The following is a 57671-nucleotide window of genomic DNA, read 5'->3' on the forward strand; positions in this document are numbered from 1 at the left end:
TTCATCACCTACATGCGTACGGACTCCACCACGCTCTCCGACACCGCGGTGTCGGCGGCGCGGGCGCAGGTCACGCAGCTCTACGGGGCCGACTACCTGCCGGAGAAGCCGCGCGTCTACGCCGGCAAGGTCAAGAACGCGCAGGAGGCGCACGAGGCGATCCGCCCCTCGGGTGATCGTTTCCGCACTCCGGCCGAGACCGGCCTGTCCGGCGACCAGTTCCGTCTCTACGAGCTGATCTGGAAGCGGACCGTCGCCTCCCAGATGAAGGACGCGGTCGGCAACTCGGTGACCGTGAAGATCGGCGGCCGGGCCTCGGACGGGCGCGACGCCGAATTCAGCGCCTCCGGCAAGACGATCACCTTCCACGGCTTCATGAAGGCGTACGTCGAGGGCGCTGACGACCCGAACGCCGAGCTCGACGACCGCGAGAAGCGCCTTCCGCAGGTCGCGGAGGGCGACGCGCTCGCCGCCGAGGAGATCACGGCGGACGGCCACTCGACCAAGCCGCCGGCCCGCTACACCGAGGCCTCGCTGGTCAAGGAGCTCGAAGAGCGCGAGATCGGCCGCCCGTCGACGTACGCGTCGATCATCGGCACGATCCTGGACCGCGGCTACGTCTTCAAGAAGGGCACGGCGCTCGTGCCGTCCTTCCTGTCCTTCGCCGTGGTCAACCTGCTGGAGACGCACTTCGGCCGGCTCGTCGACTACGACTTCACCGCGAAGATGGAGGACGATCTCGACCGCATCGCGCGGGGCGAGGCCCAGTCCGTGCCGTGGCTGAAGCGGTTCTACTTCGGTGCCGAGGACGCCTCGGAGGTCGTACCGGCCGACGGTGACGCGCTCGGCGGCCTGAAGGAGCTGGTCACGGACCTGGGCGCGATCGACGCCCGGGAGATCTCCTCCTTCCCCGTGGGCGAGGGCATCGTGCTGCGGGTCGGCCGCTACGGGCCGTACGTCGAGCGGGGCGAGAAGGACGCAGAGGGCCACCAGCGCGCCGACGTACCGGACGACATGGCTCCGGACGAGCTGACGGTCGAGTACGCGGAGGAGCTGTTCGCCAAGCCGAGCGGCGAGTTCGAGCTGGGCAAGGACCCGGTCTCCGGGAACGAGATCGTCGCGAAGGACGGCCGCTACGGGCCGTACGTGACGGAGATCCTGCCCGAGGGCACGCCGAAGACGGGCAAGAACGCGGTCAAGGCGCGGACGGCCTCGCTCTTCAAGTCGATGTCCCTGGACACGGTCACGCTGGACGACGCGCTGAAGCTGATGTCGCTGCCGCGCGTGGTCGGCGTGGACGCGGAGGGCGTGGAGATCACGGCCCAGAACGGCCGCTACGGCCCGTACCTGAAGAAGGGCACGGACTCGCGGTCGCTGGAGACCGAGGACCAGCTGTTCTCGATCACGCTGGACGAGGCGCTGGCCATCTACGCGCAGCCGAAGCAGCGGGGCCGCGCGGCGGCCAAGCCGCCGCTGAAGGAGCTGGGCACCGACCCGGTCAGCGAGAAGCCGGTGGTGGTCAAGGACGGCCGCTTCGGGCCGTACGTGACGGACGGCGAGACGAACGCGACGCTGCGGCGGGACGACGACGTCGAGACGATCACGCCGGAGCGGGGCTACGAGCTGCTCGCCGAGAAGCGGGCGAAGGGCCCGGCCAAGAAGGTGGCGAAGAAGGCCCCCGCCAAGAAGGCCCCGGCGAAGAAGGCCCCGGCCAAGAAGGCGACGGCGACGAAGACCGCTGCCGCGAAGAAGACGACGGCTGCCAAGAAGACCACTGCCGCGGCAGCCGCCAAGAAGACGACGGCGAAGAAGACGGTGACGAAGAAGATCGCTGCCGCCCCGGCGGACGAGTAGCCGCCGCGGCCGCGGTCTCCCGCTCCGCCTGCCCCGGGCCCCTGTGCGACCGCACGGGGGCCCGCGGCGTTTCCGGCGGGACGGGCGGGATCGGCGGGACGGGTCGGTCGGGCGGGGCGGGCGGAGCCCCGGAAGGTGGGTGCGGGGTCACACCGCACCTTGTCCACAGGCCTCCGCAATGGCGAAGCGCAGCGGATAGGCTGGGCGGATGACGCGAGCCGAGCAGCCAGCGGTCGTGACCGCCCCGGCGAACCCCACCTACGACGAAGCCCTAGCCGCGGATTCCCGCGAGCGTGCGGTGCGCGCACTGCTGCGCACCCCCAGGCTGCGCCGGCTGTGGAGCGCCCAGCTGGTGAGCGGCATCGGTGACGCCCTCGCCCTGCTGGTGCTGGTGCTGCTGGCCCTTCAGGCGGCCGTCTCCGAAGGAGCCTTCGGCGACGGCTACCGCGGCGCGGCCCTGGCCGTCGCCGTCGTCTTCGGAGTCAGGATCCTCGCCACCCTGTTCTTCGGCGCGGTCCTGCTGGGCCCGCTGGCCGGGCTCGTCGCCCCCGGCGGCAAGCTGGACCGCCGCTGGACGATGATCGGCGCCGACGGGGTCCGCCTCGGGCTCTTCGTCGTCGCCCCGCTGTGGCTCGACTGGATCCCGGCCCACGCGCTCACCGCGCTGCTGGCCACCGTCTTCGTCGCCGGCGCCGCCGAGCGGCTGTGGACGCTGGCCAAGGACAGCGCCGCTCCCGCCCTGCTGCCGACGCCGCCGCCGGAGGGCGCGACCGTACGGCCGCTCCCGGACCACCTGGACGCGCTGCGGCGGCTGAACCTGCGTACGTCCTTCGCGGCGCTCCCGATCGCGGCGGCCGCGCTGCTGGGCGCGACCCTGGTCGGCAAGGCCCTCGGCCTCGGCGTGGACTGGTTCGCCGAGAACCAGGCCGCCCTCGGCTCGTACGTGGCCTCCGGTCTCTTCGCGGCTTCGGTCTCGCTGCTGCTGCCGCTGGTGCTGCCCGGGGCGAAGACCCCGCGCCCCCGCTCGCCGCTGGAGGGCCTGCTTGCCCCCAAGGCGGGTGACCGGCCCGACAAGGGCCGTACCGGCGCCGTCCCGCTGCTGGTCCTGGCCTGCGCCGCAGTCGCCGGAGCCGTGTCCAGCGCCGTCGCCGTGTCGGTACTGCACGCCTTCGACCTGGGCGGCGGCCCGGCCGCTTTCGCGCTGCTCGTCCTCGCGCTGGTCGGCGGCACCGCCGCCGGCATCCGCGCCACCCAGGCCGGCAAGGTACTGCCCGGCCTGTCGCGGCGCCGTCTGCTGGCCCTCGCCATAGCGGTCGCCGGGCTGGCGCTGCTGCTCGCAGGGCTGGTCCCGGACACGGCGACCGTGCTCTTCCTGTCGCTGTTCGCCGGCACCGCTGCGGGCGTCGCGGCCAACACGGGCCACACCTTGCTGGACCAGGAGACCGAGGAGTTCCGCCGGGCGCGGGTCACCGAGCACCTCCAGGCGGTCGTACGGGTGGCCGTGGCCCTCGGGGCGGTCCTCGCCCCGGTGCTGGCCGCGGTGATCGGCCCGCACCGGCTGACCGGCGCCGAGGTCGTCCTCGCGCACGGCGGCGCCGCTTTCACCCTGATGCTGGTCGGCGCGCTGCTGCTGCCGGTCGCCGCGGTGGTCCTCGCCAAGCTCGACGACCGCAGCGGCGTGCCTCTGCGGCGCGACCTGCGCGAGGCGCTGCGCGGCGGCGAGCCGGTGCAGGCCGCCTCCGGCACCGGATTCTTCATCGCCCTGGAGGGCGGCGACGGAGCCGGCAAGTCCACCCAGGTGGAGGCGCTGGCCGACTGGATACGGGGCAAGGGCCACGAGGTGGTCGTGACGCGTGAGCCGGGGGCCACCCCGGTCGGCAAGCGGCTCCGCTCGATCCTGCTCGACATCTCCTCCGCAGGGCTGTCGAACCGCGCCGAGGCGCTGCTGTACGCCGCCGACCGTGCGGAGCACGTGGACACGGTGGTGCGCCCGGCCCTGGAGCGCGGCGCGGTCGTCATCTCGGACCGCTACATCGACTCCTCGGTGGCCTACCAGGGCGCCGGCCGCGACCTCTCCCCGACGGAGATCGCCCGGATCTCGCGCTGGGCCACCGACGGGCTCGTGCCGAACCTGACCGTGCTGCTCGACGTATCGCCGGAGGCGGCGCGGGAGCGGTTCACGGAGGCCCCGGACCGGCTGGAGTCGGAGCCGGCGGAGTTCCACCAGCGGGTGCGGTCCGGGTTCCTGACGCTGGCCGCGGCCGACCCGGGGCGCTACCTGGTGGTCGACGCGGGCCAGGACCCGGACTCGGTGACCACCGTCGTACGGCACCGCCTGGACCGGATGCTCCCGCTCTCCGAGGCCGAGGTGGCCGCCCAGGCCGAGGCCCGGCGCCTCGCCGAGGAAGAGGCCCGGCGCAAGGCCGAGGAAGAGGCGGCACGCAAGGCGCAGGAAGCCCGCCTGAAGGCCGAGGAAGAGGCCCGGCTGGCCCGCGAGGCCGAGGCGGCACGGATCAAGGCCGAGGCGGAAGCCGCCCGCAAGGCGGAGGAAGCCCGGCTGAAGGCCGAGGAAGAGGCAAGGGCCCGGGCCGAGGCCGAGCGGCTGCGCGCCGAGGCCGAGGAGAAGGCGCGCGCGGCGGAGGCGGAGCGGCTGCGCAAGCAGGCCGAGGAGGAGGCCCGGCTGCGGGCCGAGGCCGAGGAGCGGCGGCTGGAGAAGCAGCGGCGGGCCGAGGAGGCCCTGCTGAAGGCCGAGGAGGCGCGCCGACTGGCGGCGGCCGAGGCGGCTGAGGCCGCGGCGAGGGCTGCGGCTGCCGCGGCGGCGGCGGAAGCCGCGTCGGCGGCTCCTTCGGCGCCGGTTTCGGACGGTCCGCATCCGGACGATGCCGTGACGCTCGAGACCCCGGCGCTCAGCCGCGTCGTCCGGCCGGACGACGTGACCCAGACCGTCCCGGTGCCCAAGGCCGATCTGTCGAAGCCGCCGGTCCGCCCGACCGATGAGACGGCTGTTCTGCCGCCGGTCCGCCCGGCCGACGAGACGGCCGTACTGCCGCCGGTCCGCCCGGACGCCGGTGCGCCCGGCCCGGCCGGCTCGTCCGGCCAGGCCCGGTCCGCCTCGCGGCCCACGGCCCGGCGCCCCGAGGAGAACCCGGCCGACCGGGTTCCGCCGGGCATCTTCCGGGACGGCGGCAGCGACCGGACGCGGGAGCTCCCGGCCCTCGGTGACGACGGTCGCCCGCGCCGCCCTCGCCCGGACTGGGCCGAGGAGACCCCGCTGGACGACCTGCCGACGCTGGCGGACGAACTGCTGGGCCGCCGCCGGGACGACGAGTACGGGGACGGCGACGACGAGCGGGGTCCGCGCCGCCGCGGCTGAGCGCGGCGTGACCGGTGGCCGGGCCGGGGGGACCGGGCCGGGCCGGATTGTCAGTGGCGCGCGCCACAATGGGTGCACGGAGAGTGAAAGGCGGTGGGCGGGATGCCCGTATGGGACGACCTGGTGGGACAGGAGCGGGTCCAGGCGCAGCTGGCCGCCGCCGCTCGTGATGCCGATGCCCTGGTCACCGCCGTCTCGGACGGGACGCCGCCGCCCGCCGCGAACAAGATGACCCACGCCTGGCTGTTCACCGGGCCGCCCGGCTCCGGGCGGTCCACCGCCGCCCGTGCCTTCGCGGCCGCCCTGCAGTGCACCAGCCCCGACCGGACCCTCGGAGGCCAGCCCGGCTGCGGGTTCTGCGACGGCTGCCACACCACTGTGGTCGGCACGCACGCCGATGTGGAGATCGTCCGTACGGATCTGCTGTCCATCGGTGTGAAGGAGACCCGCGACCTGGTCCGCCGGGCGCAGCTCTCCCCGGCCGTCGGCCGCTGGCAGGTCATCGTCCTGGAGGACGCCGACCGCCTCACCGAGGGCGCGGGCAACGTGCTCCTCAAGGCCGTGGAGGAGCCCGCTCCGCGGACGGTGTGGCTGCTGTGCGCGCCCTCGCTGGAGGACGTGCTGCCCACGATCCGGTCCCGTTGCCGACACCTGACGCTGCGCACCCCGCCCGTCGACGCCGTCGCCGAGGTGCTGGTCCGGCGCGACGGCATCGAGCCCGCCGCCGCGGCGGCCGCCGCCCGCGTGACCCAGGGGCACATCGGCCGGGCCCGCAGGCTCGCCACTGACGAGGCCGCCCGTTCCCGTCGGGCCGCCGTGCTCAGGCTCCCGCTCCGAGTCGACGATGTCGGCGGCTGCCTCAAGGCGGCGCAGGAGCTGGTCGACGCCGCCGCCGAGGACGCGAAGCAGGTCGCGGAGGAGGTCGACACGAAGGAGACCGAGGAGCTGAGGGCCGCGCTCGGCGCCGGAGCGGGCGCGGGCAGCCGGATGCCGCGCGGCACGGCGGGCGTGATGAAGGAGCTGGAGGACCGGCAGAAGCGGCGTCGCACCCGCACCCAGCGCGACAGCCTCGACCTCGCGCTGACCGACCTCACTGGCTTCTACCGGGATGTGCTGGCCCTGCAGCTCGGCTCGTCCGTGGCCATCGCCAACGAGGAGATACGCCACGACCTCGACCGGATCGCCCGCGCCTCGGGTCCCGAGCGGACGCTGCGCCGGATCGAGGCGATCATCGCCTGCCGGGACGCCCTGGACCGCAATGTGGCTCCCCTCCTCGCGGTCGAGGCGATGACGATGTCGCTGCGCGCGGGCTGACCGCTGATCCGACAACCTGCCGTGACCGCTGGTCCGACCCTGCTCCGGCCCTGCTCTGACCAGCGGAGCGGGCACCGGAGCGCCGCGCCCGGTCCACGTCCGGTTGACCGGCTCACCCGTACGGGCGGACCGGCCGCCGACGGCGGGACGCACCCGGCCGGTGCCTGGCCCGCGCGGGCCACGGAAGGCGCGCCACCGTCCGGGGCCGGACGGCGGCGGACCACCTCCTGGCCCGGGCCGGCAGCACGTAGGCTCCAAGGATGGACACCAGTCGCCTGCTGCGTACCACCGGGATCGTGATCGCGGCCGCCGGGCTGCTGCTTTCCGGATGCACCTCGGGCGGGTCGGGGGAACCCCGGGCCGTCGCGTCCTCCGAGGCGGTCTCCGGTTCGCCGTCCGCCCGGCCGTCCCCCGATGCGGCGGCGCTGCGCCCGTACTACGAGCAGAAGCTGACCTGGCGCGACTGCGGTGTGCCCGGGTTCCAGTGCGCCACCATGAAGGCGCCGCTCGACTACGCGAACGCCGGCTCCGGCCAGGACGTCGACATCGCGGTGGCCCGCCGGCAGGCCACGGGCCCGGGCAAGCGGCTCGGCTCCCTGGTGGTCAACCCGGGCGGCCCGGGCGGCTCCGGCATCGGGTACCTGCAGGCGTACGCGGGAATCGGCTATCCCGCGGCCGTCCGCGCCCGGTACGACATGGTCTCCTTCGACCCGCGCGGGGTGGCCCGCAGCAGTCCGGTGGAGTGCATGACCGGCCCGCAGATGGACAAGTTCACGCAGGTGGACCAGACGCCGGACGACGCGGCCGAGCGGGCCCGGCTGGTGGCCGCGTTCAAGGAGTTCGCCGTCGGCTGCCAGGAGCGTTCGCAGAAGGTCCTTCCGCACGTCTCCACCGTCGACGCCGCCCGGGACATGGACCTGCTCCGCGGGGTGCTCGGCGACGAGAAGCTCGCGTACGTCGGGGCCTCGTACGGCACCTTCCTCGGGGCGACGTACGCGGACCTCTTCCCGGACCGGGTCGGACGGCTGGTCCTGGACGGAGCGATGGACCCCAGCCGCCCGGCGGTGGACCTGAACCGCGACCAGACGGAGGGCTTCGATACGGCGTTCACCGCCTTCGCCAAGGACTGCGCGAAGCAGCCCGGCTGCCCGCTCGGCACGGGCGATCCCGACGCGATCGCGGCCCGCCTGAAGGACTTCTTCCGCAAGCTCGACGCCCAGCCCGTGCCGACCGGGGAGGACGCCCGTCCGCTGGGCGAGTCCCTCGCGACCACCGGGGTGATCGCGGCGCTGTACGACGAGAGCGCCTGGCCGCAGCTGCGCGAGGCGCTCACGGCGGCGATGAACGGCGACGGCGCGGGCCTGCTGAGCCTGGCCGACAGCTATTACGAGCGCGATCCGGACGGCAAGTACGCCAACCTGATGGCCGCGAACTCCGCCGTCAACTGCCTGGACCAGCCCCCGGCCTTCACCGGCCCGGAGGCGGTCGAGGCCGCCCTGCCGTCCTTCGAGAAGGCCTCCCCGGTCTTCGGCGCCGGCCTGGCATGGGCCTCGCTGAACTGCGCGTACTGGCCGGTGAAGGCCACGGGTGAGGCGAGGGCGCTGACCGGGAAGGGCGCCGCGCCGATCCTGGTGGTCGGCACCACGCGCGACCCGGCGACCCCGTACAAGTGGGCCCAGGCCCTGGCGGGCCAGCTCGACTCGGGCACCCTCCTCACGTACGACGGCGACGGCCACACGGCGTACGGGCGCGGCAGCGCCTGCATCGACACCTCGATCAACCAGTACCTGCTGGAGGGCAAGGTTCCGGCGGACGGCAAGAAGTGCTGACCGGCTGACCGCTCGGCGCCCGATTCCTGACCCCGGAGAACCTGGTTCAGGGCACCCGTCCACACCCTGTAGACTTGGCGCCGCTGCTGATGAGCACACCTCTTCGGGGGAATACTTGTCTGACCAGCGGTGCCGCCTTAGCTCAGTTGGCCAGAGCAACGCACTCGTAATGCGTAGGTCTCGGGTTCGAATCCCGAAGGCGGCTCGGATTAGCCCCAGGACTCACTCGCCGTGACCTGGGGCTTTTTCATGCCCGTATCCGAGCGGGCATGCGGATCTGCTGACCGGGCCGTACCTTCCCGACCCGGGCGGACAGGGTTTGGCGGCACGGCCCGGCACCAGCCGGGATGATGTTGTAGAGCCTCGTCGTGCTGGTTCGGCTCGGGTCTCACCGGATCAGAACACGGGAAGGGCGCCGAGTGACGTGCCGTCCAGGAGGAAGACGCGGTTCGCGTCGGCCGTGAGCCAGTAGCGGGTGGGGTTCTTGATGACGGGGAACACCCACGGCGGCCGGTTCTCGGGCGAGAGGTCGATGACGTTGATGCCCCCTTGGGTCCTGTTGACGGCGACCGACCAGAGGCCGTTCCCCTGCACGACGAGCGGGCTGGGCGGGTCGCATTCGAAGAGACCTGCGTAGACCCAGTCGGTTCCTCCGCCGCTCCGGACGTCGTAGCGGACGGGGACTCCCAGCACAGCTGCGTACACGTGGTCGCCGTGGATGGTCGGAGGGCCCCAGGAGATCGTGCCGCCGTTCGGCGGTTTGGGGTTCTCGGCCGACCAGAGGTCCTTTCCGTCGACGATGTCGAGGGCGGAGAGGTTCTTTCCCGTCACGCACAGGGAGCGTCCCGACAGGGCGACCTTGGCCCGGCCGTCGTCGGACTGCTTGCGGCGGTCCCATGCCTTGCGGCCGTCGGTCGTGTCGAGGGCGACCAGCGACCCGTCCGCAGCCGTGATGACCAGCCGGCCCTGGGCCGCCAGGCCGCGCGAGGCGGCCTTCGTGCCCAGGTCCGCGTCGACGTCGACGGTCCAGCGGATCTTGGCATCGGACCGGCCGATGGCGCGCACCCGCCCGTCCTTGGTGATCAGGTAGACGGCTTCGTCGTCCGCGTCGAGGAGGGATGCGGCTTCCGCCGGGGACGTCCACTTGGGCTCGCCGGTCGAGGCGACGAAGGTCGTGAGGGTGCCGTTCCGGTCGGTGGCCGCCACCAGTTGGCCGGAGAGGGACAGGTAGCGGTTGGCAGCCACCGCCTCCGGCGCCGACCATCGGAGGGTGCCGTCGACGACGCTGCGCGCGGCGATGCCGCCCTTCGGTGCTCCGACGATGACGACGTCGCGTACGGGGAGGGGCGCGGGCGATTCCTCCGACAGCGCCGAGGGGACGCTCCACAGCGGCTTGGCGGTCTCGCCGAGGACGTAGTCACCCTTCTTCGGGTCCAGGACGCGGGCCTGCGGGGTCTGTACGGCCGGAGGGATGTCGAAGGGGCCGCTTCCCTTCCGGATCCACCACACGGCGCCGCCGCCGACCGCGAGCACGGATCCGCCGACCGCAAGGCCCGTCAGCAGGCGCCGACGTGAGACGGAGCGCGGTGCGACCCCGCCCGGCGCCGTGGTCAGCAGATGGAGGCTGTGCTCGCGGGTCGTGATGTCCTGCGCGATCGATCCCTGCCGCCACGCGCGTTCGGCGCCTCGGGGCGGGGCGAAGGAACGGATGATCTCGTCCGGCAGGGGCCGGGACGCCGGGTCCTTGGCAAGGCACGCGCCGACCAACGGCTGGAGCGGGGGCGGTACTCGGTCCAGGCGCGCCTCTCCGTGGACCACCTCGTACTGCACGGCGGCGACGTGTGAACCCTCGTACGCGTGCTGCCCGCCGGCCGCGTACACCAGGACCGCACCCAGGGAGAAGACGTCGGCCGGTGGACCGACGCGCTGCCCGAGGACCTGCTCGGGCGCACCGTAGCCGGGGGTGACCGGGACCTGGCCGGTGGCGGTGAGGGTGAGGCCGTGTTCGGGGCGGGCGATGCCGAAGTCGATGACGCGGGGGCCCGTCGCGGTGAGCACGATGTTGGCGGGCTTCAGGTCCCGGTGGACGAGGCCGGCGGCGTGGATGTCGCGGAGCGCCTGGGCGAGCGCCGCAGCGAGGGCCCGTACCGTCGGTTCGTCGAACGGCCCGTGGGAGCGGACGGCATCCGCGAGTGTCGGCCCGGTCAGGAACTCGGTGGCGATCCACGGACGCCCGCCCTCCGTCCGGGCGTCCAGGACGCGGGCCACGGACCCGCCGGTGACCGACCTGGCCATCTGGGCCTCGCGGACGAATCGTTGCGTGAGGTTCGGGTCGTGCGTCAGGTGGGGGTGCAGCACTTTGACGGCGGCGGCGTGCCCCTCGCTGTCCTGACCGACGTACACCTTGCCCATGCCTCCTTCGCCGAGCACGGCGAGGATGCGGTACGGGCCCAGTCGGATCGGGTCTCCGGATTCCAGGGGCTTCATTGCGTGTGAGGCTTTCTGTGAGCTCAAGCGAGGGGATAAGCGGCGGTGTATTCGTCGCCGATGGCGATGAGCCGTCTGGCGGACGCGTCGGCGAAGTACCGCGCCTTGGCGGCTTTGAAGGGACGGGTCGCTGCGCCGGTGCGGATGTCCGCGGCCACCAGTCCGGACGAAGCCCTGCTGTACACGTACACGTACGCGATCCCGACCGCAGGCGGGGTGTCGAGGTCCTCGGCCGTGACCTCGCGGCGCTTCTCCGCCCACCGCAGTGTGCCGCTCGTGGCGTCGAGCGCGACCATGCCTCGGCCTTCCTCCACCGCGTACACCACGCCGTCCTTGACGGCCGGAGGGCTGAACCGCGCCCCTGGTGTTGCCCCGTCGAAGCGCCAGGCCGCCTTGCCGTCGGCCAGGCCGAGCGCGACGAGTTCACCCGCCGACGGGTACACGTGCCGGCTGTCCAGGGCCAGATGAGCCCGGTTGAGCGCCGACTGCTTGCCGTCGAGCGGCCGGTCCCACAGCGCTTTGCCGGTCATCGCGTCGTGTACGACAAGGCGCGGTTCTCCGTCCGCGGACTGCTGGACGAGGACCAGGTACCTGCCCACGGCTTGGGCGGACAGGAAGTGCAGGCGCTCGGACGTGTCCGGTCGGGCGGGGAGAGGGACCTCCCAGAGTTTTTTCCCCGAGCGGGTGTCGACGCCCAGCAGGAAATACGTCTGGTCCTTGCCGAAGCCGGCTTTCGTATGGGGGCCTCGGCCTCCCACCAGGTAGACGGCTTCGCCCGTCGCGCAGAGCAGTTGGGTTCCGTAGAGGATCGCTCTCAGGTCCTTGAGTTCACCGAACGGGGCCTTGAGCCTTCCGGTGGCCGGATCGACGGTGGAGACCTTCAGCGGATCGGTCTCTTCGAGGGTGTAGTCGGTGGCGTAGATCTGCTTGCCGTCCGTGGCGGTCCGGCGCATGAAGTAGACACCGGGGTCCGGCCACTTCGCCGCTCCTGTCGCGGGATCCAGGCCTTGTACGCCGTACTCACCTACGACGAGCAGTCCGTCCAGGACGAGCGGCGCGGGGGGAATGAGCGGGGCGGCGTAGCTCGTCGGCACCTGCCAGAGCAGGTCCCACGCGGGTTCCTTCGAGGCGACGGCGGGTGGCTTCGGGCCGGTGTCCTGACGGCCCAGCCATGCCCAGGCGCCGGCTCCGACCGCTGCCGCTCCGAGTACGGAACTCCCCCCGAGGGCCAGGAGCCCCCGGCGGGACAGGAGGGACGGGGTGGAGGAGGTGGACGGAGTGCCGCTCGGGAAGGCTTCGGCGAGGTCGTGTCCCGGTGGGGCCGGGAGGCGTTGGGGCCGGGCATGCCAGACGCCGCCGACGCGGCGGGCGATCTCCATGAGCAGGGGCTCGGGGAGATGGGCGGCGAAGCCGCCCTGCCCGGGGCGCAGCTGGGCGGCGAGGTCGGTGGTGGAGGGGCGGTCGTAGGGGTTCTTGCTGAGGCAGCGGGTCAGGACCGGGAGCAGGGCCGGAGGGACTCCGGTGAGGTCGGGGTCGGCGTAGCGGACGCGGTAGATGAGGTCGGCGTGCTGTCCGGTGCCGAAGGGCCCGTGGCCGGTGGCTGCGTAGGTGAGGACGCCGGCGAGTGCGAAGACGTCCCCCGCAGAGGTGTGTTCCTGGCCGGTCGCCTGCTCGGGGGACATGAAGGCGGGCGTGCCCGCGGCGGTACCGGTGCGGGTGAGGTGGTCGTCGCCGATGGCACGGGCGATGCCGAAGTCGATGACTTTGGGACCGTCTGCCGTGATCATGATGTTGGAGGGCTTGAGGTCGCGGTGGACGACGTCCGAGGCGTGGAGCTGGCCCAGAGCCGCACACAGCAGGGCTCCCAGCGCGCGTACCGCGGGCTCGGGGAGCGGTCCCGCGATGGAGACGGCGTCGTCGAGGGGCGGGCCGAGAACGTACTCGGTGGCCAGCCAGGGGGTTTCGGCGAGCGGGTCGGCGTCGAAGACCCGGGCGCCGTGGACGGGGCCGATGACGCGGGCCGCGTCCACTTCGAGGCGGAAGCGGGTGCGGACGGCGGGGTCGGTGGCGATGCGGGCGTGCATCGTCTTCAGCGCTGCGGTACGGCCCGTGGCCGACCGGGCGAGGTAGACGGTGCCCATGCCGCCGCTGCCCAGACGGGCGATGAGCCGGTAGGCGCCGAGCAGGTGCGGGTCGTCGTGGGTGAGCGGGGAGAGCATCAGCCGTCAGTCCAGGGGAGCAGGAACAGGGAGTTCAGCCGCGAGGACCTGCGCCGACTGGCGCGCGAGCGCGGCGACCATGCTTGCCGGCAGGGGGATCGGGGCGGCCGTGTCCAGGACGGTGGCCTGGTGTGCCGCCGTACTCGCGGCCGACTCCAGGCGGGTGAGGACCTGGTGCGCCTGCGGACGCCTCTCGGGATCGCGCGAGAGGCATGCCGCGATCAATTCGCGGATGAAGGAGGGAAGTTCGTCGCGTTCGGGGACGGTGTGGCCGGTTGCCGCGTAGGCGAGTACCGCCCCCAGGGCGTACACGTCGCCCAGCGGGCGCGGCCGTCCACCGGCCGCCTGTTCCGGGGCGAGACTGCCGGAGTCGAGGCCCGGCAGGCCGCTGCGCGCCTCCCCGTCCGGGGCTGCGGCCCGTACCGCCCCGAAGCAGCTGAGGCGGGGGCCTTCGGTGGTGAGCAGTACGGCGGCGGGGGACAGGCCCGCGTGCGTCACCCCGTGCGCGTGGGCGGTGGCCAGGGTCTGGGCGAGGGTGGCGCCCAGGGCCCGTACGAACGGCTCGGGCAGCGGACCGCCGTGAGCTCGCAGGGCGGCGGGGAGCGGGAGAGCGGGGACGTACGGCGCCGTGCACCAGGGGAGGTCCGCCGTGCCGCCGACCTCCCCGACCGGCAGGAATCCCCGTATCGAGAGCCGACGGGCCCCCTCCGCCTCGATCGCCCAGCGGGTCGGGTCGGCGTCGGTGCGCGGGAGGCAGGCAAGGAACGTGTGGTCGCCGTCGGCGCTGCGGGCGATGAAGCGGCGTGCGGGAACGGCTTGTTCGGAATCCGCGTCGAGCCGGGCCAGGGTGATGTGGGGCCCGGTCCGTGGAGGGTCGTCATGACGCAGCGGTTCCATGCGCGTCTCCCCCCCCCGGTATGTGATGAGCCAGGACAAGCCTACTCAAGCGCCCGTGCGGGGCCGGAGGGAGGCGTCGCAGGCGTGCGCGGAGCCAGTGGGTCTGGAGCGTGTCGACCCGGTGCCGGACGTACTCGTCGTAGCCGTTGTAGCCGTTGTAGGCGATGCGGTGGAGCGGGACCTGGGACAGCTCGGTCATCCGCTTCCGGCCGCGGCCGAGTTCCTCAGTCCACGCCTCGCCACTTGGCTGCGGCGACCGTGAGCATCAGCGCGTCATGGCGGTCGAATTCCGACTCCTCGATCTCTGCAAGCGCCTCCTGGGCCATGCTCACGATCGGCGCCATGGTTTCGGCCGCGTTGTCGGTACGGAACGCGTGGCGGGAGAGGACGGTGGTCATGCGTGTGCCTTACGTGGGTTACCTTGCCGGGCGCGTGCGTCCCCTGCGGCCTGCGGCTCTACGCGTCGAACTCGCCGCGCCAGGCGAAGCCGAGGAGGGCCTCGGGGAGGTAGTCGGACTGGACCTCGACGGGGATGCCGTTGGCCTTCGCCAGGCAGGCGATCGCCAGCGGGGCGAGAGCAACGACGCCCAGGATGTTCTGGGTGCGGTCCTCGTCCGCGGTCCAGTACTCCTTGTGCCAGCGGACGGCGTCGGCCAGGGCGTCGTTGAAGCCGGCGGGGTCGTTGCGCAGGTAGCGGTAGAGCATCATGATCGGCGGGTAGCGGAGCTTGCTCATCTCCTCCGCGTCGACGACGCGGGCCTGCTCGGGAGCGCTCAGGTCCACGGCACGCACCAGGTGGGTGCGCAGGTCGTCGCGGCGGAGCCAGAAGCTCTGGAGGGTTTCCACCCAGGCATAGGTGTACTCGTCCAGGGCGCCGCCGAAGTCGCGCAGCAGGGACACGGGGATCCGGGCCAGCATGTCGAGGCGGGCTGCTTCACGGCAGATGACCGCGAGGTAGAAGGCGTTGAGCCAGGTGTCCGCGTTGAGGTAGGTCTGGGGCTCGGTGGTGGCGAGGTGGCGCTCCTCCTGGCGGATCTTGCAGGTGACCGTTTCCCGGTCGGGATCGGCGGCGGCGAACACGGCAGAGTGCACCTGCAGGGCCAGCAGCCAGGATTCCCAGGTCTCCAGCATGCCGGCCGTGGGATCCCCGACACAGCGAACGAGAGCGACGTTCAGCGACCTCATGACCGCGCCCGACCTGGAGTTGTGTGAGGTCTCGATCTTCTCCAGCGAATAGGACAGCGACCCCTCCATGACGGGAACCACCGCCGCCATATCGTCCTTCGGATAGTCCTGGCGGGACAGGATCATGGTCATGGGCGTATCCCGATGAGTACGGCGGTCATATGCGCCTTACGTGGGGAATTCGCCGCACCAGTTGCGGCCAAGGAGAGTGGCGGGCAGGTACTCGGACTCGACCTCGATGGGGATGCCCGCATCGTGGGCGATGCAAGCCATGGCGAGCGGTGCGAGCGCGACGAAACCCGATGCCTGGAGTGCCCTGCTCTCTTCGCTCCAGTAGTCCTTGTGCCAGTCGAGGGCGGTAGCGAGTGCACGGTTGAATCCGTCGTTGTCCTTGCGGATGAACCGATGGAACATCTCCATCGGCGGGTACACCAGCCGGCCGACCATCTGGGGGTCTGCGACGACTTCGGGCTCCGTGCGGTCTACCGCGGCCACCAGCTTTGGTACGAGCTCAGGGCCACCGAGCCAGTAGGTCTGGAGGGTGTCGATCCAGGCGTAGTGGTACTCCTCGAAGCGCGACCCGTTCTCCCGGAGCAAAGACAGAGGTACCCGGCACAGGGCTGTGATCCTGTCCCGTTCCCGGCACACCACGGCCAGGTAGAAGGCGCTGAGCCACGCGTCCGGCTGTACGTACCACTCTGGACCGGTGGCTTTGAGCGCGCGGTCCTTGTGCGCGATACGACACTGCACCTGTTCTTCGGACGTGGTCGCGGCGGCGAACACGGCGGAGCTCGTTTGCATCGCGTTCACCCAGGCATCCCAGGTGGGAAAGATCGATGCCCTCGGGTCGACAAGGCAACGTGACTGGGCCAAGGTGAGCGTGGTGCGCTGGGCATCACCCAGGTCGGTGGAGTCTTCCTCCAGCCCGTCGATCAGTTCCTGCGCGTTCTCTTGGAGTATGGCGAGGCCTTCTTCTGCCCTGCCCGTGGGAACGGGGTGACGGGGGATGATCGAGACCAACGCAATTCTCCTTAGAAGAGCTTGAAGTGTTTGAGCTCGGCCCCAGCATACTGGCCGGTGTTTTCGGCAGCCTGGACGAGGACGTAGCGCAGAGTCTTGTTCTTGATGGCTTTCCGGATTTCCGCGGCGTACTTGCCGTCGGCCGGCGAGGTGGCAACACGGCCTTCCATTTCGGCAACAATGGTGCGGACGTACTCGATGGATCCCTGTTTCACCATGAACCGGTCGAAGTCGCCGGCGCCTTGACGCCAGTCCAGCGTACCGTTGGGGCTCTTCGCCTCGACGATCACTAGGTTGCCGTCCTTGTCGCGCCACAGCTGGTCGAATGCCCTCGACCCGTTGGGCGTCTCCGGCAACGGCGGATCGTCGACCTCCTTGGCGCCCTTGAACTCGTCCTGGAGAAGCATGTGGTGCCTTGCGGCCTCTTCTCCAAGGGCCTCGCCGAGCTTGGTGTTGTTGGGTACGTCCTTGCCGACCGTGAGGTTGTAGTGCTCCAGCGCCTTATCCAGCTCCAGCGCGTTCCCAACGCTCGGATCCTTGGCAAAGGCCTTTTCCCACTTGGTCAGGTCCATGCCCGCCCGACGCTTGGCCGCAACCTCGTCAAGGTGGTTCAGACCCTGAGGGTCAACGGTATCCCGGCCCCTCACCAGGTCTTCGAGGTGGAAGCCACCCGGGTCCGCGTGCGGCAATTGGCTAGTGGCAATCCAACTACCGTCCTTCTCAATGAGCTTCGGCAGGAGTTGGCCGTCGACCAACATGTCGGCATCGTTTCGCTTGCCGAGCCCCCACTTGTCGTAGTGCTCCGCGCGCCAGACCGGGTCCTCGTTGGCCAGCCGAACGTGCTCGCGGGTGATGGCCATGCTTTCCTCGGGCGTCCGCTGCTTGGGCGGGACCTCGCGGGCAGCCTCGTACTCCGCACGGTGCGCTGCGCGGGTCGCCTCATCGAGGGGGGCCGAGGACGGGGCATCCGGGTGGCCGCCGCCCGTGCCGGGCCCGTCCGGGTGGGTACCGCCGGTTGACGGGCCGTCCGGGTGGCCTGGGCCGGTGGGACCGTCGCCGTGGCCGCCGGTGCCCGGGGTGTCCGGGTGGGTGCCGCCCCCGCTCGGAGCGTCGGTGCCGTGGGTGGACGGGGTGTCCGGGTGGCCGCCGCGGGGGGTGTTGTTCAGGTCGCCCCGCGGCATGTTGTCCGGGGCGTGGCCGCCGGGGGTGTGGTCCGGGGTGTGGCCGCCGGGGGTGTGGTCCGGGGTGTGGCCGGTCGGGGCGTGGTCGCCCGCGTGGACCGGGTCGGAGATGTCGGAGCCGAGGCGGATGCCGTCGTCGCCTCGGCCGCCGACGGACACCAGCTCGCGCTCCGGGACCTTGACCGAGGCCGGGGAGTCCACCTTCGGGGCGTCGACGCGCGGGGTGTCCGCGCCCGCGTCCGGCTTGCCCGTCGGGGCGTCCTCGGCGTGGTGCGTGATGTCGCCCGCGGCGTCGTAGATGTTGCCCTTGGGGTCCATGAACTGCGCCGGACCGTCCACCGGCAGCTTCACCGAGCCCGGCGGCAGCGTGGCCGTGCCCTCGGGGAGCTTGATGTTGCCGTCCGGGAGTTTGATCGCCCCGTCCGGGATCGCGGTGCCCTCGGGGAGGTGGATCGCACCGTCGGGGAGATGGACGGCACCCTCGGGGAGGGCGATCGCGCCGTCCACGTTGATGTTCGGGACCTCGATCTTGCCCAGGCCCTTCAGCCCGGCCATCACGTCGCCGATCTTCGAGATGCCCGCGCCCGCGCCCTTGAAGACGTACGTCATCGGGTCGATGGCCCGCCCGGCCTTGCCCGCGAACGACAGCGCCTTGGCCACCGCGCCCGCCTTGCCCGCACCCGACGCCGCACCGCCCGCACCGCCGGTGAATACGGTCGTCACCACGTTGAAGGTGACCGCACCCGCCGCACGCGACGGGTTCGAGCCCCACTGGTCCCACGCCAGCAGCGCCTTGCCCGTCTCCTTCATCGCCGTACGCGAATCACGCAGCCACGACGGAAGCTTGTCGTCGGGGGCCGCCAGATACGCCGGACCCACGATCGGCAGGGTGGAGATCGCAAGGCCCGTCGCCAGCTTCGCCAGGCCCGTCCAGGCCTGACCCGCCGCGTCCCAGCCCTGGAAGCCGACGAGCGTGCCCAGGCCGACGATCGTGCCCCACACACCGTCGACGATCACGCCCTTGCCGAAGTCGTAGGCGTGCTCCCACACCTGCCACCACGGCACCGACTCCTCCACCGCGTCACCCCACGGCAGCGACTTCGACTGCTTCAGGGCCTCGGCGTCGTAGCCGTACATGCCCTCGCCGTGCGAGCCGTCGTCCTTCTTCAGGGCGGGCCCGCCCACCAGAGCGACGATCTTCGCGTGAGCAGCGCGTTCCACCTCCTGGAACTGCGCCCACACTTCGGCGATGTCATTGCGGCGATCGAGGTTCTCCTCGATCAGATCGCCGTCCTCGCGCCACTTCTTGTCGTCGGCCACCTTCGAACGAAACGCTTCCGCTTCCTTCTTCAGGTGCTCCAGCTTCTTCACCAGCGGTTCGACATCGCGACTGTACGTACCCAGCGCCCCCGCGATGGTGCACATGTCGGAACTCAGCTTCAGCCCGAGGTCGGCGACCGGCTTGGTCGTCGCGAACAGCTGGTCCGCCTCCGGCGCCTGGTAGAACGCCTGCAGCCCGCCGAAACTGGTGTGGACGTCACTGGCCTTCGTGGAGACCGTCGCCCCGCCCGACGAGATCTCCTTCACCTTCGCGTCCAGCACCGCCAGATCGCCGGTGAAGACGGGTATCTCGGCCGGATCGACGGGTGCGTTGCCGCTCACTTCTTCCCCCCCGGCTGTTCGCGCAGGACGTCCAGGTTCATGGCCCTTGCCGCGTCCTGAGCGGCCTTGGCCTGGTCCAGGTCGCCTTCGAGGTACTCGTTCGTCGCCTTGACCGCGCCGAGGATGCAGGCCTCGATGCGGTGCGCCATCGACTCCAGTTCCTTCTTGCGGCCCTCCAGGTACGTACCCAGAGCGGCCGCGACCGGGCCCATCGCCTTATGCGACAGCGGAGGCTTGCCCGGCGCCACCGGACCCTGCACCTTGGTCTCGGCCGCCGAGCCGGGCACGGCCGTGCCCGCTGCCTGGGCCGCCTCCGACATGTTCGTGATCAGGGAGTTCAGGGCCTTCTCCAGCTCGCCGGCATTCCCGCCGACGGTCTTCAACTGACCCTGCACACCCTGCGGCTTGATGTCCCACGACGTCATCGACGACCCACCCCCGTGTAGCCCGCTGCCATACAGCCCCGCTGCCCCGCTGCCCCGCTAAAACGATCCTGCTCAGCCGATGTTGTCGACCGCGGCCTTCGCCCGCTGCAGCGTCTGCTGCGCCGTGCCGTCGTTCTTCTCCAGCGTCGAATTCAGCAGCTGGATGATGTTCTTGACCTCCTGCGAGGCGTTCTTCCAGCGCGTTTCCTTGGCGTGGTAGTCGTCCGCCACACCATCCGCGGCGAAGTCCGACATCGCCTTCGCCACCTGCGCCTCGCGCGCCGCGATCACCTGCTCCAGCTGACCGATCACGACCTTGATGTTGCCCTGCGCCTCCGTCGAGGCGCCCACGTCGTACGAACGACGGTCCTTGTCACCAGCCATCACAACCACACTCCCCGTGAAGAAGAATCAGCGACCCGAGAAGCGGGCCGCGTCGAAGTTCGCCGCCGACTGCTGCTGCCGCGCGTTCTCGCCCTGCTCCTGGTCACCCGAACCGAAGGCCCGCTCCATGCCCGACTGACCGCCCAGGATCGCGGCCAGCGAAGCGTTGAGCTCCTTCGCGATGCCGTCCGAACGCGCCTTGAACGAGTCGAACGCCACCTTGCCCTGGCCGTTGAACTTGCCCTCCAGCGGCTGCGCCGCGTCCACCAGCAGCTTGATCAGCGTTCCCAGGTCCGTACTCGAATTCCGCGACCCCGACATCAGGCTCGTCAGAACCTGCGTCCCCATGTCGAACTTCATCCCACTCCCCCGCACACTCGAACGATCGTAAGTATGTCCAGTTCTATCAACTCACATCGCTCCTGCAACGTGCAACGGGCCGTCTGTGACCCGGCTATGACAAACCACCAGGCATCTTCACGAGCCCTTCAGGTGCCTCATCAGCTGCTCGAAGACGCTCCACCCCGACAGGTCCGACGGATTTCCGGGCAGCGGGTAGTAGTAGGCGGGGCGGGCCTTCGGCCCCAGCCGCAGCGGCTGTTCGGCCAGCGGCGTACGCCGGGCCCGGTCGTCCGGCATCCGCCGGACCTCCTCGGAGCCCAGGACGAAGGCCAGCGGCACCCCGGGCCCCTCGAAGCGCGGCGGCACCAGCAGATCACGGCGCGCTTTGCGGAGCTGTACGAGCATCGACTGGAGGCGGTGGCGCGTAACGAGCGCTTCCGCGACGCGGTGCAGGGCCTCCAGCGGCGGCTGCTCGTCGGCGCCGTAGCCGAACGCCAGCGTCACGTCCTCCTCCACACCCGCCTTCGTACGGCTGATCCGCACCGTTGCGAGTCCGGGCCGCCCGGGGCTGCCCACCACCACGAACCACGTCGGCTCGGGGGCCCGGGTGAACGCCACATCGGTCAGCCGTCCCGGCGACCAGGGCAGGTTGGCCGGCTCGGCCGTCCCCCACCCCGCCGGGGGCTCGCCGGTCAGCTCGCGCCACACCGTCTCCAGGGCGCCGCCGAGGACCAGCCGCTCGTCCGCGGGGTGGATGGTGCGGAAGGTGAGGGCCAGCTGCCGTTCGCCCGTCGCCGCCACCTCCTGGAACGTGGCGGCGACGGGGACGCGCGGATCGTCCTCGGTGGCGTCCGGGGGGACCACCGCGGCGAACATGCCCTCCTGCCAGCGCAGCACCGCGCCCGACATGCCGTCGTAGTAGCCGTCCCGCCCGTCCTGCACGACCCACCGCGACGGCCAGCCCGGCATGTTCGCCAGCACCGCCGGGGACAGCTTCGTCCCGGGCGGCGTGACGACCTGCAGGCCCCGCTCGGCCGCCGCGGCGGCCCGGTAGGCGTCGGAGAGCCAGGCCGTCATGGCGACGACCGGCCGGTCCATGATGACGACGGCGACGTTGCCGGTCAGCACGTCGACGGCGGGCTGCGCCGCCGCGGGCGCCGGCGCCACGCTGATCCCCTCGCTCTGCACCACCGCCACCGACCGCGCGGCATCCGGCGGCCAGGCGCTCCCCCCGCCCAGCGAGGCGATCCGGGCCGCGAAGGTGCCCGCGAGGCGCTCGGCCTCGGGGACGCCGGTGGTGGCGCGGGCCTCGGTCCACCAGAAGGGGACCCGCGGCGGGGTGGCTCCGAGCAGCCGCTCGGCCTCTCCCTCGACCTGGACCAGCAGCGGCGCCTCGACGGAGACGAGCGGACGCCCCTGCTCGTCGCAGAGCTGTACGACCGCGCCCTCGCCCGTCGTGTCCACGAGCTTGTCGGGGCCGCCGGAGAGCAGACCCGCGAGCACGGTCCAGGGCTCGGGCATCCGCGGCGTGAGGGCTATGACGTCCTTGGTCATGGGGTCCTGCGGTCCTTCACTCGGGGGTGTAGACGGTCTGGATCAGACGGTTGGACTGGCCCCTGCGGATGAGTACGCCGCGGCCGGCGGGCTGCTGGGAGGCGTACACCCCGGGGAACAGCTGGCCCTCGCTGCGGTCGCCGGCCATGACGACCGCCGAGGCTCCCGATTCGCGCAGGCCCTGCACCAGCGGCTCGTACATGCCGCGCGAGGCGCCCGCGACGCGGCGCGTCAGGACGAAGTGCAGGCCGATGTCCGCCGCCGACGGGATGAACGGCACGAACGGGGCGAGCGGCGACTGTCCCGCCGTGGTGAGTACGTCGTAGTCGTCGACGAGGACCACGATCCGCGGCCCGCCGCCCCAGCTGCCCGGCTCCAGGTCCTCCAGGGGGGCGCTGTCGTCGGGCAGCCGCCGGTCCAGCTCGGTGGCGATGCCCGCGGCCAGCCCGGCGCACATCTTGGTGTTGTACGCGTAGCCGCCGTTGAACTCCTCCGGGACCACACCGCGCAGGCTGCGCCGCGGGTCCATGATGGCGAAGACCAGCTCGTCCTCGCCGTACCGCTCGATGAGGCCGCCGGCGATCGTCTTCAGCAGGTTCGTCTTGCCGCACTCGCTGTCACCCATGACCAGCAGGTGCTGGTCGTGCTGGAACAGGTCGAGGAGTACGGGCGCCAGTGCGCTCTGGTCGAGGCCGATCGGCACCCGCTTCGGCTCGGCGACCGGGCCGGGCAGCAGGTGCGGCTCCAGCAGGTGCGGCAGCACCCGTACCGGCTGGGCGGCGTCCCCGCTCCAGGTGGCGCGGATCGTGCGGGCCGTGCGCTCCAGGACCGCGCCGAGCTCGGAGGTGTCGCGGAGCCCGTCGGTACGGGGCAGCGCCACCTGCGCGAAGAGCTTGCCGTCGGTGAGGACGCGGCCGGGCTCGTCGGGCGACAGGGTCTCGGCGAGCTTGCGCTCGATGCTGGACTCGCTGGGGTCGTTGAGGCGCAGTTCGACGCGGGTGCCGAAGTTCGACTGGGTGGCTATGCGGACGTCGTTCCAGCGGAGCATGCCCGCGACGACGTGGATGCCGTAGCCGCCGCCGCGCTTGAGGATGTCGACGACCGCGTCGTCGAGTTCCTCGAAGTCGTCGCGCAGCGCGCCGAAGCCGTCGATGACGAGGACGATCTCCGCGGAGGCCAGCTGCGGCAGCCGGCCGGCCGCGTGCAGGGTGCGCAGCTGCTCGACGGAGTCGATGCCGTGCTCGCGGAAGAGGTCCTCCCGGGTCGCCAGCATGTTCCGTACCTCTTCGACGGTCCGGGCCGCGCGCTCGCGGTCGGCGCGGCCCGCGATCCCGCCCACGTGCGGCAGGCCCGACAGGGCCTGGAGGCCGCCGCCGACGAGGTCGAGGCCGTAGACGCCGACCTCCTGCGGGGTGTGGGTCAGCGCGAGCGAGAGGACGAGGGTGCGCAGCAGGGTGGTCTTGCCGGACTGCGGGCCGCCGATGAAGGCGGCGTGGCCGCCCGCGACGGTGAGGTCGAGGTACCACTCGCCCTGCCACTGCTTCGTCGGATCGTCGAGCAGGCCGAGCGGCACCATGAGCCGCCCCCGCCGCTTGGCGAGCTGCATTCCGCGCGCGCTCACGTCGAGGGGGCCGGCGACCGAGTCCAGGCTGACCGCGTCGGGCAGCGGCGGCAGCCAGATGCGGCGCACCTGGCCGGCGGCGTTCTCCAGCTGCTCGACGATGACGCCCATCTCGGTCGGCCCGGTCTCGCGGCGCCGGGCCGTGGGCTCCTGAGTGCCCGCGCTGTCGGGCTTGGACAGGGTGTTGAAGGCCTCGTACTCGAGGGCGAGGGGGCCGGTGTCCTCGTCTTCCGCGCGCTGTACGGGGCCCCGGTAGGCGCCGGAGACGTAGCTCGCCTTGAACCGCTCGTAGTGGCTGGTGTCGACCTTGAGGAAGCCGAAACCGGGCAGCGGCGGAAGGTGGAAGGCGTCCGTGGTGTCCAGGACCGTGCGGGACTCGTCGGCGGAGAAGGTGCGCAGGCCCAGGCGGTACGAGAGGTAGGTGTCCAGGCCCTTGAGCTTGCCGCCCTCGATGCGCTGGCTGGACAGCAGCAGGTGCACGCCGATGGAGCGGCCGATCCGGCCGATGGACAGGAACAGGTCGATGAAGTCGGGCTTGGCGGTGAGGAGTTCACCGAACTCGTCGATGACGACGAAGAGGTGCGGGAGCGGGTCCAGGTCGGGCCGGCGGTCGGCGCGCAGGGCGGCGTAGTCACCGATGTCGGCGACGTTGCCCGCGTCCTTGAGGACCTGCTGGCGGCGCTTGACCTCGCCTGCGAGGGAGGCGTGGACGCGCTCGACGAGACCGGCCTGGTTCTCCAGGTTGGTGATGACTCCGGCGACGTGCGGCAGGTCGGCGAACGGCGCGAAGGTCGCACCGCCCTTGTAGTCGACCAGGACAAGGGCGAGGTCCTCCGGCGGGTGCGTGGCCACCAGGGCGAGGACGAGGGTGCGCAGCAGCTCGGACTTTCCCGAACCGGTGGCGCCGACGCACAGGCCGTGGGGGCCCATGCCCAGCTCGGAGGATTCCTTCAGGTCCAGCAGCACGGGTTCGCGGGAGTCGCTGATGCCGATGGGCACGCGCAGGAAGGCGCGTTCGCCGCGCGGGGCCCACAGGCTCGCCAGGTCGAGGCGGGCCACGTCGTCGATGCCGAGCAGGTCGGCGAAGTCCACGGGGCCGGACAGCGGAGCGTCGATGAGGGACTCGGCGGACAGGCGCAGCGGGGCGAGCATCCGGGCCAGGCCCTCGGCGAAGGGGATGCCGACCTCGTCCACGATGCCGTGGGCGCTGACGGGCTCGTCCTCGCGCAGGTCCTCGATGAGCACCTGGTCGCCGTCGACGGTGATCCGTACGCCGACGTGTCCCGGTTCCTGGATCCGCTGTTCGAGCAGGTGCAGGACGGTGACGCCCATGTCGCGCAGGCCCACCGCATCGTCGGGCCGGGGCAGTTCGACGGCGTCCTCGCCGTGTCCGTCGGTCACGACGAGCAGCCGGGACGTCATGGACAGGGCGTCCCTGCCGGACAGTCCGCGGCGCACCTCGGCGGCGTAGGAGGCGCGGCGGCGCAGTTCCGGGCCGATCTGCCGGGCGAGCTGGGCCGTGGAGGGGGCGATCCGGCGGGCGGCGACGGGTCCGTCGAGCTGCTCGGTGTCGAGCAGGTGCGGCATCCACTTGGCCCACTCCCAGTCGGCGAGCCGGTCGCCGGGGACGGCCAGGGCGATGGCCACGTCGTCGGGGGCGTGCAGGGCGGCGGCCTGGACCAGCAGGGCGCGGGCGACGCGCAGGCAGTCCTCGCGGGGGCCGACGACGCTGATGTTGCCGACGCGGTCGAGCGGGACGGTGAGCGGGAGTTCGGTACCGCTGCGGAACCGGGCGGTGAGCGCGGACGCCTCGTTGAGCATGAAGAGGTCGGGCGGCGTGAGGGCGGAGGAGCCCTGCTGGCCGATCTGCAGATCGCGTACGGGCATCTCGCCGGTGCCGACGCGCACGCGCAGGAAGTCGCCGTCGACGCGGCGTCGCTCCCACAGCCGGGCCGGGTCGCGGACGATGTCGTACAGGGCGTGCGGCGGCGGGTTCAGTACGTCGGCGTGCTCGCCGCGCGCACGTTCCTCGCCGGCGAGCTCCTCGCGCAGGTCCTCCAGGTAGGCGAGATAGGCCTCGCGCTGGGTACGGCGGGTGCGCTGGGCCTTGCCGCGCTGCGAGAAGAGGAGCGCGAGGGAGCCGACGACGGTGACGACGAGGATCAGCGCGCCGAGCGCTGCGAACTGGCTGTTGCGGACGACCGTCATCATCACGACGGACGACATGACTCCCGCCACGGGCATCAGCGACATCGCGATGTTGCCCGCCTTGCCCTCGGGGAGGTTGGGCGGGGCCTCGATGGTGCGTGCGGCGGGGGCGGCCGGAGGTCTGACGGTCCTGGCCGGGCGGTGGATCAGTCGGGTGCTCATCGTCGTCGTTCGCCAATCACGATCGGTCGCGTCACGGTCGGGCTCGGCATCTCGGTCAGTGGCGCTTCTGGGAGAGCTGGAAGACCTCGGCGGCGAGCCGGGTGGCGGTCTGCCTGGTCGAGTGGGCGAGCAGTTCGGTACGGATGGGGCCGCCGGCCGCCAGGTGGCGGTCGTACGGCAGGACGTGGACGCCCGCCCCGGTGGCCTGGAGGGTGCGGACCGCCTCGGCGAGGTCGATTCCCGGGTGCGGCGCCTGCTCGGTGAGCACGACGACCGTGCCGGCGATCACGTGCGGGGGCAGGCCCTGCATCCACTGGAGGACCGCGTACGTGCTGGCGACGCCGTCCAGGGTGGCGGGGGTGGTCAGGACGCGGGCCTGGGAGGCGGAGAGCGCGACACGGGCGACCTCGGCGGGCAGCGTCTCGCAGTCGACGACGGTCACGCCGAAGTAGCGGCGGAGCGCGACCATGGCCCGCTCGTAGGACCGCAGGTCGAGCATCGCGCCGATCTGGCCCTGGCTGCCGGGCAGCAGCCAGGCGTTGTCGCGGAGCTGGACGAGGTAGCCGGTGATGTCGAGCAGCGACATCTGGGGTTCGACGATGTCCGCGACGTCGCCGGTCGTCCAGCGCAGTGTCTCGGCGCCGAGGCGGATCGGCAGCGAGCCGAGGGCCGGGTCGGCCTCGACGAAGAGGACGGGGTCCTGCCGGTAGTGGGCGTACGTGGTGCCGAGCAGGGCCGCGATGGTGGACTTGCCGGCGCCGCCGCGGATGGAGGTGACGGCGATCTGGCGGCCGGTGGTCACGGGCTGCTGGAGCAGCTCGGCCGCGCGGGTGGCCTCGGCGACCTCGCGGGAGGCGGATGAGGAAACGGTTCGCCGTATGGCGCGTACGGCGCGGGCGGCGAAGGGCTCACCGCGCCGGGGCCCGCGGACCGCCCCGGCGAGGTTTTTGTCGACGGCGGGCCGGGAGTCGGGCGTACGGACCCCCTGGGCGCCGGGGGGCGCCGACTGCGGCGGGAACTGCCCCTGGGGGTACCCGTGGCCGGGGGCGGGCTGCGGTACGTGGCCCTGCGGTACGTGGCCCTGCGCCGGGCCGGGCTGCGGGGCGGCCGGGCCCGGGGTACCGGGGGCCTGCGGGGGCACGCCGGAACCCGGGGCTCCGGCCGGGCCCTGGGCCGACGGCTGCGCGGGCTGCTGGGCGCCGGGGCCCTGCTGGGCGCCCTGCGCCGGGGAGCCGGCCCTCAGGTCGCGCAGGACATCGCCCTGCCAGTTGTCTTCGTTCGGCATGTCTGCCCCTGCCCCTCTTCTTCCGACCTGCTGCCCCGCCCGGAGCGCCTGCGCTTTGACTCAGAACTTGTTGAGCAGTTGCCCGTACACGCCGAACACCCCGACGGCGAGCGGGAAGAGCCCCACCATTCCGACCGATTCGATGAGGTCGGCGGTGCGCCGCAGCCGGACCTGCACGTGCTCCGGCGGCTGCACCGCGAGGACGAGCAGCGGCAGCAGCGCCGCCACACCCAGGACGGCGAGCGGTCCGGTGCCCCCGGCGTGCTCGGTCCACAGCATCACGAGGCGTACGACGAGCAGGGCCGCGGCGGCGACCAGCGCGACGACCTCGGCGACCAGCGGGTAGGCCCGCGCCCTCGACAGCAGCACCACGGCGACGAGCGCGGGGAGCGCCACCGTCCAGACGCTGGGCTTCTCGGCGAGGGTCAGCAGCCAGCCGGCGGCCGCCGCCGAGATCGCGGTGGCGATCGTCGCGAGGGAGAGCCCGCGGTGCGTCGCGGCGAGCGCGTTGCCCACCTCGTGGCGGCTGACGGAGGTACCGCCGGAGCGCCGGTCGTCGAGCGCGGTGAGCCCGGAGGCCATCAGGGCGAGCCGTGGCAGCAGACCGAGCAGCACCACGGAGAACAGGACCACGACCGCGCCGAGCCGGGCCGGATCGCCCTGGACGGCTGCGACGGCCTCCCACACGGCGGTGATCACGGCCGTGGCCACGGCGCCGATGAGCCCGCCGCGGCCGAGCGGCGAGAAGTAGCCGAGCAGCACCAGCGTCAGGATGACCGAGCCCGCGACGGCGGCGAGCCGTGCGATTCCCGGCCAGTGGTGGGCGTCCGCGGCGGTCCACGCGGTGAGGACGCCCAGGCTGCCGGAGGCGAGCAGGAGGGCGGTCGCCAGGCCTCGGTTGGCCTGCCCGATCCGGGCGACGAGCGCGCCGGCCGCCATCAGGACGAGCGTGACGACCGTGAGGGCGCCGGCCAGGGCGTCCAGGGCGAACTCGCGGCGGGCGAGCAGCCCGGCGGTCACCATGAAGGCCACGGTCGCCACCCCCGCGCTGCCCCGCCGGGCGGCGGGACGCCAGCGCCAGGACTGCAGATCGAGGTCGTCGGCCACCAGGTCGGTGACGTCGTGGACCACGGGGGCGGGCGGCGCGGAGTGGGTCCGGACGAGCCGCAGGACGGCGCCGTCGGATATCCCGGCCGACGCGAGGGTGCTGTCGTGCGGCAGCGCGGAGCCGTCCGACGTGATCAGCTGACGGGTCAACGGGCGTGCCGCGGCCCGGTCGTCGAGCAGATGCAGGATGTCGGGGAGCAGCTGCCCGATCGGAGTGTCGGAAGGCAGGACTATGTCGGCCCGACGCCGCTCGCCGATCAGGGTCACCCGGCTCAATTGCGCCCGGGAAGTCGTTGCTGTGCTCACCACTTACGGGAACCTATCATCGCGGGATTGCGACCTTTCGGGGCCAAGGGGGACGTAGCTCTGCTGCCGGACTGTGAAATCTGCCGGATCTCCACGCGTTCTGCTTCCGTCCCTACGACTGCGACGGCTTGGGCGACTTGGGCGCGTGCGAGGAGTGCGGCGCCGTCGGCGAAGCCGGGGACGTCGGCGACTGCTTCGGCGGCTTCGGCGATTTCGAGGGTGCCGTGGACGGTGCCGTCGACGGTGACGGCTTCCCGGACTGCTGCATCGGACTCAGTTGCTGCTGCTGTTGCTGTTGTTGCTTCTGCTGCTCGGCCTTCTGCTTTGCGAGCGTGTGCTGGATGAAGGACCATCCGACGCAACCCGCGCACAGGACAGCCGCGATGGCGATGCCCGCGAACAGCTTCCCGAGCCGCTCGTCCGCCGTGCGCCGCGCCCGCTGCGCGCCGAACAGCAGCGCGTCCCTCATCCGGCGGCGGCGTACCGCCACCGACTCCAGAAGCTGGCTGTCGTAGTCCCGTGCCATCCGTCGTCCGTCGCCTCAGTCTCGGCTCGTCGTGCGCCAACAACCGCTCCGGGGCGCGGCCGTCCGCGCGCGGTATGCGAAGCCCCCTGCTTTTTGCCTCTGCAACATAGAGCATGGACGGCCGTCGAGCACACCCAGGTCCGCCGCGTCCCACGTCGCGGATCCGGTGCGGCGGCGAGCGCGGTGACCGGGCGTCAGTCCTCGGTCAGTGCAGCGTCAGGGTGCCCTGTTTGTATCGCCAGGCATACCGAATGTCGCTGGGCGGTACGTGTCGCCCCTCACCGGAGGCGGGTGGACCGGGATGCCGGAAACCCTTGAGTGTCGGCCTGCGGCTGCGCGAGCTGCCCAAGGCGGAATTGCGCGACGCGCTGGAAGCCCTCGTCGTCACCCGGCAGGGTCATGGGGCGAGCATAACCAGTCCGGAGGCGATCACTCCTGCGGTCGCCGGGGTGCGCGGCCGGGTCCGCGTGGGAAGGACACGGGGGTTGGCGCGGCAGGCGCCCGAACCGCGCTCGCGCGCACAATGGTTCCCGGCAGCGCGGACACGGACCAGGGAGTTGCACATGATCGGTCAGGCGCAGGCGGCAGACGAGGGGGCCGTCACGGTCCGCGCGGCGGGGGAGGCGGACGTCCCAGCGGCGGCCGCACTGTTCCGCGGATACCTGGACTTCTACGAGGTGGACGTCGAGGACCCGGACCACCCGCGCGCCTTCCTGGCGGAACGGATCGCGAAGGACGAGTCCCTCGTCCTGCTCGCCGAGACCCCGGGAGCCGGGGCGGTGGGCTTCGCACAGGTCTACCGCACGTTCTCGTCACTCGCCCTGCGGCCCGTCTGGATCCTGAACGACCTGTACGTGGACCCGTCCGGCCGCCGCACCGGCGCGGGCCGTGCGCTGCTGCGCGAGGTGCTGCGTCTGGCCCGCGAGGCGGGGGTGGCGGGCGTACAGCTGGAGACCGCGTACGACAACACGATCGCGCAGGGGCTGTACGAGGCGGAGGGCTTCGTCCGCGACGCGTTCCACATCTACTTCCACGACCTGGGCTGACCGGTTTCCCGGCGGGGTGAAACATTCCCGCACCGCCGTCGCGTCAATGGGGTGAGACGGATGCGAGGGGGAGTACATGCGGCAGGGTCGCAGAGACGGGTTCCGTGAGTTCGCGGCAGACCGGTCGGGGCATCTGTACCGGTCCGCGTGTCTGCTGGCGAGCGGGGACACCCACCTCGCGGAGGACCTGGTGCAGGAGACCCTGGGGCGGATGTACCTGAACTGGGGGCGGATCTCCCGCATCGACAATCCGGCGGCGTACGCGCAGACGGTGCTGGTGCGGGCCTTCCTGACCCACCAGCGCCGCCGGTCGGCGTGGGAGCGCCCCGTCGGGGAGCTCCCCGACCGGGGCGCGGCGGCCGCCGGCGCCGATCCGGCGCTGCGGCTGACGCTGCTGGAGGCGCTGGGGCGGCTGGCGCCGAAGGACCGGGCGGTGCTGGTGCTGCGGTACTGGGAGGACCGCAGTGTCGAGGAGACCGCCGACGCGATGAACGTCAGCTCGGCGGCGGTGCGCACCCGCACCTCGCGGGCGCTGGGCCGGCTGCGGGAGCAACTCGGCGGCAGCCTCACCGCGTTCGCGGAACTCTGAGATCGCCGGTCCTTTCCCCCTTTCCTCACCCACCTTGAAACGGAAGGTTTGGTTCCCCATGCCCTTTGAAGACGAGCTCGGCCAAGCGCTCCGGCGCGCGGGGGACGGTTTCACGACCGATGGGGTCGCCCTCGTGGACGCCGGCGAGCAGCGCGGCCGGCGGCTGGTGGCACGCCGCCGGGCCGCCGTCGTCGGCGGATCGGTGCTGGCCCTGGCCGTGATCGGGGCGGCCGGCGCCTACTCCGGCGGCCTGCTCGACGGCTCCGGCTCCGGCCAGGTCAATGTGGCGGCGCCGCCGCCCCTGCCGAGCGGCGGGTCCGGCACGAGCGGAGGCTCCGACCCGAGACTGCACGGAACCGGCACCGGAGCGGTCACCGCCGACCAGCTGCTCGCCGTGTTCAAGGAGCTGCTGCCCGGCGGGAAGCTGACCGACACCCAGGCGCGCGGCAGCGACGATTCCCCGATGGTGTCCGGCGTGTACGACGACGGCGGCGGCAAGGCGGCCATCAGCGTCGGCCTTTCCCGGGTGGACCCGAACAGCAGCAACGCCCGCGAGCTGACCACGTGCGGGGACAAGAACGTCCAGGAGTACGACGATTGCACCGAAGAGCGGCTGGCGGACGGTTCCAAGCTGCTGCTCTACAAGGGCTACGAGTACCCGGACCGCCGGGTGGACACCAAGGTCTGGCGGGCCACGCTCGCGACCCCGCAGGGCTTCATGGTCGACGCGTCCGAGTGGAACGCCCCCGCGGAGAAGGGCGCCCCGCTCTCCCGGCCCAACCCGCCGTTGACGACTGACGGGTTGAAGACCCTGGTCACCTCGGCCCTGTGGCACCCGGCGCTGAACGACCTGCGCGCGGCCGCGGTGGAGCGGGCCGACCCGCCGGAGTCGCCGGTCGCGCTGCCGTACATGAAGCCCGAGGCGGCCCTGGAACGTCTGGTGGCCAACCACGGGATTCCCGTCGTCTCCAAGGGCGGGCAGGACTTCTCGTACGGTTACGTCGTGCTCGACGACGGCAAGGGCAGGTCCTTGGTCCAGCTCAACGTGAGCAGGAACGTAAGCACGTCGGGCTTCACGGGCGCCGATGTCACCGCACTGCCCGACGGCACCAAGGTGAAGGTCACGCAGCGGCCCGCCGAGAAGGGCAAGGGCGTTATCGAGTGGACCGTCGACACCCTGCGGGGGAACGGGCTGCGCGTGGTGGTCTCGGCCTACAACACCGCCAACCAGAGCGGCACGGCCACCCGCGAGACGCCCGCGCTGACGCTGGAGCAGCTCAAGGAGCTCGTGCTGGCCCCCGGCTGGAACCGGAGCCAGAACTAGGCGGTCACTTGGCGTCGGCGTAGCACTCCACGACCGCCGTCGTGAACGGGAACCGGACCGGGGTGTCGCCGAAGGCGATCCGGCCCGCCCGGTCACCGGCGGCGCGGATCGCCTCGGCGACGGCCCCGGCCTCCTCGGCCGGGCAGTGCACGATCACCTCGTCGTGCTGGAAGAACACCAGCTCGGCCCGCATCCCGCCGAGGGTCTGCCGCAGGGCGGCGAGCAGCAGCAGCGTCCAGTCGGCGGCGCTGCCCTGCACGACGAAGTTACGGGTGAACCGGCCGCGGGCCCGGGTGTCGGCCGAGGCGTAGCTCGGGGTCCAGCCGCGGTCCTCACGGTCCTCCCGGACCTGCGGGATCCCGGCCTCGCCGTCGTCGGACTCCGCGGAGCCCACCGGCGGCGGGCAGGTGCGGCCCAGCCAGGTCCGTACGAGCCGGCCCTCCTCGCCCGCCTTCGCCGCGTCGTCGACGTACGCCACGGCCCGCGGGAAGCGGCGGCGCAGCGCGGCCAGGTTCTTCAGGCCGTCCCCGGAGGTCTGCCCGTAGACGGCGCCCAGGACGGCGAGCTTGGCCTTGTCCCGGTCGCCGGAGAAGCCCTGGCGGGAGACGGCGGTGTAGAGGTCCTCGGGCCGGCCGGCCACCTCCATGAAGGCGGGGTCGCGGGAGATCGCGGCGAGCACGCGCGGTTCCATCTGGTCGGCGTCGGCGACGACCAGCCGCCAGCCCGGATCGGCGACGACGGCCCGGCGGATCACCTTGGGGATCTGCAGGGCTCCGCCGCCGTTGGTCACCCAGCGGCCGGTGAGGGTACCGCCGGGAATGAACTCCGGGCGGAAGCGGCCCTCGTGGACCCAGTCCGTGAGCCAGCCCCAGCCGTGCGCGGTGTAGATCCGGTACAGCTTCTTGTACTCGATCAGCGGCTCGACGGCCGGATGGTCCAGCTCCTGGATCTCCCAGCGGCGGGTCGACTTGAGCTTGATCCCGGCCTCGGCGAAGGCCTTGATGACGTCGGCGGGCAGTTCGGGGCGCACGCGTCGGCCGAAGGCGGCGGAGATCCGGTCGGCGAGCTCGGCGAGGCGGCGGGGCTCGCCGCCGCCCGCGTACCGCTCGCCGAGCAGCTCGGTCAGCAGGGCGCGGTGTACGTCGGCCCGCCAGGGCAGGCCCGCGCGGTTCATCTCGGCGGCGACGAGGAAGGCGGCGGACTCGGCGGCGGTGAGCAGCCGCATCCGGTCGGGGTGGGCGGTGGCGTCGAGCCGTCTCGCCTGGTCGGCGTGGACGGCGAGCAGGGCGTCGAGGGGGACGGGCGCGGGCTGCGGGTCGAAGAGCGAGTCCTGCGTGCCGGGCTCGGCGGTGCGCTGCGGGGGATCGGGCGGTACGGGGCCGTTGTTGAGGCGGGCCCAGGCGGCCGCCGCCGAGCGGGGCTCCCCGAACCGGCCCTCGTGGCCGAGCAGCAGCAGCTCGCAGTCCTCGACGTCGTGGCACCGCTCGACCCGCACCCCAGCGGCGAGCAGCCGGGGGTACACGGCGGTGGTGGACCGCCAGACCCACCGCGTCCCGGCCGGTGCGGCCCGCACCGCCTCGGCGGGCTCGCGCACGCTGACCCGCGCCCCGGCGCCCGGGTCCACGGGCGCGGCGTGCCACCACCCGTCGCCGTCCTCGGCGAGGGCCCACCGGGACGTGCGGTCGCTCATGGGTGCGAGTGTCCCACCGCCCTCTGACACTCCCCGGCAGCGGCGCCGCGGACGGCGCGGGACACCGGCTCCGCGGCGCAGCCCAGCGGCCGCTTAGGCGCCGCTTAGGCGTCGCTTAGGCGCGGGGAACCGACTCCGCGTACACCGACAGCGCGGACCGCGGGGCGCGGTCCAGGAGCTTCGGGAGGACGCCCGCGTCCGGGGTGTCCAGGAAGCCCGCGGCGATCGCCGAGTACGTCGCCACCAGCATCGGCACCTCGAACGGCTGCGCGTCCGTGCCCGACAGCGCGGCCCGGGCCTCGGACAGCCGGCCCGGGGCGTAGCGGGCCCCGGTCGCCCCGGCCAGCTCCGCCCCGCCCAGCGCCCGGTCGCCGACCAGCTCGTACACCTGCCCGGCGTGCGCCTCCGGCGCCAGCGCCACCCGTAGCGCGACCTCCGCCAGGTCCTCCCGGGCGACGGCCGCGAGCCGGCCGGCCCCCAGCGGTGCGGTGATCAGCCCGTCCGGGCCGGGCGCGGCCAGGGCCGCCAGCAGTTCCGCGTACAGCCCGTTGCGCAGGACGGTCCAGGTCAGCGAGGACTCCCGCAGGCGGCGTTCGGTCCAGCGGTGCGGGAGCGCGTACGGCAGGTGGTCGCCGGCCCCGGTGAGGCTGGTGTAGACGAGGTGACGCACGCCGGCCCGCTCGGCCGCCGCGACCGCCGCCCCGTGCCGGGCGATGACCCGGTCGTCCTCCCCGTACCCCGCGGAGATGAGCAGGAGGGTGTCCACCCCGGCGAAGGCGGGGCCGAGCGAGTCGGGTTCGTCGAAGTCCACCCGCACCCGCCCGGTTCCGGCTCCGCCCCCGGCCGGAGCGCGCGTGCCGAACCGTACGTCCGGCCGGCCGGCCAGTCGTCGCGCCACCAGGGAGCCGAGTCCGCCCGAGGCGCCGGTGATCAAGAGCATGGGAAGTCCTTCGTTCGCCGCGTGGTTGGGTACACGGACATCGTGTGCGCACCGGCGCACGGAGCGTAAGGAGGCACTTTCATGTCACCAGGGCACACGGCGATAACCACCCCCGTGGTGAGCTGCGACGACGACTGCGGCATCCGCGACGTCCTCGACCGGCTCGGCGACAAGTGGTCCGTCCTCGTCGTCGTCCAGCTCGCGGCCGGGGTCCACCGGTTCAAGGAACTCCAGCGCGCGGTCGACGGCGTCTCGCAGCGGATGCTCACCCTCACCGTGCGCCGGCTGGAGCGCGACGGCCTGGTCACCCGGACCGTGCACCCCACGGTGCCCCCGCAGGTCGAGTACGAGCTGACCGAGCTCGGCCACAGCCTGACCGTCCTGGTCAAGGGCCTCGCCGAGTGGTCGCTCGCGCACCGCCCGCGGATCGAGGCCGCCCGCCGGGAATGGGACGCGAAGGCGGACATGCCAAGCTGAGGGGTGTGAGAGACCTTGCCGAGACCGTCGACCGAGCCTTCGCCGCCGCCCTCTACGCCCAGGACGACACCGGGCTGGACACCGGGGCCTCGCTGCTCGCCGCCGAGCCGGCGCGGTGGGGCGCGGTCGGGCGGGAGCTGCTGGCGCGCGGGGAGGCGTACGTACGGCAGGGCTGGGAGCGGGGCTGGCAGCCGGCCGACGTGCTCCGGCTGGTCCGCCGGGACCTCGAAGAGCGGCACCTGAGGATCACCGGGGACCTGATCGCCGCCGAAGCGCGCAGGTACGCCCGTCTCCCGCAGCGGTGGAGCGAGGCCGAGGTGTGGTGGACGAGCGACGGGGAGTACGCCGACCAGCTCGCGCGCCGCGAGAAGGCGGACCGGTTCACGCTGGCCACCGCCTTCCTGGAGGTGTTCCGGCTGCTGGTGCGGCTGCCCTCGATCGAACCGGTGGGCCCGCTGCCCGGTGACCCGGCGGACGCCCTCGCCGAACACGCCCACATCGAGCCGCGGATGCTCGGCCGCATCCGGGCGCTGCTGGCGAAGGCCGAGGCCACCACCTTTCCGGAGGAGGCGGAGGCGCTGAGCGCCAAGGCCCAGGAGCTGATGGCCCGGCACACCGTGGACGAGGCGCTGCTGGCGGCGCGCGGCGGGGCTCCCGCGCAGGTCCCGGGGGCCTGCCGGATCGGGGTGGAGCCGCCGTACGAGGAAGCCAAGGCGGTACTGCTCGACGCGGTGGCCACCGCCAACCGCTGCCGGGCGGTGTGGAACAGCGGCTTCGAGTTCTCGACGGTGGTCGGCTTCGAGAGCGACCTGGAGGCGGTGGAGCTGCTGTACACCTCGCTGCTCGTGCAGGGCACGGCGGCGATGACCCGGGCGGAGGCCGCGCAGCGCGCCGGGGGACGCAAGCGGACCAAGACGTTCCGGCAGTCCTTCCTGCTCGCGTACGCCAGCCGGCTCGGGCGGCGGCTCGCCGAGACCGCCGAGCACGCGGTGAGCGAGGCTCCCGACAACCTGCCCGCCCTAGTGGCCCGCGACGTCGCCGTCACCTCGCGGGCGGAGGAGATGTTCCCGCAGACCACGACGACCCGGCTGCGCGGGGCGACCGATCTCGCGGGCTGGGAGGACGGCACGGCGGCCGCGGACGCCGCGCACGTGGGCGGCCGGAGCAAACCGCTGCCGAGGTAACCGGGGCGCCCCGCCCCCGGTGGCGGCGTAGCCATCCCGCACCCCGCACCCGCACTCCGTACCCACAGGGGCGAACGCGGCGCACCGGGGCAAAACGGATACGCTCGGCCCCATGAGCTGGCTCCGGGCGCTGAAGGACACCGCCCGGTCGGGCATGACGGTCGAGCGGACCCCGCTGGAGCCCCTCCTCGCCCTGCGCGCGGCCGTGGGGCTCGCCGTCGTCATCGGGGCCGGGCTCGCCCTGTCGGGGCCCGGCGCGGCGGTCAGCTCCGCCTTCGGGGCCTTCATGGCCGCCATCGCGACCCTCCAGAAGAGCTGGCGTCCGCGGCCCGACCTCGCCCTCGCCTCCGGGCTGACCCTGGCCGTGTCCACCTTCGTCGGCTACGCCGTCGGGTCTTCCCACACCGGCCTCTTCCTGGCGCTGCTGGCCGCCTGGGCCTTCGCGGCCGGGATGATGTGGGCGGCAGGGCCCACCGCCGGGATCATCGCCTCCGGGAACGTCGCGATCATGCTGGTGACCGTCACCCTGCCGACCTCCGTGCCGCAGGCCGCCGGACAGGCCGCGATGATCGCCGCCGGCGGGATGGTGCAGGCGCTGCTCATCGTGCTCTTCCCCGTCCGCCGCTGGGGCGCCCACCGCGACGCCCTCGCCGACGCCCTCGCCGCCGAGGCCGACTACGCCCGCCGGCTGCGGCAGGACCCCGTCGCGCCCTTCGATCCGCAGCCGCTGATGAAGGCCCGGGACGCCGCCACCGTGACCGTGCGCCAGGCCCGGCGGCGTCCGGCCGAGCTGCACGGGGCGCGGGGGCTCGCGGAGAGGATCCGGCCGGTGCTGGCCTCTCTCGCCGATCCGGCCGTCGGCGCACCCGCCGCGGGCCCGGCGCGGGACCGGGTGCGCGAACTGCTCGCCGCCGCCGGGGCGGTCCTGGACGCCGCCGCGGACGCGATCCGGCACGGGGATCCCGTCCGCCTCCCCGCACCGGACCTGGCGGTCCTGAAGTCCCCCGACACGGCGGATCTGCTCACCGGCGCGCCGCTGCGGGCCGCGCGCCGGCTCGCCGCCCTCCTGGACGACGTACTGGAGACGGCCGAGCCGGGATCCGGGCGCACCGCCGATCCCGGGGAGTCGATGCTGCGGCCCACCCTGCCGGGGCTGGTGCCGCTGGGGTGGAAGGCCGTACGCGCCGAACTGCGCCCCGGGTCACCGGTCCTGCGGCACGCCGTGCGCCTGACCGCCGTGGTCTGCGCGGGCTCCCTCATCGGCCAGGCGCTGCCGTTCGGGCACGCCTACTGGGCTCCGATGGCCTCCGTGATGGTCATGCGGCCGGACTTCTCCCAGACGTATTCGCGGGCCGTCGCCCGCTTCGCCGGCACCCTCGTCGGGGTCGCCGTCGCCACCGGGATCGTGCAGCTGACGCAGCCGGGGTCGTACCTGTCGGGCTTCCTCGCCGTGGTGAGCGCGGGCCTGATGTACGGCCTGATGCGGACCGGGTACGCCGTCGCGCAGGTCTTCGTCTCCGCCTACGTCGTCTTCCTGCTCGGCATGGGCGGCGCCCGCTGGGACCAGACCGTGCCCGACCGGGTGGCCCTCACGCTGCTCGGCGGACTGCTCGCGATGATCGGCTACGCCGTCTACCCGGCCTGGGAGACCCCGCGGCTGCGGACCCGCCTCGCCGACTGGCTCGCCGCCTCGGGGCGGTACGGGGCCGCCGTGCTCGCCCAGTACGCCGACCCGGCCGGGGCCCGGCGCGCCGACGTCCGCGAGGCGCTGCTGGCCGTCCGCGACGCCCGGGTGGCCTGGCAGGACGCGCTCGACCGGGCCGCCGGGGAGCCGGTGCGGCACCGGGGGCTGTCGCGGGCCGCCGCCGACGACGCGGGCGACGCCCTGGCCGGGCTGGGCCGGTGCGTGATGCTCCTGGAGGCCCATCTCCCGGACCGTGCGCACCCGCCGGTGCCCGGCGCGGCCGAGCTGGCAGGCGCGCTGCGCACCGCCACCGAGGCGGGCGCGAAGGCGGTGCGCGAGCGCAGGGTCCCGCGGTGGGACGAGGTCGGGGCGGTAGTGACGGAGTGGGACGTGCCCGGGGCGGGGGTGCTCCGCGGGGCCGCCGAGCAGCTCCTGGACTCGCTGGACGAGGTGTCGAACGCCCTTCGCCCGTAAGGATGATCCGTATCTGTGATCAGGGAAGTACCCCGCGTGCACGTGCATCTGCCCATGCATGCGCTTGTGAACACAGCTATGATCCAGTGCAGTTGACATCTGCACTATCGGGGGCTTCCTGTGGACCACGCGTACAACGGGATGGCAGCTGCAGAACTCGCTTCCTTGTTTGAGCTGACGTGGCAGAAGAGCAGACACAGCAACTCGCAGGGATCCTGCGTGGAGTTCGCGAAGCTGCCCGGCGGCGACGTCGCCATGCGCAATTCACGCTTTCCGGACGGTCCGGCGCTCGTCTATACGCCGGCGGAGATAGAGGCCCTGCTCCTGGGCGTCAAGGACGGCGAGTTCGATCACCTGATCGGCTGACGGAACAGCGCACCCAATCAAGCCGTGCACGTGCACTGGCCGGGAATGATCATTGCGATCAGTCCCGGCCAGTTGTCGTGATTCACCTGTGTGAATCGGCTGCTGGAGCGGCCGTTCAGTCCTGCCGGTCCGGGAGCAGGAAGAGCGCCCAGACCACCTTGCCGGTCAGCCGTCCCGCGAGCGGGTGCCATCCCCAGCTGTCGCTGTACGCGTCCACCAGGAACAGCCCGCGCCCGGACTCCAGGTCGAAGTTCTCCGCCGTCCGCTCGGGGGAGAAGGAACCCCCGGGCCGGTCCTCGCTGGGATCGCGCACCGCGCACACCAGCCGGGTGCTCCACCGCATCAGGTGCAGCCGTACCGGCGGCTCCGACTCACCGCCCGGACCCCGCGATTCCTCAGGCAGGGCATGGCGAAGCGCGTTGGTGACGAGCTCGGAGACGACCAGCGACACGTCGTCGAAGCGTTCTTCGAGACCCCACTGGGTCAGTGTCGACCGGCAGAAGGAGCGGGCGCCCCGCACCGCTTCGAGCCGTGCGGGCAGAGCGCAGGAGGCGGACCCGGAGACGGCCGTGGGGTCGACCGGGGGAAGCCCCTGCCGTAACGGCTCGAGCATGGTCGATCCATTCGTCCCCATGCGAGGCACTCCCGGGATTCGCGGGCGGAGCGGTCAACTCCGTCCAGAAAGAACTGCGGGGTGGGTCCGCGGCGCCGGCGCGAAGTGCACGCAGGTGCGCGGGGACCATCGTTCCGAATGGCGGAGCCGGATGCAAGGGCAGATGCACGTGCACGCGCCGGACCTGTCCACTCCCGTGATGGTTCTTGCTCATTTCTTCCTACGCATGCTGACGGACTTCTTTTCTGGGAGCCAGGATTCCGTTACAGAACGAGTACGGACCGATGCGTTTTGGTGGCAGACTGCGGCCCTGGGGTACGGGGGTCCCTGGACGCGCACACACCACGCGCACGCCATTGCGATGGGGAGGGCAGTACTAGTGGCCGCAGAAGCGAGCGGTTCTGTGGTGCGCCGCATCCTCCTGGGCTCACAGCTCAGGCGACTCCGAGAATCCCGCGGCATCACCCGTGAGGCGGCCGGCTACTCGATCCGCGCATCCGAATCGAAGATCAGCCGCTTGGAGTTGGGAAGGGTGAGCTTCAAGGCCAGGGACGTGGAGGACCTCCTCACGCTCTATGGAGTAACGGACACCGCCGAGCGCGAGTCCCTGCTGGGACTGGTCCGGGAGGCCAACGCGACCGGCTGGTGGCACAGTTACGGCGACGTGCTGCCCGGGTGGTTCCAGACGTACATCGGTCTGGAGGGCGCCGCCTCGCTCATCCGGATCTACGAAGTCCAGTTCGTCCACGGCCTGTTGCAGACCGAGGCCTACGCCCACGCCGTCGTCAAGCGCGGCATGCCCGGAGCCACCGCCGCCGAGATCGACCGCCGCGTCGCGCTGCGCCTGGAGCGGCAGAAGGTCCTCGTCTCCGAGAACGCGCCGGTCTTCCACGCCGTCCTCGACGAGGCCGCGCTGCGCCGTCCGTACGGCGACCGCGACGTCATGCGGGGCCAGCTGGAGCACCTCATCGAGGTCTCCCAGCGCCCCAACGTGCAGCTCCAGGTGATGCCCTTCTCCTTCGGCGGCCACGCGGGCGAAAGCGGAGCCTTCACCTTGCTGCGTTTCCCCGAGTCGGACCTCCAGGACATCGTCTATCTGGAACAGCTCACCAGTGCCCTCTACCTGGACAAGGACGAGGAAGTGGGGCAGTACAGCCGGGCGATGGAGCGACTCCAGACCGACTGCCCGGACGCGGACCGGACCCGGGATCTTCTTCGTGGCCTGCTCCAACTGTCTTGATTCGCACGTAGTATGACGTCTGATCAGTGCTTGAGGACCGATCGGTCTCCGGTGCAGCGCACGGGTGCGCGCTCGCAGTAAGGGATGGCATGTCCATATTCAGCGATCTCGCTCACCAGTACATCGACGGTGAATGGCTGGCCGGCAACGGTTCGTGGGACATCATCGACGTCAACCCGTACGACGGGGAGAAGCTCGCCGCCATCACCGTGGCCACCGTCGAGCAGGTGGACCAGGCCTATCGCGGAGCCGAGCGCGCACAGCGGGAATGGGCCGCCACCAGCCCGTACAGCAGACGCGCGGTCCTGGAGCGCGCCCTGCGGATCACCGAGGAGCGCGAGAAGGAGATCATCGAGGCGATGATCGACGAGCTCGGCGGGACCCGTCCCAAGGCCGAGTACGAGGTCTACCTCGCCCAGGAGTTCCTGCGCGAGGCGATCCAGCTGGCCGTCCGCCCCGAGGGCCGCATCCTGGTCTCGCCGGTCGAGGGCAAGGAGAACCGGGTCCAGCGCCTCCCGGTCGGCGTGATCACCGTGATCAGCCCGTTCAACTTCCCCTTCCTGGTCACCCTGAAGTCGGTCGCCCCGGCGCTGGCGCTGGGCAACGCGGTGGTGATCAAGCCCAACCAGAACGCACCCGTGGTCGGCGGCGGGGTCATCGCCAAGATCTTCGAGGACGCGGGACTGCCGGCCGGCCTGCTCAACGTCCTGGTCACCGACATAGCCGAGATAGGCGACGCGCTCCTGACCCACCCCGTCCCCAAGGTCATCTCCTTCGCGGGCTCGGACCGGGTCGGCCGGCACGTCGGGGCGGTCGCCGCCCGCCACTTCAAGCGCACGGTCCTGGAGCTCAGCGGCAACAGCGCGCTCGTCGTCCTCGACGACGCCGACCTCGACTACGCGGTGGACGCGGCCGTCTTCAGCCGCTTCGTCTACCAGGGCCAGGTCTGTATGGCCGCCAACCGGATCCTGGTCGACGCCTCCGTCGCCGAGGAGTTCACCGAGAAGTTCGTCGCCCGCGTGCGGACGCTGAAGACGGGCGACCCGCACGAGGCCGACACCCACATCGGCCCGCTGATCAACTCCTTCCAGGCCGACGCCCTGACCGCACTGGTGGACCAAGCCGTGGAATCCGGCGCGCACGCACTCGTACGGGGGTCTACGCGCGGCAACCTCGTCGAGCCGACCGTCCTGACCGGTCTGCCCGAGGACTCCCCGCTGCTGGGCCAGGAGATCTTCGGCCCGGTGGCGCTGCTGGTGGTCTTCGACGGCGAGGACGAGGCCGTACGGCTGACCAACGCGACCCCGTACGGGCTCAGCGGCGCCGTGCACACCCGGGACGTGGAGCGAGGCGTCCGCTTCGCGCAGCGGATCGAGACGGGGATGATCCACGTCAACGACTCCACCATCGGGGACGAGCCGCTGGCCGCCTTCGGCGGCGAGAAGGCCTCGGGCCTGGGCCGCCTCAACGGCGAGGCCACCATCGAGGCCTTCACCACGCAGAAGTGGATCTCCGTCCAGCACGGCCGGACGCGCTTCCCGTTCTAGTCGCCGGTCGCTTCAGGGGGTGGCCTGTCGGTCAGGCCGGGTTCGCGGCGTCTGGTGCCGCGCCTCGCCGCGTTCTCGTCGGTCGCCGACGTCCCCCGGCTACCGCTGGAGGTGCCCCCACCGCGTCGACTCCCTACTCGGCCTTGCGATACACGGCACCAGCCGCTGCTCCCTGGTCCGGCCTGACCGACAGGCCACCCCCTAGACTCGGCCGGGCGTACGCGGCGCCGCCCGGGGGAGAGCAAGTTGAGCAACATACCCGAGACCGGCCGGACCCCTCGGGTCCAGAACCGGCTCGTCGTCATCCAGATCGTGGTCTTCTCGCTCCTGCTCACGCTGGGCGGGCGCCTCTGGTACCTCCAGATACGCAATGGCCAGGAGTACACCGACGAGGCGAAGAACAACCACGTCCAGCGCGTGGTCCAGCCCGCCGTCCGCGGCTCGATCCTCGACTCGCGCGGGGTCCCGCTCGCCGACAGCCAGACCCACCTCGTGGTCTCCGCCAGCCGCACCGAGCTGCTCGCGATGAAGGACAAGGGCAAGGACGTCCTCACGCGCCTCGCCGGCGTCCTCGGCATGGACCCGAAGGAAGTCACCGACAAGGTCCGGCTCTGCGACGCCAAGACCAAGCAGCCCTGCTGGAACGGCTCCCCGTACCAGCCGATCCCGGTCAGCGCCGAGGCCACCACCGAGCAGGCGCTGCAGATCCACGAGCACGCCGAGGACTTCCCCGGCATCACCGCCGAGCCCACCGCCATGCGCCGCTACGCCGGGCCGGACGGGGCCAACACCTCCCAGGTGCTCGGCTACCTCTCGCCGGTCACGGACGAGGAGATCGCCAAGGCGAAGAACTCCGACTCCCCCTACCTGCGCTCCGACCAGGTCGGCCGCTCCGGCCTGGAGCGCACGTACGACAAGGAGCTGCGCGGCAAGGCGGGCATCACCCGCTACGAGGTGGACAACCTCGGCCGGGTCACGGGCCAGGGCCAGACCGACAAGGCGCTGCCCGGCTCGAACATCGTGACCTCGATCGACTCCCGCGTGCAGGCGGTCGCCGAGCGCGAGCTGAACAACGCGATGATCGAGGCCCGCAAGACGTACGACAAGAACACCCGCCGGAACTACGAGGCGGACGCGGGCGCCGTCGTCGTCATGGAGACCAAGACCGGCCGCGTCGTCGCGATGGCCTCGAACCCGACCTACGACCCGAACGCCTGGGTCGGCGGCATCTCCGCCAAGGACTACGCCGCGCTCACCGACAAGGAGTCGAACTACCCGCTGCTGAACCGGGCGATCCAGGCCCAGGCGGCCCCGGGCTCGATCTTCAAGGTGGTCTCCTCGACCGCCGCGGTCAACGCCGGGTACCCGTTCAACAACCGCTACCCCTGCCCCAGCTCGTACTCGGTGGGCAGCCAGACCTTCACGAACTTCGAGTCGCAGGGCCACGGCGACATCACCATCGGCCGGGCCCTGGAGGTCTCCTGCGACACCGTCTACTACTCCATCGCGGACCAGGAGTGGAAGAAGGACGGCGGCATCAACCCGAAGAAGACGCCGAACGACTGGTTCTTCAAGACCGCCCACGAATTCGGGCTGGGCAAGCCCACCGGCATCGACCTGCCGAACGAGGTGAGCGGCCGGATCCCCGACCGCAAGTGGAAGCAGGACTTCTTCGAGGCGAACAAGGCGGCCTGGTGCCGGGACGGAAAGAAGAACGGCACCTTCGCCGAGAAGATCGCCTACGAGAACTGCCGCCAGGGCAACCAGATGCGTGAGGGCGACGCCATCAACTACTCGATCGGCCAGGGCGACACGCTCGTCACGCCGATCCAGATGGCCTCCGTGTACGCGGCCATCGCCAACGGCGGCACGCTCCACGAGCCCAGCATCGGCAAGGCAGTGGTGAGCGCCGACGGCACGTCCGTCCGGGAGATCGCGCCGAAGGTGCAGGGCAAGCTGCCGATGGACGAGAAGACCCGCGACGACATCGACGAGGCCCTCGCCGGTGTGGCCACCAACGGCAGCGCCGCCTGGCGCTTCGGCGGCTGGCCGCAGAAGCAGATCCCGATGCACGCCAAGACGGGCACCGCCGAGGTCCAGGGCAAGCAGACCACCTCGTGGTTCGCCTCGTACACCGACGACTACGCGATCGTCATGACGATCTCCCAGGGCGGCACCGGCTCCGGCGCGTCGGGGCCGGCCGTCCGCAAGATCTACGAGTCGATGTACGGGCTCGACCCGACGGGCAAGCAGGACCTCTCCAAGGCCCTGCTGCCGCAGCCCGCCTCCGCCCTCCCCGCTCTCCGCCCGGACGGGGAGGACGCGCCCAACTGAGTCCCATTTAGGACGGGTCCTGACCTCAATGCTCCGTAGCGTGGTTCTTGTCAGAAGGCAGCGGTACCCAGCGGAAGTAGGCGATCGGCAATGGCTCAGGTTTCCATGGAGGTCCTCGGTGACGAGCGCGGCACGCTCCTCTCCTTCGTCGAGTCCCAGCGGACGGCGCTCCGCGAGTCCCTGCTGGGGCTGACCGAGGAGCAGGCCGCGAGCCGCCCCAGCGCCAGCGAGCTGTCCCTGTCGGGCCTGGTCAAGCATGCCGCCGAGGTCGAGCTGAACTGGCTGCGGATGGCGCAGCAGAAGCCGAACGAGCGGTACCAGGGGGAGCGGAACTGGGAGGACGGCTTCCGGCTGATCGAGGGCGAGAGCATCCCGTCCGTCCTGGCCTTCTGGGAGGACGTGGCGCGGCAGACGGCGGACTTCATCACCGGGGTCCCGAGCCTGGACCAGGTCTTCCCGCTCCCGCCGGCGCCCTGGTTCCCGAAGGACGCCAAGGTCTCGATGCGCTGGATGCTCCTGCACCTGGTGGAGGAGTTCGCCCGGCACGCGGGCCACGCGGACATCGTCCGCGAATCCATCGACGGCACCAAGGCCATGGGCTAGACGGCCCGTAGCCCGGGGCTTGCACCTCACGTGGCGTGAGGACCCACAGTGAAGGGCGTACCCAACCGAGAGGAGCGGAAGCGATGGGCTACTCCGTGGGCCAGGTCGCCGGATTCGCCGGAGTCACGGTGCGCACCCTGCACCACTACGACGAGATCGGTCTGCTCTCCCCGAGCGACCGCAGCCACGCAGGTCACCGGCGGTACGACGACGCCGACCTGGACCGGCTGCAGCGGATCCTGTTCTACCGGGAGCTCGGCTTCCCCCTCGACGAGGTCGCGGTCCTGCTGGACGACCCGGAATCGGATCCGCAGGAGCATCTGCGCCGGCAGCATGCCCTGCTGACCGACCGGATCGCCCGGCTCCAGCAGATGGCCAAGGCCGTTGAGAACGCCATGGAGGCGAAGAAGATGGGCATCAACCTCACGCCCGAGGAGAGGTTCGAGGTCTTCGGGGACAAGGACCCCGAGCAGTACGCGGAGGAGGCGGAGCGTCGCTGGGGCGGCACCGAGGCCTACGCGGAGTCGCAGCGGCGGGCCGCCTCGTACACCAAGGACGACTGGATGCGGATCCAGGAGGAGGGCGCCGACTGGGGCGTCCGCTACGCGGCGCTGATGGAGGCCGGCGAGCCCGCCGACGGCGAGCGCGCGATGGACCTGGCCGAGGAGCACCGGCGGCACATCTCCACCTGGTACTACGACTGCCCGTACGAGATGCACACGTGCCTCGGTGAGATGTACGTGGCGGACGAGCGGTTCACGGCGTTCTACGACACGATGCGGCCCGGTCTCGCCGCGCACCTGCGGGACGCGATCATGGCCAACGCGGTGCGCAAGGCGTAGCCGAATCGTCACTCATGCGACCCCCTCCCGGCTCTGGAACCGGGTGGGGGTCGTGTGCGTTGATAATTGAGACCGCCCGCTCCGCAGCATGCCCCCCGATCCAGGAGAGTCCGGAAACCGTGTACACGCTTGCGCTCGGCCCTGAGTGGCTGTCCCCGGACTATCTGATTTCGCATTTCGGACTGGTCGGCATCCTGGTCATCGTCTTCGCGGAATCGGGACTCTTCGCGTTCCTGCCCGGCGACTCGCTGCTGTTCACGGCAGGTCTGCTGGTCGCCAACGGCGAGTACATCAAGCAGCCGCTGTGGCTGGTCTGCACCCTCATCGTGGCCGCCGCGATCATCGGTGACCAGGTCGGCTACCTGATCGGCAAGTTCTTCGGCCCGAAGCTCTTCAACCGGCCGAAGTCGAAGGTCTTCAAGCGGGAGAACCTCGACAAGGCGCACGAGTTCATGGCCAAGCACGGCCCGAAGGCCATCGTGCTCGCCCGCTTCGTGCCGATCATCCGCACCTTCGCGCCGATGGTCGCGGGCGCCGGCTCGATGAAGTACCGCACCTTCCTGACGTACAACGTCATCGGCGGCATCGGCTGGGGCGCGGGCATCACGATCGCGGGCTACTGGCTCGGCCAGATCGACCTCATCAAGACCAACATCGAGGCGATCCTGGTCCTGATCGTCCTCATCTCGCTCATCCCTGTGATCTTCGAGGTCCTCAAGGCCCGCAAGGAGAAGGCGAACGCCGCCGCCGAGCCCTTCGAGGCCGACGGCTCCCAGGCCCAGGGCCAGCGCCGCCGCCACGCGAAGCGCTGAGGCCCGCCTGTTGGCCCGTACGGCCCGAACGGCACACGAACGCCCCGGAGGCCCCGCAAGGGCCGCCGGGGCGTTCTCGTGCCCCTCAGAAGCCGCGGGTCCGCTTCGCCGCGCGGCGCTTGGCGGCGCTGGCCGCCCCCGGGATGCGCATGAACAGCCGCGAGGTCTCCGACCCCAGGTTGACCCCGATCGCGATGGCGAGGGCGATGGCCGCGGCGTTCACCAGTGAGCCGAGGCCCTCGTTCAGCCGGTCCTCGGCGATCAGCAGCAGCCCGTAGTACGTCGCCGAGCCGGGCAGCAGCGGCCCGATGGCCGCGGTCGTGTACGGCAGGGCGGAGGCGAAGCGGTAGCGGGAGAAGAGCTGCCCGAACAGGCCCACCAGCCCGGCGGCGATGGCGGTGGAGGGCACGGGCGGGATGCCGCCCGCGTAGTGCAGGGCTCCGAAGGTCACCCAGGCGACCCCGCCGTTCAGGGTCACGATCCACACGGTGGAGCGCTCCTGCTGGAGCAGGATCGCGAAGGTGAAGACCAGCACCATCGAGGCCGCGATCTGCAGCGGCGGCCGCTGCTGGATCTGCAGGACCTCCTCCGGCCGCGGGGAGGCGTCGAACTGCAGGCCGAGGTACAGCACGACCAGCACGCCCATGATGATGCCGATGAAGAGGTACATGACCTCCAGCAGCCGGGCGGAGGCGGTGATGTAGAAGCCGGTCAGGCCGTCCTGCACCGCCGCGACCAGGGCCCGCCCGGGCAGCAGGGCGAAGAGCCCGCCGGTGATCACGGCGGAGGCCTTGACGTCGATCCCCGTCATGTTCAGCGCCACCCCGATCGCGGCGGGCGGCATCGCGGCGACCACGAACTGGTAGAACTCCGGCAGCCCGCGCCCGGCGCACAGCCACGCCAGCCGGTCGCCGAGCACCGCCCCGAGCACCGCCGCGAAGAACACCAGGACCCCGCCGCCGACCAGGGTGGAGGCCGCCCCGGCGAGCAGCCCGGCGGCGGAGGTGAGCATCCAGCCGGGGTACGGGTGGCGGTTGCGGCGGATCTCGGCGAGGCGCCGGTAGGCCTCCTCCAGCGAGACGTCGATCTCGTGGGCGCTGATGTCGTCCACCAGCCGGTAGACGGCCGAGAGCCGGTTGTAGTCGGTGCCGCGCCGGCGCACGGTCCGGTTCGCCGAGACCGGGTGGTCCACCAGCGAGGGCTGGTGGGTGATCGACAGCAGGGTGAAGGTGACGGTCGGCTCGCAGCGGTCCAGCCCGTAGGAGCGGGTCACCGCGAACATGGCGGCCTCCACGTCCTCGGCGCCCTCGCCGCCCGCGAGCAGCAGCTCGCCGATGCGCAGGGTCAGGTCGAGCACGCGGCCCACGGAGGGCCCGGCCTCGGTCTGCCGCTGCACCAGGTCGGGGACCGGCCGTACGTCGACCGGCATGCGCAGCATGGTGCGCATCCGGTCCTGCCAGGGGGACTCCGTCAGGCCGGGGACGGGGAACCCCTGGCCGGGGGTGTAGGCGGGCGGGGAGTGCGCGGCGCTGTAGGTGGCCGGGGTGGCGAAGGCCGATCCCCCGGGCTCGGGGTGCACCGTCCCGGTGCCCGGCGGAAGGGCGAATTCCGAGGTGGGCTGATCCTCCTCGGGCGCCTCCGGCTCCATCCCGGGCGGCGGAGTGAAGGCGCTCCGCGCCTCGTCGGACTGGGGCTTCCGGTCCTCCACCCCATCGGCTTCCGCCACGCGCCCTCCAGTCCGTGATCACCCGCGCTACCAGTATGCGGAACCGTTTCCTCCCCCGCGTACCCCAGCCCGCCCAGATGCACTCCGGTCCCGGACGCGACAACGGGCGGCACCCCCGGAGGGGTACCGCCCGCAATGTCACAGGGGGCGCGGGGGAGTCCCCCGGCCCGTTACCGCCGAGCGCGAGCTCAGTGGTGGCCGCCCTGGGCCTCGAGGCGCTTGTACGAGGCCTCGATCTCGGCCTCGGCCTCGGCGCGGCCGACCCAGTCCGCACCCTCGACCGACTTGCCCGGCTCCAGGTCCTTGTAGACCTCGAAGAAGTGCTGGATCTCCAGGCGGTCGAACTCGGACACGTGGTGGATGTCGCGCAGGTGCTCGACACGCGGGTCGGAGGCCGGCACGCACAGCAGCTTGTCGTCGCCGCCCGCCTCGTCCGTCATGCGGAACATGCCGATGGCGCGGCACTTGATCAGGCAGCCCGGGAACGTCGGCTCGTCAAGGATGACCAGCGCGTCCAGCGGGTCGCCGTCCTCGCCGAGGGTGTTCTCGACGAAGCCGTAGTCGGCCGGGTAGCTGGTCGAGGTGAAGAGGCGACGGTCCAGACGGATCCGGCCGGTCTCGTGGTCCACCTCGTACTTGTTCCGCGAACCCTTGGGGATCTCGATGGTGACGTCGAACTCCACGTCCTGCTCCTCCATGATCAGCTTCATTGCTTCGAGACTGCATCGCTTCAAATGCACGCGCGTCCGGCCCAGCCGCCCAGCCCTGCCGGGTGGGGTGCCATGCTCGCGGCAAGACGCAGTGGTTAAGTGTCCCTCACGCATATGTGTGATCGCGAAAGGGGCTGGTCCGAGGTGCCATTGGTCAAGACGTGGCAGCTCATCGCGGGCTCGGCCGTCGCCGGCCTCGCCCTGTCGGTGGCAGTGGTGACCGCCGCCGGTCCATGGGACTCCGGCCAGCGTAAGGCCGAGCGGGACAAGGCTGCCTCCTGGAGCGTTACGGGTGGCGCAGATCACGGTCCCGAGTCCCAGCCGCAGGCCGCCCCCAGCGCCCCCGGCGTGCTCGGCGCGATCGGCCCCGGCGCCCCGCGCAAGGAGGCGGCGGCCGCATCCGAAGGCCTCGCCGCCGCGCTGCGGCCGCTCCTCGCCGACCCCGCCCTCGGCACCGTCCGTACCGCCTCGGTCATCGACACCGCCACCGGGCAGGTGCTGTACGAGTCCGGGGCGCGGGACGCGATGACCCCCGCCTCCACGATCAAGATCGCCACGGCCGCGGCGGCCCTGGCCGCCCTCGGGCCCGAGCACCGGATCCGGACCACTGTCGTGCCCGGCGCCGCACCCGGGCAGATCCTCCTCGTCGGCGGCGGCGACCCCTCCCTCACGGCCAAGAAGAAGAGCCCCGCCGGATCCGGCGGCAGCCTCGTCGCCCTCGCCGGCGACACGGCCCAGGCCCTCAAGGCCGCCGGCACCGACACCGTGAGCGTGGGCTACGACGACACCCTCTACACCGGCCCCGCCCGCCACCCGATCGGCGAGAACCCCAACATCGCGCCCGTCACCGCCCTCGCCGCCGACGAGGGCCGGCCCGACGATTCCACCTCCGGGCCCGTGGACCGCACCGCAGACCCCGCCAAGGACGCCGCCCGTTCCTTCGCGGCCCTGCTGACCGAGCGCGGCATCAAGGTCACCGGGCAGCCGGCCCGGGCCGAGGCCGCGGACGGCGCCCAGCCGCTCGCCGCCACCCTCTCCACCCCGCTGGGCGGCCTCGTCGAGCGGATGCTGACCAACAGCGACAACGACATCGCCGAGGCCCTGGCCCGGCAGACCGCCCTCGCCTCGGGCCAGCCCGCGAGCTTCGAAGGCGCCGAGAAGGCCGTCACCGCCCGCCTCGCCGCCCTCGGCGTCGACGTGTCCGGCTCCCGCTTCGCCGACGGCAGCGGCCTGGGCCGGTCCGACAAGGTCAGCGCCGGCCTGCTGACCGGGCTGCTCGCCAAGGCCGCGGACCCCGAGCGCCCGGAGCTGCGCCCGGTCCTCACCGGACTGCCCGTCGCCGGGTTCACCGGGACCCTGCGCAGCCGCAACGCCGGCAGCTCCCCGGCCGCCGGCCTGCTCCGCGCCAAGACCGGCACCCTGACCGGCGTGAACTCCCTCGCGGGCACCGTCGTCGACCCGTCCGGCCGACTCCTCGCCTTCGCCTTCCTGACCGCGAACAGTGCCGACGGCCCGGCCGCCGAGAAGAGCCTCGACAAGCTGGCCGCGGCGGTGGCAGGCACTCCGTAGGGGGTCCGCGGAAGGGCTGGTCCACGTACGGTTGACGCATGACGAGCATCAGTGGTGCGGAGATGGTCGACTGGAACCTCGCGGTGGCGACCGCGACCCGGCTGGTGCGGCCCGGCCCGGAGGTCAGCCGGGACGAGGCCCGGGCCGTCGTCGCGGAACTGCGCGGGCACGCCAGGACCTCGGAACGGCACGTGCGCGAGTTCACGCGGATGATCCAGGACGGGACGCCCGTCAACGACACCCCGGTCCTGGTCGTCGACCGGGCCGGCTGGATCAAGGCCAACGTGGCCGGCTTCCGCGAACTGCTCCAGCCGCTCCTCGGCAAGATGCAGGACCGCCGTGACGGCACTCCCGGCGGGGCCGTGTTCGGCGCGGTCGGCGGCAAGGTCACCGGCGTCGAGCTGGGCATGCTGCTCAGCTTCCTGGCCTCCCGGGTCCTCGGCCAGTACGAGACCTTCGCGCCGGTCTCCCGCGACCTGCCCGGCTCCACCGCGCAGGGCGGCCGGCTGCTGCTCGTCGCCCCCAACATCGTGCACGTCGAGCGCGAGCTGGAGGTGAACCCGCACGACTTCCGGCTGTGGGTCTGCCTGCACGAGGAGACGCACCGTACCCAGTTCACGGCCGTCCCGTGGCTCCGCGACCACCTCGAAGGCGAAATCCAGACGTTCCTCGGCGCCACCGAACTGGACCCGGTGACCGTCCTGGAGCGCCTGCGCGACGCCGCCCAGTCCTTGGCGGGCGCCCGCCCCGACGCGGAGCGCGGCGACGAGGGCCGCTCCCTCGTCGAACTCGTGCAGACCCCCGAGCAGCGGGAGGTGCTCGGCCGCCTCACCGCCGCCATGTCCCTGCTGGAGGGCCACGCCGACTTCGTCATGGACGGGGTCGGCCCCCAGGTGGTGCCCTCGGTCGCCGAGATCCGGGAGAAGTTCCAGCAGCGCCGGGCCAGCGGGGCGGGCCGCCTCGACGCCGCCCTGCGCAAGCTGCTCGGCCTCGACGCCAAGCTGCGCCAGTACCGCGACGGTGAGCGCTTCGTGCGCGCCGTCGTCGGCCAGGTCGGCATGGACGGCTTCAACCGCGTCTGGACCTCTCCGAACACACTGCCGACCAAGGCGGAGATCGCCCAGCCGGCGGACTGGGTGGCCAGGGTCCACCGCAAGGGGAGCGAAGAGAGCGAAAAGGCGTGACGCAGGGGGCGTAAACATGTCTCACTGGGGGAAGCAGCATCACCCGTCCGAGGGACCGTGGGCCGTGGAAGGGCGTGCGATGCTCGGGGAACGGCTCGCTTCTGTCACCATCGACGCACTCTGAGTGACATTCCCCGTCTTGCGGGGCAACCGGGCAGCACCCCCAAGCCTCCGAGGCATCCGAACACCATCGAAGGGCACCGGACATGGGTCCCCATCCTGCGGTCGCGGCGATACGCCTGGCGGTCCGCCGCGTACTCCACGACGTCCTCACCGACCTCACCGACCTCACCGACAGTTCCGCCGACACCCGCGGGGGAGCGCCCCTGCCACTCGTCCTCGTCGCCTGCTCCGGCGGCGCCGACTCCATGGCCCTCGCCTCGGCCCTCGCCTTCGAGGCCCCCAAGCTCGGCATCCGGGCCGGCGGCATCACCGTCGACCACGGGCTCCAGGCCGGCTCCGACCTGCGCGCCGCAGAGGTCGTCACCCGCATGACCGCCCTCGGCCTCGACCCGGTGGAGTCCGCCGCCGTGCGCGTCGGCCGCGAGGGCGGACCCGAGGCCGCCGCCCGCGACGCCCGCTACGGGGCCCTGGACGAGGCCGCCGACCGGCTGGGCGCTGCCGCCGTGCTGCTCGGCCACACCCGGGACGATCAAGCCGAAACCGTCCTGCTGGGCCTCGCCCGCGGTTCCGGCATCCGCTCGCTCTCCGGCATGGCAGAGGTGTCCGGCGGTCCCGGCCGCAGCCACCGCTACCGCCGCCCCTTCCTCCAGATCGACCGGCAGACCGCCCGTAAGGCCTGCATGGTCCAGTCGCTCCCCGTCTGGGACGACCCGCACAACATCGACCCCGCCTACACCCGCTCCCGCCTGCGCCACGAGGGACTGCCCGCCCTGGAGAAGGCGCTGGGCAAGGGGGTCGTCGAGGCGCTCGCCCGCACCGCCCAGCTCTCCCGCGACGACGCCGACGCCCTGGACGCCTGGGCCGCGGAGGCGGAGACCGGCGTACGGGACGAGGACGGCCGCCTGGAGTGCGCGAAGCTGTACGCCCTGCCCCCGGCCGTCCGCCGCCGGGTGCTGCGCAGGGCCGTGGTCGCCGCCGGTTCCCCCTCGGGCTCGCTCTTCGCCCGCCACATCGAGGAAGTGGACCGCCTCATCACCGGGTGGCGCGGTCAGGGCGCCATCAACCTGCCCGGCCGGGTCGAGGCCCAGCGGCAGGGTGGCAGACTGGTCATCCGGCAGGGCTGATTGGTGCTGAAACACGGCTGAGTCCTCCGGGGACACCCCCGGAGCCCCGGTCGACAACGAAAGTGATGCGGGTGGACGAGAAGGACATGGGCGGCGACCTCCAGTCGGTGCTCATCACCAAGGAAGAGATCGACGCGAAGCTGGCCGAGCTGGCCGCGAAGATCGACGCGGAGTACGCGGGCAAGGACCTGCTCATCGTCGGCGTCCTCAAGGGCGCGGTGATGGTGATGGCGGACCTGGCGCGCGCCTTGTCCACCCCCCTCACCATGGACTGGATGGCGGTGTCCTCGTACGGCGCCGGGACCCAGTCCTCCGGCGTGGTGCGGATCCTCAAGGACCTGGACACCGACATCAAGGACAAGCACGTCCTGATCGTCGAGGACATCATCGACTCCGGTCTGACGCTGTCCTGGCTGCTGTCGAACCTCGGCTCGCGCCAGCCGGCCTCCCTCGAGGTCGTCACGCTGCTGCGCAAGCCCGAGGCCGCGAAGGTCGCGATCGACGTGAAGTGGGTCGGCTTCGACATCCCGAACGAGTTCGTCGTGGGCTACGGCCTCGACTACGCGGAGAAGTACCGCAACCTGCCGTTCGTCGGCACGCTCGCCCCGCACGTCTACGGCGGCTGATCCCGCTCACGCTCCTGTCCCCGTCCCCGGGGCGCCTCGGCGGGCTCCGGGGAACCTGGGGGCGATTCCCGCCGTTGGAGCAGGGGAAAGCGGGTCTGTCAGCCGTCCCACGGGGCCGCGGGTGACAATACAGGGGTACATTCCGAAGAACAGTCTTTACTCAGAGCAGCATTTACCTACGGGCAGGAGGGACGGGGTGCCTGGCGCCCCGTATGGATGGACGTGAAGCGATACTTCCGTGGGCCGGTCATGTGGATCGTGCTGGCCGTCCTCGCCGTGGTCGTGTTGATGAATGTCGTCGGCTCCGGCGGCGGCTACAAGTCGGTGGACACCAGCGAGGTCATCAAGGCGATCAACAGTGGCCAGGTGGAGACAGCCAAGCTGACCACCGGCGACAGCCAGATGATCAAGATCGAGCTCAAGAAGGACCAGAAGCTCGGCAAGCACGACGGCACCAAGTTCCAGGCCAACTACATCGGGGATCAGGGCGTACAGCTCGCCCAGAACCTCCAGACCAAGTACGAAGCCGGTCAGATCCCGGACGGCTACTCCGTCACTCCGGACAAGACCAGCCCGTTCCTGAGCGTGCTGCTCTCGCTCCTGCCCTTCGTCCTCATCGTCGTGGTCTTCCTGTTCCTGATGAACCAGATGCAGGGCGGCGGCTCCCGGGTCATGAACTTCGGGAAGTCCAAGGCCAAGCTCATCACCAAGGACACCCCGAAGACGACGTTCGCCGATGTCGCGGGCGCGGACGAGGCCGTCGAGGAACTCCACGAGATCAAGGAGTTCCTCCAGGAGCCGGCGAAGTTCCAGGCCGTCGGCGCCAAGATCCCCAAGGGCGTGCTGCTGTACGGCCCGCCCGGCACCGGTAAGACCCTGCTGGCGCGCGCCGTCGCAGGCGAGGCCGGTGTCCCCTTCTACTCGATCTCCGGTTCCGACTTCGTCGAGATGTTCGTCGGTGTCGGTGCCTCGCGTGTCCGCGACCTGTTCGAGCAGGCCAAGGCCAACGCCCCGGCGATCGTCTTCGTCGACGAGATCGACGCAGTCGGCCGGCACCGCGGTGCGGGCCTCGGCGGCGGTCACGACGAGCGCGAGCAGACCCTCAACCAGCTGCTGGTCGAGATGGACGGCTTCGACGTGAAGGGCGGGGTCATCCTGATCGCCGCCACGAACCGTCCGGACATCCTCGACCCGGCGCTCCTGCGCCCGGGCCGATTCGACCGGCAGATCGCGGTCGACCGTCCCGACATGCAGGGCCGGCTGGAGATCCTCAAGGTCCACCAGAAGGGCAAGCCGGTCGCTCCGGACGTCGACCTGGGCGCGGTCGCCCGTCGTACGCCCGGCTTCACCGGTGCCGATCTCTCCAACGTCCTGAACGAGGCGGCGCTGCTGACCGCCCGTACGGACAAGAAGCTGATCGACAACCACTCGCTGGACGAGGCGATCGACCGCGTCGTGGCGGGCCCGCAGAAGCGGACCCGGATCATGTCGGACCGGGAAAAGAAGATCACCGCGTACCACGAGGGCGGACACGCCCTGGTCGCGGCGGCCTCCCCGAACTCCGACCCGGTCCACAAGATCACGATCCTGTCCCGAGGCCGGGCACTGGGCTACACCATGGTCCTGCCCGACGAGGACAAGTACTCGACCACGCGCAACGAGATGCTCGACCAGCTGGCGTACATGCTGGGCGGGCGCGCGGCCGAGGAGCTGGTCTTCCACGACCCGACCACGGGCGCGGCGAACGACATCGAGAAGGCCACCGCCACGGCGCGGGCCATGGTCACGCAGTACGGCATGACCGAGCGTCTCGGTGCGATCAAGTTCGGCGGCGACAACACCGAGCCGTTCCTGGGCCGCGAGATGTCGCACCCCCGGGACTACTCGGAAGAGGTCGCGGCGCTGGTCGACGAAGAGGTCAAGAAGCTCATCGAGACCGCGCACAACGAGGCCTGGGAGATCCTCGTCGAGAACCGCGACGTTCTCGACAACCTGGTCCTCGCCCTGCTGGAGAAGGAAACGCTGAACAAGGAGCAGATCGCCGAGATCTTCTCCACGATCGTGAAGCGCCCGGCCCGCCCCGCGTGGACCGGCTCCTCCCGCCGCACCCCCTCCACCCGTCCGCCGGTGCTCTCTCCCAAGGAGCTCCAGCTGACGAACTCGGCGAACGGCACCTCGGCGGCGACCGCCGTCACGCCGGTCTCCACGGAGAAGGGCATCGAGGTGGCCCCTGAGGACCGCCCGGAGGCCTGATCCACCCGGAATGGAAGCCGCGCCCCCCAGGTTCTAGCCTGGGGGGCGCGGCACTTTTACAGGAACGAGGAAGCGATGACGGACCCAGTGACCCTGACCGGCGGCGAGGGCACGATCGGCGTGTTCGACGAGAAGCGCGCCGAGGCGGCGGTCCGTGAACTCCTGATCGCGGTCGGCGAGGACCCGGACCGCGAGGGCCTTCTGGAGACCCCGGCGCGCGTGGCGCGGGCGTACCGGGAGATCCTGGCCGGTCTGTGGCAGAAGCCCGAGGACGTGCTGACCACGGTGTTCGACCTGGGACACGACGAGCTGGTCCTCGTGAAGGAGATCGAAATCGTATCTCTGTGTGAACATCACCTGCTGCCGTTCCACGGTGTCGCCCACGTCGGCTACATCCCGGCGGAGAACGGCAAGATCACCGGCCTGTCGAAGCTGGCCCGCCTCGTGGACGTCTACGCTCGCCGCCCGCAGGTGCAGGAACGTCTTACTACGCAGATAGCGGACTCCCTGATGGAGATCCTCGACGCGCGCGGTGCCATCGTGGTGATCGAAGCCGAGCACATGTGCATGTCGGTCCGCGGCATCCGCAAGCCGGGTGCCAAGACCACCACGTCCGCGGTCCGCGGCCAGCTCCGCGCCACGGCCACCCGAGCTGAGGCCATGAGCCTCATCATGGCGCGCTAGTCGGATTGTCAGTGCTGTCCGCTACGGTCCCCCTCCGTGACTTCACGGAGGGGGACCGGTGCTTTGGGGCCTACCGAGTAGGCAGACCGTCAACGCTGTTGGCGGCTCCGGGCCTGCGTTGTCCGCCCAGGAGATCACTTCGATTCAGCCGGGATACCAGCTCGGCCGCGTGTCGTTCCGTCCTACCTTGCCGACCTCATGCGGCAGTACGTGGGCGGTGACCCCCACCACATGCGCCAGCGGTTTCCCAGGGTCGTGCTCAGAGACGAGGTGACCTTCGGCGGATTCCTGGACGGCTACGAAGGCGGAGACGGGTGCAGGATCACTCGATGGCCGGCGAGGGTGCCGACAGCTGGCCGCGCGGGACGTTCCAGGCGGAGGAGCGCCCCGTCGAACTCGATGAGTCGGCATGGGTCGAGGTCAGGTCCGTCACGCTGCGCGCACCGAGTGCCAAGCCGTCCACGTTGTACGACTTCGGGCTCACCCCTCACCCTGACTTTCTCGTGAACGGGCATCTGGTCCGCACACCGTGGGAGACCTAGGCGCGGGCCGGGGACTCGGGGGTGTGGTCGTCGTCCTCGGGGAGCTTGAGGACGTGCTCCAGGAAGAGGGCGGCGGCGATGACCGCCGCGCCCGCCAGGACCGAGAAGCCTGCGTACCAGGCCTGGTCGCGGCGGGCGGGGACGTCGAGGGAGTCGGTCAGCAGGAAGACGCCGACACCGCCGTACGCGCCGGCCACCAGGGCCGCCACCAGTGCGCTGGCCTGGCCGAAGACGACCGCGCGGGCCGCCATCAGAGGCTCCACGCCCTTGGCCCCCGGCCGTCGCTCGCGCTGCGCCTTGAGGCGGGAGCGCATCGACAGGGCCGTCGCCAGCAGCACCGCGGCGATGACGCCCAGGACGATCGGCGCGGCCAGCGGAACGCCCGGCAGCGTGCCGTACGCGTTCCAGAGCCGGGCACCCGCCC

At 71.7% G+C, this 57671-nt stretch carries 44 protein-coding genes, 1 tRNA gene and 2 pseudogenes (2 of these 47 cut by a window edge); 24 read left to right on the plus strand and 23 right to left on the minus strand.

Annotated features, from left to right (window positions below):
- From topA to OG737_RS16320, 5 genes are all read left to right on the plus strand, one after another.
- A protein-coding gene (topA, locus tag OG737_RS16300; protein ID WP_405679192.1) for a type I DNA topoisomerase crosses the window boundary here: on the plus strand, window positions 1–1854 show its 3' portion. Its footprint begins 987 nt before the window's first position; only the last 1854 of its 2841 coding nucleotides appear in the window; the start codon falls outside the window, past its left edge; the stop codon is at window positions 1852–1854.
- Window positions 1855–2062: 208 nt separating this feature from the next.
- A complete protein-coding gene (gene tmk / locus OG737_RS16305; protein ID WP_405921689.1) occupies window positions 2063–5227 on the plus strand; it encodes a dTMP kinase in 3165 nt (1054 codons plus the stop codon).
- Window positions 5228–5329: 102 nt separating this feature from the next.
- Complete coding sequence (locus OG737_RS16310) at window positions 5330–6541, plus strand: DNA polymerase III subunit delta' (RefSeq protein WP_328926879.1); 1212 nt, start codon at window positions 5330–5332, stop codon at window positions 6539–6541.
- Between the two features lie 260 nt (window positions 6542–6801).
- Window positions 6802–8370, plus strand: a complete 1569-nt coding sequence (locus OG737_RS16315; RefSeq protein WP_328926880.1) for an alpha/beta hydrolase — start codon at window positions 6802–6804, stop codon at window positions 8368–8370.
- Window positions 8371–8501: 131 nt separating this feature from the next.
- Window positions 8502–8575, plus strand: a tRNA-Thr gene (locus OG737_RS16320).
- Window positions 8576–8766: 191 nt separating this feature from the next.
- On the opposite strand, the gene OG737_RS16325 is transcribed toward OG737_RS16320, so the two are convergent.
- The 16 genes and pseudogenes from OG737_RS16325 to OG737_RS16400 all read right to left on the minus strand — a co-directional run bounded on the left by OG737_RS16325 (window position 8767) and on the right by OG737_RS16400 (window position 29342).
- Window positions 8767–10857 carry a protein kinase domain-containing protein gene (locus OG737_RS16325; RefSeq protein WP_328926881.1) on the minus strand — a complete coding sequence of 697 codons (2091 nt, stop codon included), beginning with the start codon at window positions 10855–10857 and terminating at the stop codon, window positions 8767–8769.
- 23 nt (window positions 10858–10880) lie between these two features.
- Window positions 10881–13076: a protein kinase domain-containing protein gene (locus OG737_RS16330; RefSeq protein ID WP_405921690.1), complete on the minus strand. Its 2196-nt coding sequence runs from the start codon at window positions 13074–13076 to the stop codon at window positions 10881–10883.
- Between the two features lie 6 nt (window positions 13077–13082).
- Window positions 13083–13973 carry a serine/threonine protein kinase gene (locus OG737_RS16335; RefSeq protein WP_405921691.1) on the minus strand — a complete coding sequence of 297 codons (891 nt, stop codon included), beginning with the start codon at window positions 13971–13973 and terminating at the stop codon, window positions 13083–13085.
- A 224-nt stretch (window positions 13974–14197) separates the two neighbouring features.
- A complete protein-coding gene (locus OG737_RS16340; protein ID WP_328926884.1) occupies window positions 14198–14371 on the minus strand; it encodes a hypothetical protein in 174 nt (57 codons plus the stop codon).
- Between the two features lie 58 nt (window positions 14372–14429).
- Window positions 14430–15290, minus strand: coding sequence for an immunity 49 family protein (locus OG737_RS16345; RefSeq protein ID WP_405921692.1), 861 nt, complete (start codon window positions 15288–15290; stop codon window positions 14430–14432).
- A 36-nt stretch (window positions 15291–15326) separates the two neighbouring features.
- Window positions 15327–16178: an immunity 49 family protein gene (locus OG737_RS16350; RefSeq protein ID WP_328926886.1), complete on the minus strand. Its 852-nt coding sequence runs from the start codon at window positions 16176–16178 to the stop codon at window positions 15327–15329.
- Window positions 16179–16189: 11 nt separating this feature from the next.
- Entirely contained in the window at window positions 16190–19021 is a 2832-nt protein-coding gene (locus OG737_RS16355; protein WP_405921693.1) for a hypothetical protein, read from the minus strand.
- Window positions 19018–19446: a DUF6507 family protein gene (locus OG737_RS16360; RefSeq protein ID WP_328926888.1), complete on the minus strand. Its 429-nt coding sequence runs from the start codon at window positions 19444–19446 to the stop codon at window positions 19018–19020. The genes OG737_RS16355 and OG737_RS16360 overlap by 4 nt, the downstream gene beginning before the upstream one ends.
- A 72-nt stretch (window positions 19447–19518) precedes the next feature.
- A complete protein-coding gene (locus OG737_RS16365; RefSeq protein ID WP_328926889.1) occupies window positions 19519–19830 on the minus strand; it encodes a pore-forming ESAT-6 family protein in 312 nt (103 codons plus the stop codon).
- Window positions 19831–19857: 27 nt separating this feature from the next.
- Window positions 19858–20190 (minus strand): hypothetical protein, encoded by a 333-nt coding sequence (locus OG737_RS16370; protein ID WP_328926890.1) that lies wholly within the window; start codon window positions 20188–20190, stop codon window positions 19858–19860.
- A gap of 117 nt (window positions 20191–20307) precedes the next feature.
- Complete coding sequence (locus tag OG737_RS16375) at window positions 20308–21726, minus strand: DUF6177 family protein (protein WP_328926891.1); 1419 nt, start codon at window positions 21724–21726, stop codon at window positions 20308–20310.
- 16 nt (window positions 21727–21742) lie between these two features.
- Window positions 21743–25717 (minus strand): type VII secretion protein EccCa, encoded by a 3975-nt coding sequence (gene eccCa, locus OG737_RS16380; protein ID WP_405921694.1) that lies wholly within the window; start codon window positions 25715–25717, stop codon window positions 21743–21745.
- Between the two features lie 55 nt (window positions 25718–25772).
- Window positions 25773–27002: a MinD/ParA family protein gene (locus OG737_RS16385; protein ID WP_405921695.1), complete on the minus strand. Its 1230-nt coding sequence runs from the start codon at window positions 27000–27002 to the stop codon at window positions 25773–25775.
- A 60-nt stretch (window positions 27003–27062) separates the two neighbouring features.
- Window positions 27063–28418: a type VII secretion integral membrane protein EccD gene (gene eccD, locus OG737_RS16390; RefSeq protein WP_328926894.1), complete on the minus strand. Its 1356-nt coding sequence runs from the start codon at window positions 28416–28418 to the stop codon at window positions 27063–27065.
- A 208-nt stretch (window positions 28419–28626) separates the two neighbouring features.
- Window positions 28627–28941, minus strand: a pseudogene (locus OG737_RS16395) (hypothetical protein); the annotation flags it as partial.
- Between the two features lie 278 nt (window positions 28942–29219).
- Window positions 29220–29342, minus strand: a complete 123-nt coding sequence (locus tag OG737_RS16400) for a hypothetical protein (protein WP_405921696.1) — start codon at window positions 29340–29342, stop codon at window positions 29220–29222.
- A 162-nt stretch (window positions 29343–29504) separates the two neighbouring features.
- Between OG737_RS16400 and OG737_RS16405 the strand changes: the two genes are divergently transcribed.
- From OG737_RS16405 to OG737_RS16415, 3 genes are all read left to right on the plus strand, one after another.
- Window positions 29505–29987, plus strand: a complete 483-nt coding sequence (locus OG737_RS16405; RefSeq protein WP_405921697.1) for a GNAT family N-acetyltransferase — start codon at window positions 29505–29507, stop codon at window positions 29985–29987.
- 76 nt (window positions 29988–30063) lie between these two features.
- Complete coding sequence (locus tag OG737_RS16410) at window positions 30064–30576, plus strand: SigE family RNA polymerase sigma factor (protein WP_328926900.1); 513 nt, start codon at window positions 30064–30066, stop codon at window positions 30574–30576.
- Window positions 30577–30634: 58 nt separating this feature from the next.
- Window positions 30635–31900: a hypothetical protein gene (locus OG737_RS16415; RefSeq protein WP_405921698.1), complete on the plus strand. Its 1266-nt coding sequence runs from the start codon at window positions 30635–30637 to the stop codon at window positions 31898–31900.
- 4 nt (window positions 31901–31904) lie between these two features.
- On the opposite strand, the gene OG737_RS16420 is transcribed toward OG737_RS16415, so the two are convergent.
- Window positions 31905–33590, minus strand: a complete 1686-nt coding sequence (locus OG737_RS16420; protein ID WP_405679159.1) for a bifunctional 3'-5' exonuclease/DNA polymerase — start codon at window positions 33588–33590, stop codon at window positions 31905–31907.
- Between the two features lie 115 nt (window positions 33591–33705).
- Window positions 33706–34530 carry an NAD(P)H-binding protein gene (locus tag OG737_RS16425; protein WP_328926903.1) on the minus strand — a complete coding sequence of 275 codons (825 nt, stop codon included), beginning with the start codon at window positions 34528–34530 and terminating at the stop codon, window positions 33706–33708.
- 81 nt (window positions 34531–34611) lie between these two features.
- Between OG737_RS16425 and OG737_RS16430 the strand changes: the two genes are divergently transcribed.
- The 4 genes from OG737_RS16430 (at window position 34612) to OG737_RS16445 (ending at window position 38715) form a co-directional block, all read left to right on the plus strand.
- Window positions 34612–35007 carry a helix-turn-helix domain-containing protein gene (locus tag OG737_RS16430; protein WP_328926904.1) on the plus strand — a complete coding sequence of 132 codons (396 nt, stop codon included), beginning with the start codon at window positions 34612–34614 and terminating at the stop codon, window positions 35005–35007.
- Window positions 34977–36191 carry a DUF2786 domain-containing protein gene (locus OG737_RS16435; RefSeq protein WP_405679155.1) on the plus strand — a complete coding sequence of 405 codons (1215 nt, stop codon included), beginning with the start codon at window positions 34977–34979 and terminating at the stop codon, window positions 36189–36191. The genes OG737_RS16430 and OG737_RS16435 overlap by 31 nt, the downstream gene beginning before the upstream one ends.
- A gap of 112 nt (window positions 36192–36303) precedes the next feature.
- Window positions 36304–38349 (plus strand): FUSC family protein, encoded by a 2046-nt coding sequence (locus OG737_RS16440; RefSeq protein ID WP_405921699.1) that lies wholly within the window; start codon window positions 36304–36306, stop codon window positions 38347–38349.
- A 120-nt stretch (window positions 38350–38469) separates the two neighbouring features.
- A complete protein-coding gene (locus OG737_RS16445; protein WP_030656519.1) occupies window positions 38470–38715 on the plus strand; it encodes a DUF397 domain-containing protein in 246 nt (81 codons plus the stop codon).
- A 115-nt stretch (window positions 38716–38830) separates the two neighbouring features.
- On the opposite strand, the gene OG737_RS16450 is transcribed toward OG737_RS16445, so the two are convergent.
- Window positions 38831–39349 carry an ATP-binding protein gene (locus OG737_RS16450; RefSeq protein WP_405679151.1) on the minus strand — a complete coding sequence of 173 codons (519 nt, stop codon included), beginning with the start codon at window positions 39347–39349 and terminating at the stop codon, window positions 38831–38833.
- 340 nt (window positions 39350–39689) lie between these two features.
- Here OG737_RS16450 and OG737_RS16455 point away from each other — a divergent pair, with 340 nt between their 5' ends.
- The 6 genes and pseudogenes from OG737_RS16455 to OG737_RS16480 all read left to right on the plus strand — a co-directional run.
- Window positions 39690–40568, plus strand: coding sequence for a helix-turn-helix transcriptional regulator (locus tag OG737_RS16455; RefSeq protein ID WP_328926908.1), 879 nt, complete (start codon window positions 39690–39692; stop codon window positions 40566–40568).
- Window positions 40569–40657: 89 nt separating this feature from the next.
- The gene (locus OG737_RS16460) at window positions 40658–42115 is read left to right on the plus strand and encodes an aldehyde dehydrogenase family protein (RefSeq protein ID WP_405679149.1); all 1458 of its coding nucleotides are present in this window, start codon (window positions 40658–40660) and stop codon (window positions 42113–42115) included.
- A gap of 246 nt (window positions 42116–42361) precedes the next feature.
- A complete protein-coding gene (gene mrdA, locus OG737_RS16465) occupies window positions 42362–44449 on the plus strand; it encodes a penicillin-binding protein 2 (protein WP_328926910.1) in 2088 nt (695 codons plus the stop codon).
- A gap of 90 nt (window positions 44450–44539) precedes the next feature.
- Window positions 44540–45052 carry a DinB family protein gene (locus tag OG737_RS16470; RefSeq protein WP_328926911.1) on the plus strand — a complete coding sequence of 171 codons (513 nt, stop codon included), beginning with the start codon at window positions 44540–44542 and terminating at the stop codon, window positions 45050–45052.
- An 83-nt stretch (window positions 45053–45135) separates the two neighbouring features.
- The gene (locus tag OG737_RS16475) at window positions 45136–45894 is read left to right on the plus strand and encodes a MerR family transcriptional regulator (RefSeq protein ID WP_328926912.1); all 759 of its coding nucleotides are present in this window, start codon (window positions 45136–45138) and stop codon (window positions 45892–45894) included.
- A 119-nt stretch (window positions 45895–46013) separates the two neighbouring features.
- A pseudogene (locus tag OG737_RS16480) lies at window positions 46014–46646 on the plus strand (VTT domain-containing protein); the annotation flags it as partial.
- Between the two features lie 145 nt (window positions 46647–46791).
- Here the strand turns inward: OG737_RS16480 and OG737_RS16485 are convergent.
- Both OG737_RS16485 and OG737_RS16490 read right to left on the minus strand, forming a co-directional pair.
- Window positions 46792–48432 carry a threonine/serine exporter ThrE family protein gene (locus tag OG737_RS16485; RefSeq protein ID WP_405921700.1) on the minus strand — a complete coding sequence of 547 codons (1641 nt, stop codon included), beginning with the start codon at window positions 48430–48432 and terminating at the stop codon, window positions 46792–46794.
- 188 nt (window positions 48433–48620) lie between these two features.
- On the minus strand, window positions 48621–49115 hold the full coding sequence (locus tag OG737_RS16490) for an inorganic diphosphatase (RefSeq protein ID WP_215011464.1): 495 nt from the start codon (window positions 49113–49115) through the stop codon (window positions 48621–48623).
- A 171-nt stretch (window positions 49116–49286) separates the two neighbouring features.
- On the opposite strand from OG737_RS16490, the gene dacB reads away from it, so the two are divergent.
- From dacB to folE, 6 genes are all read left to right on the plus strand, one after another.
- Window positions 49287–50711 (plus strand): D-alanyl-D-alanine carboxypeptidase/D-alanyl-D-alanine-endopeptidase, encoded by a 1425-nt coding sequence (gene dacB / locus OG737_RS16495; protein ID WP_405921701.1) that lies wholly within the window; start codon window positions 49287–49289, stop codon window positions 50709–50711.
- Window positions 50712–50749: 38 nt separating this feature from the next.
- Complete coding sequence (locus tag OG737_RS16500; protein WP_328926915.1) at window positions 50750–51895, plus strand: zinc-dependent metalloprotease; 1146 nt, start codon at window positions 50750–50752, stop codon at window positions 51893–51895.
- Window positions 51896–52101: 206 nt separating this feature from the next.
- A complete protein-coding gene (tilS, locus tag OG737_RS16505; protein ID WP_405921702.1) occupies window positions 52102–53142 on the plus strand; it encodes a tRNA lysidine(34) synthetase TilS in 1041 nt (346 codons plus the stop codon).
- A 65-nt stretch (window positions 53143–53207) separates the two neighbouring features.
- On the plus strand, window positions 53208–53768 hold the full coding sequence (gene hpt / locus OG737_RS16510; protein WP_328926917.1) for a hypoxanthine phosphoribosyltransferase: 561 nt from the start codon (window positions 53208–53210) through the stop codon (window positions 53766–53768).
- Window positions 53769–53984: 216 nt separating this feature from the next.
- Window positions 53985–56021, plus strand: a complete 2037-nt coding sequence (gene ftsH / locus OG737_RS16515; protein ID WP_328926918.1) for an ATP-dependent zinc metalloprotease FtsH — start codon at window positions 53985–53987, stop codon at window positions 56019–56021.
- Between the two features lie 75 nt (window positions 56022–56096).
- Entirely contained in the window at window positions 56097–56705 is a 609-nt protein-coding gene (gene folE / locus OG737_RS16520) for a GTP cyclohydrolase I FolE (protein WP_328926919.1), read from the plus strand.
- 322 nt (window positions 56706–57027) lie between these two features.
- Here folE and OG737_RS16525 read toward each other — a convergent pair whose 3' ends face one another.
- Entirely contained in the window at window positions 57028–57189 is a 162-nt protein-coding gene (locus OG737_RS16525) for a hypothetical protein (RefSeq protein WP_405921703.1), read from the minus strand.
- A gap of 54 nt (window positions 57190–57243) precedes the next feature.
- Window positions 57244–57671, minus strand: the 3' portion of a protein-coding gene (locus OG737_RS16530; protein ID WP_328926921.1) for a DUF3180 domain-containing protein. The gene runs 61 nt beyond the window's last position; only the last 428 of its 489 coding nucleotides appear in the window; its start codon lies beyond the right edge, outside the window; its stop codon occupies window positions 57244–57246.

This window comes from Streptomyces sp. NBC_00122, from assembly GCF_045160845.1.
Lineage (GTDB): Bacteria > Actinomycetota > Actinomycetes > Streptomycetales > Streptomycetaceae > Streptomyces.

Coding starts and splice junctions, on each gene's coding strand:
- tmk (WP_405921689.1), top strand. CDS start 2,063: ATGACGCGAGCCGAGCAGCCAGCGGTCGTGACCGCCCCGGCGAACCCC.
- OG737_RS16310 (WP_328926879.1), top strand. CDS start 5,330: ATGCCCGTATGGGACGACCTGGTGGGACAGGAGCGGGTCCAGGCGCAG.
- OG737_RS16315 (WP_328926880.1), top strand. CDS start 6,802: ATGGACACCAGTCGCCTGCTGCGTACCACCGGGATCGTGATCGCGGCC.
- OG737_RS16325 (WP_328926881.1), bottom strand. CDS start 10,857: ATGAAGCCCCTGGAATCCGGAGACCCGATCCGACTGGGCCCGTACCGC.
- OG737_RS16330 (WP_405921690.1), bottom strand. CDS start 13,076: ATGCTCTCCCCGCTCACCCACGACGACCCGCACCTGCTCGGCGCCTAC.
- OG737_RS16335 (WP_405921691.1), bottom strand. CDS start 13,973: ATGGAACCGCTGCGTCATGACGACCCTCCACGGACCGGGCCCCACATC.
- OG737_RS16340 (WP_328926884.1), bottom strand. CDS start 14,371: ATGACCACCGTCCTCTCCCGCCACGCGTTCCGTACCGACAACGCGGCC.
- OG737_RS16345 (WP_405921692.1), bottom strand. CDS start 15,290: ATGACCATGATCCTGTCCCGCCAGGACTATCCGAAGGACGATATGGCG.
- OG737_RS16360 (WP_328926888.1), bottom strand. CDS start 19,446: ATGACGTCGTGGGACATCAAGCCGCAGGGTGTGCAGGGTCAGTTGAAG.
- OG737_RS16365 (WP_328926889.1), bottom strand. CDS start 19,830: ATGGCTGGTGACAAGGACCGTCGTTCGTACGACGTGGGCGCCTCGACG.
- OG737_RS16370 (WP_328926890.1), bottom strand. CDS start 20,190: ATGAAGTTCGACATGGGGACGCAGGTTCTGACGAGCCTGATGTCGGGG.
- OG737_RS16375 (WP_328926891.1), bottom strand. CDS start 21,726: ATGACCAAGGACGTCATAGCCCTCACGCCGCGGATGCCCGAGCCCTGG.
- eccCa (WP_405921694.1), bottom strand. CDS start 25,717: ATGAGCACCCGACTGATCCACCGCCCGGCCAGGACCGTCAGACCTCCG.
- OG737_RS16385 (WP_405921695.1), bottom strand. CDS start 27,002: ATGCCGAACGAAGACAACTGGCAGGGCGATGTCCTGCGCGACCTGAGG.
- OG737_RS16400 (WP_405921696.1), bottom strand. CDS start 29,342: ATGACCCTGCCGGGTGACGACGAGGGCTTCCAGCGCGTCGCGCAATTC.
- OG737_RS16405 (WP_405921697.1), top strand. CDS start 29,505: ATGATCGGTCAGGCGCAGGCGGCAGACGAGGGGGCCGTCACGGTCCGC.
- OG737_RS16410 (WP_328926900.1), top strand. CDS start 30,064: ATGCGGCAGGGTCGCAGAGACGGGTTCCGTGAGTTCGCGGCAGACCGG.
- OG737_RS16415 (WP_405921698.1), top strand. CDS start 30,635: ATGCCCTTTGAAGACGAGCTCGGCCAAGCGCTCCGGCGCGCGGGGGAC.
- OG737_RS16420 (WP_405679159.1), bottom strand. CDS start 33,590: ATGAGCGACCGCACGTCCCGGTGGGCCCTCGCCGAGGACGGCGACGGG.
- OG737_RS16425 (WP_328926903.1), bottom strand. CDS start 34,530: ATGCTCTTGATCACCGGCGCCTCGGGCGGACTCGGCTCCCTGGTGGCG.
- OG737_RS16430 (WP_328926904.1), top strand. CDS start 34,612: ATGTCACCAGGGCACACGGCGATAACCACCCCCGTGGTGAGCTGCGAC.
- OG737_RS16435 (WP_405679155.1), top strand. CDS start 34,977: ATGGGACGCGAAGGCGGACATGCCAAGCTGAGGGGTGTGAGAGACCTT.
- OG737_RS16440 (WP_405921699.1), top strand. CDS start 36,304: ATGAGCTGGCTCCGGGCGCTGAAGGACACCGCCCGGTCGGGCATGACG.
- OG737_RS16450 (WP_405679151.1), bottom strand. CDS start 39,349: ATGGGGACGAATGGATCGACCATGCTCGAGCCGTTACGGCAGGGGCTT.
- OG737_RS16455 (WP_328926908.1), top strand. CDS start 39,690: ATGGGGAGGGCAGTACTAGTGGCCGCAGAAGCGAGCGGTTCTGTGGTG.
- OG737_RS16460 (WP_405679149.1), top strand. CDS start 40,658: ATGTCCATATTCAGCGATCTCGCTCACCAGTACATCGACGGTGAATGG.
- OG737_RS16470 (WP_328926911.1), top strand. CDS start 44,540: ATGGCTCAGGTTTCCATGGAGGTCCTCGGTGACGAGCGCGGCACGCTC.
- OG737_RS16475 (WP_328926912.1), top strand. CDS start 45,136: ATGGGCTACTCCGTGGGCCAGGTCGCCGGATTCGCCGGAGTCACGGTG.
- OG737_RS16500 (WP_328926915.1), top strand. CDS start 50,750: ATGACGAGCATCAGTGGTGCGGAGATGGTCGACTGGAACCTCGCGGTG.
- tilS (WP_405921702.1), top strand. CDS start 52,102: ATGGGTCCCCATCCTGCGGTCGCGGCGATACGCCTGGCGGTCCGCCGC.
- hpt (WP_328926917.1), top strand. CDS start 53,208: ATGCGGGTGGACGAGAAGGACATGGGCGGCGACCTCCAGTCGGTGCTC.
- ftsH (WP_328926918.1), top strand. CDS start 53,985: ATGGACGTGAAGCGATACTTCCGTGGGCCGGTCATGTGGATCGTGCTG.
- folE (WP_328926919.1), top strand. CDS start 56,097: ATGACGGACCCAGTGACCCTGACCGGCGGCGAGGGCACGATCGGCGTG.